This is a genomic window from Coleofasciculus sp. FACHB-1120, assembly GCF_014698845.1.
In the GTDB taxonomy this organism is placed as follows: domain Bacteria; phylum Cyanobacteriota; class Cyanobacteriia; order Cyanobacteriales; family FACHB-T130; genus FACHB-T130.
This window is the reverse complement of record NZ_JACJTV010000003.1, coordinates 173,014-230,684: the sequence shown is the minus strand read 5'-3', so window position 1 is coordinate 230,684 and position 57,671 is coordinate 173,014. Positions and strand designations below refer to the sequence as shown.

Genomic DNA, 57,671 nt, shown 5'->3' with positions numbered 1-57,671 from the left:
GTTACGAAAAGCTGGAGGATAAACTGCGGCACTTGGGAGCTAAACTACAGCGGGTGCAGGATGATGACAGTTTGCCAGTTGAAGGTTTGAAGGTTGAAGATGGCAGCCTGCCGGTTGAAGGTTTGAAAGTTGAAAATTGAAGGAAGGGGAATCGGTAACAAGTAGAGTGATGAGTGATGAGATATTAATTCAAAACTCAACACTCATCACTCAAAACAATTACCTTTTTCCCAATTATCTATTCCTTCACAATTTCCGTCAGCGCTGGTTTTAGGGTCGGATATTGATATTCAAAACTTTGTGACAAGGTGCGTTTTGGAAGAACTTGTTGCCCTTCCAAAACCACTTGGGCACCATCTCCTAAGAGACCTTCTAAAACAAAGCTGGGAACTGGCAACCAGGAGGGTCGATTTAACACTTCCCCCAAAGTTTGAGCCAATTCGTTCATCCGGACTGGATTTGGAGCTGTACCGTTTAGGACACCTTCAATTTCCGGGTGGCTGAGGGCCAATAAAATCAGATTCACCAGATCGTCTCGGTGAATCCACGAGAACCACTGACGCCCTGTACCAATAGGGCCACCAGCAAACATTTTGAACGGGGGAAGCATTTTGGCAAGTGCGCCTCCCATTCCTAGGACAATTCCAGTTCGCACAATTACCAGTCGCGTGCCGCTGTCTTTGACTTTTTGGGCTTCTGTTTCCCACTCTTTGCAGACAGTGCTGAGAAAATCATTACCGGCTGCGCTGGTTTCATCAAAGGCAGCCGTTTCGCTGGTGCCGTAGTAGCCAATTGCAGAAGAATTAACCAAGAGAGTGGGCTTAGGATTGGCTTGATTAATCGCTTCTACAATTTTTTGTGTCCCTAGCTTTCGGCTATTTAGAATCGTCTGCTTTTGTTCGGGAGTCCAGCGTTTTTCCGCAATCGGTTCTCCCGATAGATTCACCACAGCATCACATCCAGTAATGGACTGTTGCCAGGAGCCTGATTCAGTGGGTGTATAAGCAATAATTTCGAGATTGGGATAGGTGTTGGCAGGAAAGACTTGCTTTGCTTTAGCAGGGTTACGGCTAAAAACCAATATTTGATTTCCTTGAGCGTGCAGTCGTTCTACCAGCCGAGAGCCGACAAATCCAGTTGCTCCTGTAATGGCTACTTTCATGCTTCTCTCGTTGCCTCTCTATCGAGGGTTTTTTTCGTGTCGCTGTAAGCCATACCATTTACCTCAGCATAGCGATTCATAAACCGCATGAATCTCTCCCAGTGGTCTTCTCGCTGAATTTCAAATTCGCAGTCCAGCCGCTGAAAGTCATCTCCTTCTGGCCCGCTGAAAACAAATTTTACAGAAGAAGGCTCAACGCTGATTTCACCTTCTTCATCCGTTAACCGCAGCCCATTAGAAAACTTATTTTTAAAGCTGTTGAATTTTTCTATGGCTTTCAGCTCGTTAAATGTCATCAATACAGTGCGGACGCCAGAACTGCGATTCCGCCGTAAGCTGACGTTACTGATTTCTTCAGGAATTCCTTCAAAAAATTGAATTAAGGGTGTATTAGAAGTCATGCACAAAATTAATGAAACTCATAAAGTAGTATACAAAAGTTAAATGCCCTCCGAGCATTGAGTCGGCGAGCTAGAGAGGTTAGAAGCGATCGCCTAAAATGTTTTTAGCAAGTGGTAGGTGTTTGTACCACAAGCGATCGCCTTCTGCCTCTACTATTACCCTACTTGTGCAGTTTCACTCCCCGAATTGACAAATCCAACAACTCAACGGGGTGCATGATGGGAATCGCCTTTTCTTGCAGTTCTAAATGCTTACTAATTTGGATCGTACAACCGGGATTTGCCGAAGCAATTAATTCAGCACCCGTATTGAGAAGGTTCTCAACTTTTTGCTTACCCAATTCTCCAGCAACTTCAGGTTGCAGCATATTGTAAACCCCAGCACTACCACAACACAAAGCTGCATCAATGGGTTCCCGCAGTTGAACGCCTGGAATTTGTCGCAATAATTGGCGCGGTTGTACGCTAATTTTTTGCCCATGCAATAAATGACAGGCATCTTGATAAACTAAAGTCAACGGTTTATCAGAAAGCGGGGAAAGTTTCGCAGTTATTCCGGCTTCGTACAGAAACTCTTGAGCGTCTTTTACTTTAGCGGCAAATTTTACGGCTTTCTCTTGATAATCGGGGTCATCTTGTAGCAGGTGTCCGTATTCTTTTAGAGTATGACCGCACCCGGCAGCATTGATGATGATGGCATCAACGTTTGTACCTTCAAAACTATCAATCATTTGGCGAGCGATCGCTTTTGCTTGTTCTTCCTGTCCTTGGTGATGTGGCAATGCAGCACAACACCCCTGAGACTTCGGAATCACGACTTCACAGCCATTAGCGGTTAACACCCGCACCGTTGCTTCATTGACCTTTGAGAAGAATAGACGTTGCACGCAGCCCAAAATAACGCCTACGCGATAGCGTTTCTCACCCTCAGCCGGAATCATCTCTGGTAGAGTGTCTACAAAGGTACTGGGAGTAATTTCTTGCAGATTTGATTCCATCGCTGCCAAGCGGGAAGAAAGGCGTTGGAGTAATCCAGTCGAACGAACCAATTTTTGCAAACCTAATTTCTGATAAACCATCAGAGGCGCTAGCAAAACTCGCAGCCGATTAGGATAAGGAAATAGGGAAAAAATTAGTTTTCGATACAACTTGTCTGGCAAACTGCGCTCATAATTGCGTTCAATCTGGGGACGCATGGCAGTAATCAACTTGTCATACTGCACGCCAGAAGGACAGGTTGTGACACAGGCAAGACATCCTAAGCAAGAGTCAAAATGCTGTACTGTGGCAGTATTCAGAGAAATCTCACCTTTGTTAATAGCATCCATGAGATAAATTCTGCCTCTGGGAGAATCCATCTCTTTGCCAATCACCCGATAGCTGGGACAAGTAGACAGACAAAAACCACAGTGAACGCAGCTATCAATTAACTTGGGATTGGGTGGATGATCGTCATCGAACCCATGAATTTTAATTGGGTTTGAGTCATCTGAATTTGTTAAAGAATTCTCTGATGTTTGCATGGATGGGTGTAATCTTCCCTACTTTTTAGACGGTATTTTCTGCGATGAAAGCGCTTTATTCACATTCCACCGACAAACCGACTTGGACTTAAAACATTTCCTGGATCAAATTGGGTTTTGATTTTCTGCATTAAATCCAGGGCGTTGCCGGTATAACCCCAAACATCTAGTTGCTGCTTCAAGGAGATCGGCGCTTCTAGAATTGTCAGAAACCCGCCGTGAGATTCACAGAGCGATCGCATCTGTTGTAGAAACGCGATCGCTGTTGTCTCTACAACATCACCATCGCACCGCAATAGCCCCAACCCACTTCCAGCATGGACGAGACACATCACCGATGGGGCATGGATTTGCAAATGAGTCAAAATGGTCGCCGCGGCAGTTGGTAATACTCCTATTTTGCAAGCGATCGCTGCCTCTGTGTGGGATGCCCACATTTGTTCTTGTAACTTCTGCCATAACTGGGTCTCATCGGCATCTGAATAGAGGACACCCTGTAAACCCAGATGCTGCCCTACTTCCAACCATCGAGCGCACTGTTCCTTCACGCTCGGCGATACACTTTGAAAACGAGCAATCGCGCCAATTCCCTCCCCTAAGCCTAAACCAGCCACCATCTGAGTGGATAGCAGGTCAATCGCCGTGGGCGTCAAGGCTGAAGCGAGCAAAGTTTTGGTGGCTGCGGCAATTTTTTCGGCTGTACCAGTCAGCACTACGGTTGCAGATGCCTCAGGCAGGGGATAAACTCGAAACGTCACTTGAGTGATAATCCCTAGGGTTCCAAAAGAGCCAGTAAATAGCTTCATCATGTCGTAACCGGCAACATTTTTTACCACTCGACCCCCAGCCTTGGCAATCTGACCATCGCTGCGGATAAAGGAAAGACCCAGTAGCATATCCCGAACCCCGCCATAGCGTTGTCGCCAGGAACCGCCCCCAGCCGTCGCAACAATACCACCAACTGTGGCGTCTTCTGGATAGGCTGGATCGAGGGCGAAAAACTGACCTTGTTGCGCTAGAATCTTTTGCAGTTCGGCAAATTTCATGCCTGCTTCGACCGTAACGGTTAAATCGCCAACCGCATGAGCGATTAAGCGATTCAGGCGTTCGGTACTGACAACTAAATTGACCCCATCAACCAATCCGCCCCAACCCAGTTTGCTGGCGCTGCCACAGGGTAAGACGCTCCACCGTTGCTGGTAGGCATAAGCCATAACCTGAGCGAGTTCTTCCTCAGTGCGGGGATAAACAATGCAATCAGGGTTCTTTCCCGGTGCAATTGCTGGCGAGATTTGTGCTTTTTGGGTGCCTTCTATCTGTTCCCACTGCACAATGCCGGAGCTGGGGAGGAGACTTTCAAGTTTTTGGGCTACGCTATTCATTGCTTAAAAAAACATCTGTGCGATCGCACTCAGGTGGACATGAACACTAGCAAAACATAAGCGCGGTACGCAAGTAGCACTGAGTTATTTTCATAACATCATTAAAGTATTTAGTTACAAATTTATTTGTCTATCTCTCAGGATAGATGCCACACTTCATACTGGTATTTATAGGGTCTATTTCTCTCTAGACAGGTTTAATTGAATGATTCGACGAAAGAATATACCGGCATTACAGCAAGCAGGAAAGACGGGAACAAACCGATCCTACGATAGAGAAAGCTTGCTAAATCGAATTACAACGCGAATTCGCCAATCTTTAGAGTTGCAAGAGATTTTGGCGACAACGGCGCGGGAAATTCGCTCATTTTTAGACATGGATCGGGTCAAAATTTACCGATTCCATCCGGATGCCAGTGGCGAAGTGATTGCCGAATCCATAAATGGCGATCGCTTACCCTCTATGATGGGGCTACGGTTTCCAGCAGAGGACATTCCTGCCCATGCTCGTGAGTTGTTTGTCAAAGTCCGCCAGCGCGTCATTATCGATGTTACGGCTAGGCAGAAAACCCAAGAGCAGTTAGATTGCCCATCAACCGGCAAAAATCTAGCCATTAGAGATATCCGCTATTCTCCCGTCGATCCTTGCCATGCTGAATATCTAACGACGATGGGGGTGAGTGCTTCTCTCGCCGTGCCAATATTGCATCAAAACAGCTTGTGGGGGTTGTTGGTGTGTCACCAGGTGTCCCAGCGCAAATTTAGCGAACAAGAATTACAAATTGTTCAGCTGCTGGTAGATCAGGTATCGATTGCGATCGCTCAGTCCCATCTTCTCCAAACTGCACGTGAACAAGCTCAGCATGAGTCAACGATCAACCAAATCAGCAGTCTGCTCCACTCCCCATTAAAAATCTCAGAAATTCGTCAGACTGTTTTAGAAAAAACCGTTAACGCCTTACAAGGTGCCTCTGGCAGATTGTATATTACAGCAGATACAACGGGTCAACCGGCTCAACTTTATACCACTGGCGAACAGCCGATCCTACCTTGGATTGAAGAAACTCCCTTCTGGCAACAAATTATTTCTGGGAAACTGAGCAGTGCTAGCATCCCAAGCAATCCTACTACAAACAATTACAAAGACAGCAATCAAGATTTCAATCCTCAAAATCCCATCAATCACTCTTCTGATTCTTGGTTTCTGAAGTCGGAATTTAATCCTCAAAATCATTCTCTTGAATCTTCGCGTCACGGCTACAAAGCAGCTAGCGAACTATCGAATTTTAAAGTTCAAAATTCTCTTTACACTATCCCCGATTTATATCAAGAACCCCAGCTAAAATATATAGCCTCTGCTTTCGGGCGAACAATGATTCGCTCGATTCTGATTGTGCCGCTCAGTTATCATCAGCAATGCGTGGGGTGCCTCACCATTTTCCGCCCTGAGATGAATACAGAAACCCTCTGGGCAGGTCGTCAGAATCCCGACGAACGCAATGTCCGCCCCCGTCAGTCATTTGAAGCATGGCGAGAAATTACCCAAGGACAGGCTAAAGAGTGGACATCCGAAGAACTCAAGCTGGCTCAAGCGGTGGGAACTCACCTCTATATGGCGGTAATGCAAAGACGGGTAGAGGATACCATCCGACATCAGGCGTCTCATGACCTCTTAACGGGTTTGCCAAACCGATTGCTATTTAATGACCGGCTTTCTCTGGCGCTGGCAAGCACTCATCTGAATTGCGGCGATATGCTGGCGGTGGTGTTTCTCGACCTGGATGGCTTCAAAACAATTAACGACACGCTCGGTCATGCCGTGGGCGACCTACTGCTGCAATGTGCGGCTCGACGCCTCACAGATTGCCTGCGAGAAAGCGACATTGTTGCCCGCTGGGGTGGGGATGAATTCACCCTTATGCTGTCACCCATCGCTTGTCTAGAAGATGTTACCAAGATTGCGAAAAGAATTCTGGGTGCCCTGAATGTTCCTTTTCATTGTGAAGATGTAGAGACCTATCATGATACCCCTTTACACATTAAGGCGAGTTTGGGGATTGCTTTGGCTCCTTATGATGGGGAAGATGCAGAAACGTTGTTAAAAAACGCCGATGCTGCGATGTATAGAGCCAAGCAACAAGGTCGCAATAATTACCAGCTATACACACCAGCTCTGGGGGCAAAAGCGCTAGAACGGTTGAGGTTGGAAAACAGACTTTACAAAGCCTTAGAACGCGAGGAATTTCTATTACATTACCAGCCGCAAGTAGACCTAAAAACAGGTCAAGTTGTGGGGATGGAAGCACTGATTCGCTGGCAATCTCCCGAACTAGGATTAATTTCTCCTTATCAATTTATTCCCGTAGCAGAAGAAACGGGTTTAATCTGTCCGATTGGAGAATGGGTTTTACGGAAGGCTTGTCTGCAAAATCGTTTTTGGCAATCAATTGGGCTGCCACCAATCCGGATTGCCGTGAATCTTTCAGGGCGTCAAGTTCAGCAACCCACTTTAGTCAAAGTTGTTGAGCAAGTTCTGGCTGAGACTGGGTTAGAGCCTCGTTATCTGGAACTTGAAATTACTGAGAGCATTGCAATGCAGGATGTGGAATGGACAATTTCTGTGTTGCAGAAGTTGCAGAAGTTGGGAATTCACATTTCAATGGATGATTTTGGGACGGGTTATTCTTCACTGAGCTATCTAAAACACTTTCCGCTCAATACGCTAAAAATCGATCGCTCATTTATTTGCGATCTCATGACGAATACTCATGATGCTGCGATTATCAAGGCAGTCATGGCACTGGGTCATGGACTCAATTTAAAAGTGATTGCTGAGGGTGTTGAAACAATAGAACAATTGGATTTTTTGTACTCAGTTCAGTGTGATGGTTTGCAGGGTTATCTGTTTAGTCCCCCGGTTCCAGTGGAAGCGGCAACAGAGATCCTTAAATCTAAAACGTTAAAAAATCAAAGTTAGAAATTCTCAGCTTGTAGGATGGGGCGACGCTCTCAATGATTCTGGTGTACTCTAACGCGAAGAGCAGCGTCTAGCAGTATCCTCTGACGCGAAGACCGGCTAGACGCCGCATACGCTGACGCGATCGCGTCCCTCTTTTTTCGCTTGATACAACGCCTCATCGGCGGCGGCAATCAGCGCTGCCGGTGAAGACGTTAAACTGGGAACGATGCTGGCAACACCCAAACTCAGCGTGACGTAGGGGCTGACTGGTGAGTGGACGTGGACAATTTCTAAGCTTTTCACCATTGAACGGATCGACTCAGCAATGTAACCGGCACCCGCAGAAGGAGTATTGGGCAAAATGAGAGCAAACTCCTCGCCCCCATAACGGGCAACTAAGTCGCTTGAGCGCTTTAGCATCAAGCGAATCGCACCAGCAACCTGTCGCAAACAGCTATCTCCAGCTTGATGACCGTAGGTATCGTTGTAGATTTTAAAACAGTCAATATCGCAGAAAATCAGCGAAATCGGCACTTGTTCTCGTGCCAGCCGCCGCCACTCTTGGGCGAGATATTCGTCAAACCTGCGTCGATTCGCCACATGAGTTAAGCCATCCAAAGAAGCAATACACTGCAACTCCCGGTTAGCTTCCTCTAGCTGTTTGAACAGAGAAGACTGCTGAATTGCGATCGCTAACCCGACGGACAATTGTTGCAACAACTTAATTTCATACGGCTCCCAGTGACGAGATCCAGAGCATTGATGGACGCAGAGGATTCCCCACAAATGAATTTTGGCGGCTGGATTGGATAAAGACGGACGGATAGGGGCAGGATTTTGGGTTTTAAATTCATTCTTCGCTTCTCGGTTTCCCCCTACCTGTTCCCGAATCAAGATTGGCACCATTAAATTCGCCCGAATTCCTGCCCCTTCCAGTAACTTCACGTAACTCGCAGGCAGATCCGCTTGGTAGATATCATCCACCGCCGACACATACCCGGTGGTTTGAAACTTTTGGATATATTCTGTCTCAAAGCAGGGGTCATACAGCGAGACATCCAGAATGGATTCACAACCGGGTGCGACAGATTCGACCACAAAACAGGCACCGCGAGGATCGAGCCGATAAAGAGCAACTCGCTCCGCTTGCAGAAAGTTTCGCACCTCCGCAACCGCTGTGTTGAGGATTTCGTTTAAATGCAAAGATTGGCGGATACGCCCTTGTATCCTCCCCAGCAAACGCTCCCGCTCAATAGAAGAGCGCAATGCCTCCTCCGTTCGCTTCCGTTCGGTAATGTCAAGAAAGCTCCATACTCTGCCAATGATTTGTTCGCCGAGTCGATGCGGTGCAGAGTAGCGCTCAAAGATTCTTCCATTTTTTAATTCCAGAATGTCGTATGCCTTGGCTTCCGGTTGCCTGGAAAGTTCCTGAATCCGTCTCACAAACGCTTCTGGCTCTTTCATCTGGTTTTTAAGGAAGACGAGTCGTTTGTCAGCGCGAGGCGAGCTTATCAGGTCTTCTGGAACCTGCCACATCTGAAGAAATTTCTGATTGTAGCTGACAATATCTCCTTCTAGGCTCACTGCAACGATGCCGTCTGCGGTTGATTCGAGTGTGGTGCGAAGCAGAGAAAGCGATTTCTCAACTTTCTCCTCTGCGGCTTTACGCTCTGTGATGTTAACGTAAGCGATCGCAACGCCATAATCTTTGAGAGGAATGGGAGCAGCAGTAACGTTAATCCAGGTAATTTCATCCTGGTCGTTCAAAATTCCCATTTCCCGATTTACAATCACTTTATTTTCTTTTAATGCCCGAACGCTAGCAAATTCTTCCGGTGGCATTGGGGTGCCATCCGGTCGGATGATGCGCCATTCTTGGCTGTCACAGCTTCTTGTTTTATGTTTTTCAATGGATAAACCGAGAATTTTTTCTGAAGCTTGATTGGCTTCAATAATATTGCCGTTTTTATCGGTAATGGAAATGCCAATGGGGAAGCGTTGAAAAAGAACTTTGTATTTTTCCTGACTTTCTCTTAACTCGGTTTCTGCCTGCTGGCGCTGGCTAATATCGCAAGAAATGGCAATGATTTCTTGCACTGCACCTGTATCTGGATGGCGGATAGTTCGGAGCGTAGTTTTTAACCAGATGTAATAACCTTGCCGATGACGCATCCGGTAGCTAACTGTTTCGATTTCTGGAAAATTTAGCTGGGTTCCATATTCTCTTAAAGTAACAGTGTCATTTTTAGCAAATTGCTCCATCACTACCCAATCTTGCGGATGGCAAAATTCAAGCACCGAGTGTCCCACTAGTTCATCCGGCTCATATCCCAGTAAAATACTGCATACAGGTGAAACGTAAAGATAAACACCTTCTGGAGTGTGGCTGGAAATCATGTCGGTGCAGTTTTCTGCCAACAATCGGTAACAAGCTTCCCTCTCAGGTAAGTTTAAGTTTGAATAGCCGAATAAGTTTTCCGGTTTTGGGTTAGGGCGATCGCTCACAACTGGCATCAGACTGCTTGGCGTGATGATTCCTACCAGTTGACTGGATTCATCCTCTACAATCAGCAGATGGCGAATCTGATGGTGGTGAAACAGTCGGCTGACAGTTTGGATATCTTCTACTTGGGATTCCTTCAAGGTGATGAGTGGCTGGTTCATCAATGCAGCGATCGCTACATCTTTAATATCTCTACCTAGAGCCGTGACTTGAACCAAGTCCCGTTCTGTAAAAATTCCGATCGGGGTTTGTGTCGCTACTTGGGTTTGTTTTTCCGCCGATACCTGCTGTTGTACCACGATGACACAGCTAGCCTGTGCCCGACTCATCAATGCGATCGCCTCTGTTGCCAGTGTGTCTGGAGTCACCGTTAGAGGGGTGCGATCGATTGCTTGATGAAGTGGTAAAGCGTAGGGGTTGAGCATATAAGAATATGTTATTAAATTTAATAAATAAAATGAATTATTTTTATTAATATTTTAAATCTTAATTGAACAAATCCCGATCCGTTTGTTAGGTAACACGGTAAGCATTAAGCATAGGAGTAGGAATTGAATTACCCCTGACTAGGGGGCTATGGCTTTACAGACAGCTCTTAACTGATGAAACAATTGTATTTTGTAATCAAAAAAACAGTTAGCTAAAAATCCTCATAGGCTAGAGGACTGAAGTCATAACGTTCTTTCTGAACTTTCCAGCCAAAAACCGGACGAGACAGTAATTAACTTGCTAAAAAATCTAGGGTTACTGCCAAGGGTACCTCTAGATGGCACCGTAGTTGCTCAAAGGTTAGCGCGATCCGTTGTAGTTGCCAACGATATAGCAGTCCTAAATGATTCGTGAAAACGAAATACCCGCTTCTCCATGAAGCCGAGAATTGAAACTGCTGGGATCTTTCAACCTAAATGGGATTGTGATATCTCATGAGAGAATACAAACCTCCAATAATAGAACTCATCTTTTGATTTGCTAAAATTGCTAATATGTTGCAGTTGTTGTTTTGCTTAAAAAAACGATCTAGTTTAGAGAGAGGTATTCAGGCTTGGGCTTGAGAAATTAAACTGAAGGCGCATTGCCGAATGCCGATAGCTAAACACATATCCAAATCTAAATAACTCAAAAATCTTAAAATGTTTGACTTTCTTAATCCAATCTTAGGGCGTCATCCAGAGCGCAACAAAGCCAACGTTGAAATTTATACTTGGCAAACTTGTCCCTTTTGTATCAGAGCAAAGATGCTGCTCTGGTGGAAGGGCGTCAACTTTACTGAATATAAAATTGATGGGGATGAAGCAGCCAGAGCTAAGATGGCTGAACGTGCCAACGGGCGTCGAAGTGTGCCGCAGATTTTCATCAATGAGCAGCATATTGGTGGCAGTGATGACCTCTATCAGCTGAATACAGGCGGAGAATTAGACTCCCTACTGGCTCAACCCACTGCTTAAGGCTAGAATCAGCTAGCACAGACGGATTTAGTTTGTGTAGGCATTTAGTTTGTGTAGTTCGTACGGGTACGAGCATGGCTATTGAGATTCCGCCACCGGGAATTGAGGATACTGCGTACCTAGTTCACCGACAATGGATGATTCGAGCGCTAGAACTTGCCGAGAAGGCGGGTGATGCGGGGGAAGTGCCCGTGGGAGCAGTGATTGTTAGCGCAGATGGTCACTTGATTGCAGAGGCCGAAAATCGCAAAGAACGTGACAAAGACCCAACTGCCCACGCTGAGATTTTAGCTCTTCGAGCCACTGGGCAAGCAATGCAGAACTGGTACCTTAACCAATGTACCCTCTACGTCACCTTAGAACCTTGCCCCATGTGCGCCGGTGCGATTGCGCTTGCACGTCTTCAGCTTCTCGTTTACGGTGTGGACGATCCAAAAACTGGCGCGATTCGTACCGTTGCCAATATTCCAGATAGCGCTTGCTCTAACCACCGCTTGCCGGTCATAAGTGGTATCTTAGAGTCTGCCTGCCGCCAACATCTGCAATCCTGGTTTGCCCAGCGGCGTTTAAAAAGTCAAAAGTAAATAGGCAAAAGGTAAAACAAAAAAATTGCTCTTATTTATGATTACTTTCACTCTGCTAATGACAGCATGAGAACTGTCCTTCTTGTAGAAGACAGATGCCGTAATCATATATAAGGTGGCATTATGGATGCTGTGAGAAGTTTTATTCGTGATGACTCAGCCCGACCCCTCTGAACAAACGATAGAGACACCGAAACCAGTCAAGGTAGTTCCTGTTACTTCCCGTGTTTTACCTTGGCTAGCTTCTTTAGGCTATAAGGTGACGAAATATCTTGTCATACCGTTTTATTTTGGTAAAGCCGAAGTCACCGGACAAGAGAATATCCCTGCTACCGGACCAGTGATTCTGGCTCCTACCCATCGCTCTCGCTGGGATGCATTTGTGGTGCCTCACGCGGCTGGACAACCTGTGACGGGTCGTGACCTGCGGTTTATGGTTTCCGCGGATGAAATGAAAGGGTGGCAAGGCTGGTTCATCAGCCGTATGGGAGGGTTTCCAGTGGATACCCGCAATCCCGGAGTTGGCACTTTTCGTCATGGCGTCGAAGTTCTCCGTCGGGGTGAAGTGCTGGTCATCTTCCCAGAGGGCGGCATCTATCAAGACAAAGACGTTCACCCCCTGAAGACGGGTTTAGCTCGTATTGCCTTGCAAGTAGAATCCAGTCAACCCGAGTTGGATGTGAAAATTGTGCCCATCAGCGTCCGTTACGGCAGCTCAGTACCCCATTGGGGCTGCGGTGTCAAAATTCACATTGGTTCGCCGATTTCAGTAGCGGATTATTGCAGCAATACGCCAAAACAAAGTGCGAAAAAGCTAACCGCCGATTTAGAAGCAGCGCTTAAACAGATAGATGGATGCGAAGTAGAAGAGGTGGATACGCTCCAGGCTGCACCCCCCTTAGAGAAAGTATCGGGCGCTCAGTCATCGTTTTAACATCTCTATCGAAATTCTCATTTATTCGCGAACAAAAGCTTTTAGGTAATTGGTAATGGGAGACGACCCATTACTCAATTACCATTACCGCTATTTTTATAGATCAAGCACCATCCTCTGATTGCCGATATTGGGCGTAGTAGGGACAGTGCCATACCCTTACAGCCGTAACCCTATATCAGATGCCCAAGGTTAATTCCCAACTGTTCAAAGTCCCCGTATCCATTTGGGCGTAATCCACCACCCCCAGATGCCAGACGCCTGCTGCGGATTTGTTGAGGAATTCCTTGAGTGCAGGTGTATTTTGCAGAGTGTAGGTGGCTTGCAATTGAGTTGTAGAACCCAGTGTGCGACCTTGCAACAGCACCGTAATCCCGTTAGGACTTCTCAAACTAACCTCAATATCCCCCAAAAACTCGTGTTGAATGTTGAGGCTGACTTGGATCTCTCGTAGGGGGCTGGGGTAGGTTACATTAATTGGGCTGGTAACGCCTTGCAAATTATAGTCGGGAATGAGGATGAGGTTGTCGTTGCGTCCGTGCAAGACTTGGGAGGCTTGTGATGGTTGGGCGCGCTGCTGTTGGGCAGCTTGAACAGCTTTAAAAGCATTGATCTTGCCATAGCCGAACCACTGAGAGAAACCGTTTGCATCGTAACTGCCCAATCGAAAAGCTAATTGGGGGTCGGGGTCGGGGTCAACTACTTTGTCAGCGGTTTGTTGCAGAATTTGCCTAACTTCTTTTGCAGTTAAATCGGGATTAGCTGACAGAATCAAGGCAGCGACGCCTGCGACCACGGGACAAGCACTGGAGGTGCCGCCGAAGTCACTAGTGAAGTTGCTGCTGCCGTAGCCAGCGGCTCCCAGTCGGTCAGTGGTAAAGATTCCTAATCCTAACAGCACTGCTCTGACTTCGGGGGCGGTACTGACATAGCCGGTTTGTTCAAACCACATTCCCGGCGGCGCATTGTTGCTGGGGGCACAGACAGAGATGTTGGTTCCCCAGTTGCTGTAGGCAGATTTTTTGTTGAGGCTGGTACAAGCAGAAACTGCGATCGCATCTGGATGAACGGTGAAACCACCTAGCCACTGAGTCGGACCTTTTAGCAGGTTATTCTGCCATCCCTGTTCGTTAATCGTGCCGCTGATGGGGCGATTCGCATTCCCGGCAGCAAAGACAATGACACAGCCTTTACCGTCTCGTCCTTCGGTTGCGGCACGAGTTAGGGCGGCGCGTTGCCGCAGAGAGAGGGGGAAGTAAACGGCTGCTGGCCCCCAGCTACAGGAAATGACCGCAGCACCGTTGTTAGTAGCCCAATCAAAGAGCTGTTCGATGGTTTCGTCATCTAGATAGCCGGTGGTGCGAAGGGGCATCAGGGCACAGCCTGGGGCAACTCCCACAATGCCGGTGCCGGTTTCTTCTGCAACTGCAACCCCAGCACAAGCGGTTCCGTGGTTTTCATTGTCGTCTTCAGGTAGCGGCAAGAAGTCTTGTTCTTTGAAATCTTTAGGGGCAACAATTTTGCCGGTTCCCTGAAAATCTGGGTGGTTGAGGTCAAAGCCATCATCTGCCACTGCGACAACGATGGAACGGATGCCTTTGGTGATATCCCAGGCTTTCTCAACTGAAATGTGAGAACCCGCTGCTATCTGAGATCCGCCAAGGTTGTTGAGATACCATTGCTTGGGATAGAGGGAATCTTTAGGTCGGTAGTGCTTTTCTTGTCGAACAACGATATTGGGTTCGGCGGTGAGTACCTCTTTTCGACCGATTAAGCGATTGGCAATTTTGATCGGATTTTCTTGTGCTTGCGGACTGACCTCGAAGATGAAGGTGTTAGGAATCCCGCTGACGGGTCGCAGCAATTGTAAGCCAAATAAGGATGCGATCGCTCTTTGGGTTTCTTCATTCACGGATGGGACAAATTGAATTGTCACCTGATCCGTTAGGTAAACTAACGTCTGTGGATTCTCTTTAAGTTTATAGACGTGACTGGCAAAGGCGACATCCTCTGATTGTCGTGCCACTTGCATGGCTTCGTCTCGCTGGGATGGGGCAACAATAAATTCTTGTAGAGGAGGAGCGATTCCGCTTTTACCGGGAATTTCGTGGTGAGCTTGGGCGGGAATTGTTTGCGCCAACTCCTCAGATGCAGTGTCGGAGGTGGCGGGGCGAACCGTGAAGCGATCGCTCACTTTTTCCAGCGCCAGTTCTTCTCCCCCCCGCTGTAAAATTTGACCCACACTTTCTTCTGGAACACCACCGGCAGACTGATAATTAGTCATTGGTAAAAATCTAACTTTTAAGTTTTACTTTTAATTTTTATTCTCTATAGTAATCTAGATTTTTATAGGTTGTTTTTATCTCTTTCTTTGCGTTTTACCGCCAAGAAAACGCATAGCTATGGCATAGTTTTCCTATCGCTTGTATTTTTGTGGGATTGAATGACATATTTAATAGTTTTGCGAGTTTTTTTCAAATAAAATTAATTTTTGACAATTTTATCAATTTCATGCAATCGGCAATTCCACTAAGAAACAGGTATTTTCAGATGTACTTTGAACCTTAATCACTCCTCCTAAATAAGCTACCATTTTTTGGACAAGTGCCAATCCTAAACCAGTTCCGCCATGCTTCCACGGGTCATGACTTGGAATTCGGTAGAACTTATCAAATATTCGAGAAATTTCATTTGTGGGAATTTCAATACCAGAATTAGTCACGCAAATTTGCAGGATTTCCGATTTAGCTCGAACAGCGATTGTAATTTTTTCTTCTGGTGGTGTATATTTACAAGCATTTGTCAACAACTCAGTAAGGATACGTGCCAAACTGAATGGATCGGACACCAAAATGGGGAGTTCTTCGGGAATATCTACTTGTAAAATTTGCTTATATTTTTGAGTTCGCTGTTCAAAAGGTTCTATGATATGGGGAATCCAGTCTTGTAAACGGATTGTAGTTTTTTCTAAAGGATGCGCCCCGGCATTGAGTTGCTGTAAGTGCAGTAGGTCGTTAATTAAGTTCATTTCTCGGTCGCACTCATCATTCAGCAACGTGAAATAGCGATAAGCAGGATGATTTTCTGGATTTTGATTGATGATGTGATTCTCACACCAATCGTCCTTTTTTTCCATCAAAACCTCCAACATTTGAATTGCCATTTTCATGTTAGAAACCGGGGTGCGTAACTCATGAGAAACTGTACTCAGAAAATCATCTTTGAGCTGATTGAGTTTTTCTAATTCCTCTACTTGAGTCAGTGAAGCTTGGTAAAGTCGGGCTTGTCTAATCGCGATCGCGCATTGATTCGCAACCTGCTGTAATAAGCGAATCTCTAAGTCGTTAAAAATATATTCCCGATCGTTTAATAACCACAGATCGCCCAAAACCCCTTGGTTATCAAAAATCGGACAAGCTAAAACTGAAAATTGACCAGAATTCGGCTGAATGGGATTGGGACCGAGCTTGCAAAATTGCAGATACTTTCCTTGCAACAATTGGGAGTAAATCGCCGGATTACTTGCCATTTGAATTTCGCTTCCCTCAGATGAAGGCATAGAGAGCGTATACTCATAGCAAACGGTGGAAGTAGCCCCATTAATGTCATATAACGCCGTATCGCAGTATTTAACTGCCAGCACTTGTGCTAATTCTTGCACGGCTGTTTGCAAAATATGGCTTTCATCAAGGCTGTCACGCACTTTATCAGTAATGCGTTTAAGCATCGCTTCAAACTTGAGAGCTTGCTGCAACTGACTAGTGCGTTCCTGTACCTGGTGTTCGAGGTTTGTATTGAGCCGCTGCACCTGTTGGTAAAGTTCAGATTGTTGGATGGCGATCGCTACTTGGGTTGCCAACGCAGAAAGGAAGTCAATTTCCCACGCTTGCCATTGTCGGGGTTGCGAACAGTGATGAGCAATCAACAGCCCCCATAGTTCAGTGTTATCCGTGCTGAGGGGTAAAGGCTGGGAGCTTCCCGACTCCCCTTCTTCCGTTTTGAGTTCTTGCCCCTCAGCTCTATTTTGCAGGATGGGCACCACCAAATTCGCTTTAACTTGCAACTGAGAGACTAAATCGATGTAACACTGTTTCAAACCAGCGTTGTGGATATCCTCCGTAGCTCGGATACGACCGTGTTTGTAAGGCTCGACATAGCTACTCGCAAAGCACGGATCTAAAATGGTTTGCCCTAAGATAGCAGTCCAGCGTTCATCTACAGATTCCACCTCTACGATGCCACTCCAATCCGGATTGAAGCGATAAATAATCACTCGATCGGTTTGAAGAAATTGCCGGACTTCGTTGGCTGTAGTACTGAGAATTTCCTCTAAGTTCAAAGACTGGCGGATGCGTTCTAGCATCGCTCCCATGAGCCGTTGTTGCTGATTTTGCTGTCGTAATTCTTCTGTTGCTCGACTCGCTTGGAGGAGACGACGCATCCGTTGGCGCAACACTGCCCAGTGAACCGGCTTAGTCACGTAATCGGTAGCACCTGCCTCAAATGCCTGATTGACGGATTCTCGGTCATCAAGGCTGGTAATGATTAAGACAGGTGTGCGATCGCCTTGAGGAAGCGATCTTAACTGGCTACAGCAAGTAAAACCATCCATAATTGGCATCAATGCATCTAGCAACACAATATCTGGATGTAGGCTCATGTAGACAGCTAAGCCTTCTTCTCCATCACTTGCCTCTACTACTGTGTAGCCTTCTTGCTCCATCATGCCACGCAGCTGCATCCGCGTGAATCGGTCGTCGTCAACAATCAGGACGAGGGAGGAATCTGATTCATGGCAAGTAATATTCATCGCTGGCTCGATTGTGCTTCCATCTGCAAAGCCGCCTTCACCTTTTCATACTCTGTTTTGATCTGTACAACAATTTTGGATGCACCTGCAATTTCTCCAGCTCGACTCATCGCTTCGAGCTGTGTACACAAAGTAGCCAATTGTATTGCACCAAGAGACGCACTGCTGGCTCTCAAGGTATGAGATGCGTGCCTGAGCGCGATCGCATCCTTGTCACTTACCCCCGCTCCCATTGCTTGCAGCAGTTTAGGAGCATCTTCTAAATAGCAATTAATCAATTGAGTTAATAAATTTGAGGCGTTCCCTCCCACTGTTTTAGCAAATGCTTCCAAGGTCTTCGCATCAATAGGAGTACTGAATGATCCTGTTACTTCACTACCCAGACCAGACTCAGTATTACGTGGAGTAGCGGCTTCGCTCTCTATCTTTTTGTCTCCCCTACTCGCCCACGTCCCTGCTTTTTTATACCTCAGCAAAGCCTGAACTAACTCTTCTTTTCGCAGTGGCTTGCTGATATAGTCGTCCATGCCAGCTTCTAGACACGCTTCGCGATCGCCTTGCATCACATTTGCCGTCATGGCAATAATCCAAGGTTTTTTAGTGCTACTGGTTGCCAACCCTTCTTGGCAGATGTTACGACTCGCCTCTAACCCATCCATGTCTGGCATCTGCACATCCATTAGTACCAGATCGTAGGGTTGACGCTGCAAGGCTTCTAGCACTTCTAAGCCATTTTCAACAACATCGGCTCGATACCCCAACTGTTGAAGTAAGTGCAAAGCAACCTTCTGGTTTACCCGATTGTCCTCGGCTACAAGAATTCGTAGGGGAAGACTTTCGGCAAATTGGAGCTGAAGCTCAGGTAAAGGAAAGGGCGTGTGTTGCACCTTTATCGGCTCTTGTGTCAACAGATCGCTCAAGGTATTGTAAAGCTGAGATTGTTTAATTGGCTTATTCAGGCAGGTTGCAAATTTTACTTTATCTAACTGTTTTTCTCCTGCTTCTTTACCAAACGTAGTCAACATCACCACGGGTAATACTTGAGCATTCGGTAAGGAGCGAATTTCTGTCGCTAGGCTCAAGGCATCCATGCCTAAAATTTGCCTATCGAGAATTGCCGCATCAAAACGCTCACCTTGACGAAGCCAGTTTAAAGCTTGGGCACCCGATTCAGTTGCCTTCGTCATCATTCCCCAAGATTGCGTTTGTAAAATCAAATTCTGGCGGCTGGTAGCATTGTTATCCACAATCAACAGCCGTTTTCCAGATAACTGCGGCTGGACAGCATTAAGTTCGACAAGCGGACAGCCAGGAAAAGATTGGGCGATGATCGTAAAATAAAAGGTGGAGCCGCTTCCAACTTCACTTTCAACCCACATCCGACCCCCCATCATTTCACTCAAGCGTTTGCTAATCACCAGCCCCAACCCCGTGCCCCCATATTGACGGCTGGTAGAAGATTCAACCTGGCTAAACGACTTAAATAACCGATGCATTCGCTCTGAAGGAATACCAATTCCGGTATCTTGCACAGAAAATTGGATTTCGTAATACGTATTGGGTAATGAATCAGGAGAAATCTGCGATCGGTTTTCTTGCCAGTTACTGATTGTCGATTCCCGATTAACCATAACTTCGGTTGCTGTTACTGAAACCACAACTTCCCCGGCAGACGTGAATTTAACCGCATTACTCAGCAAATTCACCAAAACTTGGCGCACTCTAACTTCATCCCCCAGCAAGATGCTAGGGGTTCCTGTCTCAATTCGGTAAGCAAGTTCCAAGCCTTTTTCACAAGCATGAGGAGCGAGTAAATCTAAGGCAGCTTCAATGCAATCTAACAAGGTTAAAGGTTGTTCTTCTAATTCCAGTTTCCCAGCTTCGATTTTTGAAAAGTCGAGAATGTCGTTAATAATTGTTAGTAAGGAATTACCACTGCTACTGATAATCTCGACAAACTTTCGTTGCTGGAACGTTAGTTCTGTATCCAATAGTAGTCCCGCCATTCCAATTACTCCGTTCATCGGAGTCCGAATTTCATGGCTCATCATTGCCAGAAATTCGCTTTTAGATCGTGTTGCCTCCAATGCTGCCATTCGCAGGGCAACTTCAGTTTGTACGGCTTTTTGAGCGGCAAGTCGCAGTTCCAATTCATCAACGACAATAGCAGCTAAGTCTTTGAGGGTTTGCTTTTCTGCCTCGGTAACTTGACGGGGTTGATGGTCGATTACACAGATAGTTCCTAAGTTGAAACCATCGCGTGTGTGCAAGGGAGCTGCCGCGTAAAAGCGAAGTCCAAATTCCCCAGCTACTAAGGAATTCGCTAACGTGCGGGGATCTATTCGGGCATCCAGCACGGTGTAAACTTCTTGTTGCAAAATCGCACTGGCACACAGTCCAGGTTCCCGTTCAATTTGCTGAACTTCTAGCCCATGATGGGATTTAAACCAGATTCGGTCATGGTCAACGATGCTAATGATGGAAATCGAGACATTAAAAAACCGGGCAGCTAGGGCTGTAATTCGGTCAAATGCTCCATCCGGAGGTGTGTCAAGAATGTCGTAGCGACTTACTGCGGCGAGCCGCTCAGCTTCGTTCGAGGGGATCATTGTTGTATCTATATCAACTATCAATGAATTACCTGGCTGACATACCTGCGGGTAGATGCCATTTCCATCCTTGTCTATATTTTTGCAGTTCGATCAATTTCTAATTTTTGTTTTTAGAATTGCTCGGAAACTGGCAAACCAGCCCATATTAATTCCTTTTTGAGGGCTTTGAGTTGCTGTTGATCCACAAGTAGCGCGTCTGAGCCGAGCGTTTCTTGCCGAGAGGGTTGGAAGGTTGCGCTGGTAGCGATCGCTTTAAAAACGACTGCATTAAGACCCCACAGTATCACTACTTTAACAAGTTCTACGGTCGTTACTTTCCCTTTCTCTATCTAGGGGAGTACAGGATGAATCAGGTGTGTTTCCGGGTATACAACCGTCAGTAACAAATGAGCGATCGCTCTTTACTTGTGTCAACTGAATCTGAAGCCAAGCTCGGCAATGCTTTGTTAAAGTTGGTTACAGATTGCCGAAGTAGCCACTCGTTTTAAAAAAATACCCAATGACTATTAGCAAAAAATTCTACATCTCAAAAGAAGATTATCTAGAGGGAGAGCAAGTCAGCCCTATCAAACATGAGTATAGGCGAGGGCAAGTTTATGCAATGTTAGGGGCAAAGAAGCCTCATATTATTATTGCTAGCAACCTAGTAAGAATATTGGGCAATCACCTCAATAATAGTCCTTGCCTTGTTCTCTCCTCGGATATCAAAGTTAGGCTAGAGTCAGCAGACTGCTATTATTATCCCGATGTTGCAGTAACTTGCGATGAACGGGATACAAACTCTACAGATGACTTCATCCTCTATCCCATTTTGGTCATTGAAGTGCTATCTCCCTCAACAGCAGCTTTTGACAGAGGAGAGAAATTTGCTGACTATCAAACGTCGCCATCTTTACGAGAATATGTGTTAATTCATCAATCTCAGATGAGTGTCGAGTGTTTTCGCCTTTCCGACTCAGGCGATTGGGTTTCTCAAATTTACCGCCAAGGAGATGAAGTTTGCTCTGAAAGTATCGATTTTCGCTGCGATATTGCCTCCATCTATCGAAAAGTCGCTGGACTTCAGAATGTTGATGCGTGAATATGAAAGCGATCGCTATCTTTTCTCAACCGATTTTGAAACTAATTCAGTGAAAACAATTAAACTAAAAACTTGTGTGCTATTCCACGAAACCCAACATTTACAAAGATTTGCTGGGTAACGCTTACCCTTTACTGAAGGCGAATCAGGTTGATGATTAAGGGAAGAAATTTCCCCACCGATAATAACCTCGAACCGGCACCCTCACCGACGACCTATTTAAACTTCATCTCCTATATCGTCTAGGTCATCTACAGTTAATGGTGCTTGAACACTATGGCGGACGTACAATACATAGACTGTAGTATCTCGAATAGTAAACAACACTCGATATATATTTTTGGCTTTCCCGTAAAGTAACTGCCGGACTTCCTCGGTAAAAATTTCGTGTTCAACTGCTAAGGCACAGCGCTGGGGTTTCTCTTGGAGTGTTGCGATCGCGTTCATCAACCCTCGAAACCAGCGATCGGCAAATTCGGGATTACGCTCTCGATACCATTGGTAGGCTTGCTCGATCTGAGCTTCAGCAATCGGGGTAATTTCAACCTGAAATGTCATACTTTTGCTGCATTTCTTGGATGAAATCTCCAATAGGGCGAGTTTGACTGCGCTCTAGTTCCTCAAAGCCTTGCTGAATACCTGCAATCGTTTCTAACTGATCGATTAGTTGGCGTACTTTGGTGGGATCGATTTTGCCCGGATCGAGAAAGGTGATCAGAACTTGGGTGCGATCGCTCACATCCTGTGGCAGTTCGGCAAGTTCAATTTGTCCGTTCTGATAAATTCCTTCGACAGTTTTTAGCATAAGTAGCAATAGGGTTGATAGTTCTCTCAATTGTAATAATTCTCGCCTGTGCTATCTATTGCGATCGCCTCAGCAATATCCTCTTCCCCTGCGCCCAAGATTAGTGTTTTGCAAGAGGGTAAATTTTAATTTCATTACCGTCTTTTCCTCAAAATAGCTGATACCTCCTCTAGAAGCTCTGCGGAAAACACGGATGCCTAAACGACTTGGCGATGGCTACAGTGACAAAAGTATACAAACTAGAGAGCTGTAGCTTCTATATGACGGTGTTGAACTTTGGCAAGAAATTTCCACAAGCTTTAAGTCAATTTAAGCGTTGTAACGTTCTAGTTATTGGAAATACTGGTGTTGGAAAAAGTACACTGATTAGTAGCCTATTCCAAATTCCAATCAGCAACTCTGTCACTCCAGCTATTTCCGATAAGCCATATACTAAGCCAGGATTGCCAATTGCTGTGTACGACGCACCTGGGCTTGAGACGGGCAAAAAGCAACGCGAGAAGGTAAAGCAAGATATTGCCAATTTCATCAAACAAAAGAATCAAAAAGAACCGGAAGACCAGATTCATGCTGTATGGTACTGTGTGGACTCTCATGTTGTGAGAGAATCTCAAATTGAACAGCAGTGGATTGCTTCAATTGCCAAAGAATTGCCAGTTATCGCTGTTATTACTCGTGCCTCAGGTGTTGAGAAAGACTGGTTACACTCTTACTTGGAAAGTATTCCGAGTATTCGGAATGTTGTACCAATTATGGCAAGGAGAGAAACAACACATCACTATGACATTAATTCTTATGGTTTAGATGCTTTGCTAGATGCAACTGAAGATATGCTTGAGGAAATCGCTCAAAAAGCAATTTTGAATACAGTGAACGCTAAAGCAAATTTAGCCTTTGGCTGGTGTAGAGATGGATGTACTAAAGTTCTAGCGTCTCAATTTTTGCCTATTTCAATTTTAAAAAAAACTACCGCATCAGGGTTGCAAGTTTGGATGTTCGCCGATATTTCTAAAAGTTTTGGTTATCAGTTTGAGCGGACTCTTTTGACTGAATTGTGTGCAGTAAGCGTTGGTGCAGTCGGTTTCGACAATTTTATTGAAGAAGCTCTCAAGAACTTACCAGGAATTGACTACAACAATATTCAAACAGTTAAAGACGTACTATTTCATCTTACGACAAGACTGGAACATGCAGCAGGAACATTACCTTTTAAGGAACAGTTAGTGGAGATGCTGTCAGGTCTTGGTGATTGTAAGCTCGTAAGTGGTTTGCCAATCCTATCATGCCTTACGGCAATTACTACAACTCTTGCCACGGGATTTTTGGCAGTTACCTATATCGAGACAATGAAAACCTACAAAAAGGCTGAGTATGAAGGACAACCTACGCCAGAGCTGAAAGAGGTTTTTGTTGAACAAATGCAACAGTTAATGGGGTTTATTCGCCAATTGCAGGGAGGTGGATGGTCTCCTAGTTTTGTAAACTAACCCAACGACTTAACTTATGGAAGTTTTCAGCCACTGAAGTACATATTCTTTGTAGGGGCGAACGGCTGTTCGCCCTTTCTTTGTGTTTGATAAATTAAATATACTCGCCCAAAGCCGAAGCAGCAGGAGAAGCGAGCGCTCCGCTCCTATGTTAGTCAGGGTAATTAGTCCTACAGCAATACTTAATCAACATATTCCTGCCCGTCTTATTGAGCAGTTGTTTCAATTAAGTTGAGATTATAGTCATAGCAGGTATAGAAATAGTTTTGAGCATGACTACACAAACCTGTCCCATTTGCCATACTGAGGTGACGCCTTCTCTTAGATACCCGGAATACATTTGTGGTGACTGTCGCAGCAAAGCGACAGATATTAGTGGCAGAAAACTGCATTTTTACAATAGTTCCATGTCAGGTGGATACATCGCATATTATGCAGACAGCAACGACGAAGAAGAATACAAAAGCCACTTCTGCTATATAGATGGAATCAAATGCAGAGCTGACGAAGGAAGAGTTGGGGGTATAGTGATTGAAGTATATTCAGGCTAAGAACCTAATTGTAAAAATCACCGACTCATACCTTTTCCTTCTGTGGCGATGTGATGCCGCGCTTAGTCAAATTTACTTCCAGTTCCCGGATAAATTCAAAGTCCTCCTCAGGCAAAGGCTGACTTCCAGCCCCCAAGAAACCCTCACCGATAGAAGACTTCTTCTTCAGGAAGGTGAACGCCCGCCGGAACTCATGGGGAGTTGCCTGAATCGGCGCATCAAAGTGGCAGGGAATAATTCGCTGGAAATTCCAGCTTGCTACCTCGTCTGCCCAATCAAGAACTGCCTGAGGCGCTTGGGTGAAAATGAACGATTGCAGAATCGGTGCCACGAACGGGCGACCGCCCCCTCGCAGAGCCTCAAAGGACTGCTGCCACTGAGCCTTCCATTTAAAGGGAAACCAACCGAAATACGCCTTCTTTGACCGATCCGGTGCTTTCAGGGCATCGCGCAAAGCTTGCCCCTGCCCGCTCATCTCCAAGGCGCTAGGACGTAGGTACAGAGCAAACAGCGCAATGCGCTGCCATCCCTTGCGACGATTCGCCTCAGTATCTTCTACCCGTTCCAAGGCGCTATCTCTGGCGTGGAACAGCAAGGGATATGGGTCAACTTGGACAATCTCTGGCGGAGACTCTGGCACCGAAAGTACCGAATCAGTCAGCAGCAGCGTGCGCGATCGCTTGTGCAATAAAGCCACTTCTTCAAAGGACCCTCGCCCCAAGTCGATGCTCAGCACCGCATAATTAAAATCCTCAGCAAAGGGCGCATCCTTGCTATTCTCCGGAAGTACGTGAGTCCGTTTGCTAGGGAAACCAAGCCAACTCAGCGGCAGATTCACTGGAAAGCTCCATTGGTTCTCAGTCACAAACACCTGTGCCACAGGAAAGCGTCTGGCGAACGGACCCACGAAGACCTTGTGTTCTAAGCCAGAAGCAGTTGGCAGGATGATGTACTTAACATCGCCGTATTTCGCCTCTAACTCCTGAACCAGCCGGATACACTCTTTGGTCGCTGCAACTGGGGCATAGACGAGAAGACCTCCTTCTGAGAGCTTAACGACGGTCATGCGAATCGGTACGACAGTGTAGAGGATGCCCTGCATCTGGTCAAAAGTCCAGATCGTGTCCTTCACGACTTCTTTGCGGATTGTCCGCCGCCGACTGTATGGGTAGAGTGGTACAGCCAGCCAGAAAGGCCATGACCAATCCCCAGGTTTGACACTCAAACTATCTTGCCCCTGCCCAAACATCTGTGTCCTCAATAGGTGCGTCTGGTGCGCTTTCTTTAGTGGTTCTATCCACTCCACGACCCCTTCCCCTTCTTCACGAATGCTGATGCTTGTGTTTGTCGAATTTCTAGCGGCTAGAAGAAAGCAAATTTTTGACTCTATTACTTACTTTTTATCTAAAATCTAGATCCTCATGACAATTAGACTGTAAACGAACGCTCGTTTTCTACCCTATTAGGATCAATACTTTCCGGATAAAGCAGACCAAACCCCCTCACAAGGATAGGTTTTTTAGATTTGACTAAAGGAGCGGGAGAGTGCAGGAGTGGGAGAAAGCTGATTTTTCCGTAGATGATTCATTCCCTTGCCCCCTTTGCCCTTGAAAAAAATTTATAACCAATTATTCTGACTTTGCTCCAGTCAGGACAACAACGCGGCTGTCTACATTGAGAACTTGGACTCCTGGGAATAAAGTAGTCATCGGCACCTTCCAATGAGAGTGACCACAAATGACTAACAACTCGTTCGCTGCGGCAAGTTCAGCACGAATTGACTGATTTCCCATAAGTTTCGCCTCTGGATCGTTGGGGCCTTCATGCAAAATTAGGATATTGGGTAATTCCTTGAGCAGTTGGCGAAGGGCTTGATGAAAATCTTTTTCTGAACGACGCCAAAGTTTAGTAGGCTTGCCGATAATCCCTGAGATGCCAGCGATACGAAATCCATCAACCACAGCGATTTCACCATCTAAATAGCGGATACCTCGCCCCTTTTTAAAGGTTTGAATTTCCTCTGGCGTGTTTCCCAAGATGTCATGGTTTCCTGCAACTCCAGCAACCCAACGAAAACGACGACTGAAAGATTGCCAGACTTCGCGGACATCTCCCTCACCGCCACGCTTATCACTTCGTGCGTAAAGATCGCCTGCCAAGATAATTCCTGTTTTCTGTGGTGATGGAATCCGTCCCAGGTTCGCTAAAGTTTCTAATTCTTCCGCGACACGATGACCGAGAAGGCGTCCATCTGTGGGATTGATACCCTGTAAATCGCTAGCGATGATGATGGCGTCTAAGCCAGGTGGAAGTGAGTCAGCTTCTGCCGATAAAATCGGTAAAACTTGCTCAACCACCTGGAGATGACCTGCCGCAGCAGCGGTAATAAAGGGGATTTCATGAATGGGTTGGTCGGAAATAGAAGCAATCCGCATAGGGCTTAAGGGTAGCGTTTGCCTTGAAAAGACGTTGTCATCTTGACGCCAGTTCAACTGCGAAATTGCTGCTATTCCTGGCATTGAGCGATTGGAAGCAAGATGTAGGTTTATATCAAACCTACATTATTTAAACGTTTTATAAAAGCAGGCGTCTACTGTATTGCTCGTAAATTTGGTTTAGACGTGTCCAAAAGACCAGCTTTTGGTTTCAATAGAGTGCTAAACCTTGAAGCTTTAAAAGTAAGTTCACTGCTTCATCATGAGCTTGCGCCTGGGATTTTTCTAGTAGCCGAGCGACATCCTTCCAAGCATCGGTTTCCCGTTTAGCTAACGCCTCTAACTCTTTGATATTCTTTACCTCGGCTTCTTAGTTTTGCCTAATCGTTTCCTATTTCTCCTGTTATTCTGCCCCTTAAAATAACTACTTGATAGTCCTTTTTGGCTGGCTTCTGAGTTGAGCCGCAGAGATTAATTGAAAGTTTTTTGAAGGCTGGAAACAAATCCTTCTCGAAAATTGAAGTGCGATTGCTACTTGATTTGCTAGCAGCTCGTACTAAATATTCATCTACTTCAAATAAATCCACAAAAGTGCTACTTAATGAGTGGTTGAAAGAGAGCAAGTAAGCAACCCCGCGATAGATAGATGCGGCTTCGATACTGCACGAGCAGAGGGAACCATCATATCGGGCAAGATCATAGAAGATGCGATCACTATCGCTGCATCAACCCGTTCAATATCCTGTTCGTGTACAAGATATTGAGGTGCTGGGAAATCGCTACGGACTGAAGCCGATCGCGCGATCGCCCGATTATCTGCATTTAAGCCAAAAATAGCGCATCAACCCTTAGGGGAACTTCTAGCGCGAGATGAACGGGTGACGGCGATTTCAACCATCAGGGACAAGGTGCAAGTTGACGGAACAAGACTACATACCCAGTTGAAATCCTTGACTCTGCCCAAATTTGCAGTCTTTTATCAGATTAGATGGAATTGCTCTGGGGATATTCGAGCTTTGGTGCGGAAAATCTCTACCCTTATTTTTTATATTATTAAAGAATATTCGGAAACTTTTTTATCGTTTTGTCAATCTAAACAGGGCATGACTTTGGGAATTTAGCAGTGGCTGGTCTTAAACTTGGTGAGTCCGACAATGTTAAGATACCCAAAGTTTGTCATCATTCTGTTTTCAGCCCCCTAATAGGGTTATTTTATGGTATCTTCTGGAACTGCTCGTCGCCTCGGTTTTACCTGCCTTGCTGGTCTACCTTTAACAGTGTCTTTGGCTCTGCTACAACCCCCCGTGCAGGCTCAGAACCAAATCCCTGCTCTACCAGAAGACACCAGCCAAACACAACCAGACTTAACCGACCCCAACAATCTACGCCCGATCGATCCGGACAGTGGCTTATTGAGTATGGCAGGAGGGAACCGTTTGCTGAGTGAGGCAGATAGTGCTGTATCTTCGCAGAACTATACTCTAGCTGCCAAGAAGCTCCAAGAGGCTCGTCAGGTGTTCAACCAGTTGTCCAATTTCTATCAACAACTGGGTTCTAGTTTTTCGGGAATTGATAATCGAGTTTACGAGAGCCAGCGCCGCAAGGCTGTAGAAGCGGCTCAACTTCGAGATCGGGCAACTTATCAGCTGGCGCTGGTCCATCGAGCGCAAAATCAGCCAGATTTGGCAGTACCTTTGTTAATTCAGATTGTTCGCAGTCAGCAGCCGACACGGGATCTGGGCAAAAAAGCTTATCAGCAGTTGCTAGAAATTGGGTTTATCGATGCTCCTGATTCTGCACCGGCTAGTTCTTCGAGCGATCGCTCAAACTCCTCTTCCTCTGCACCTAAACGATAGATTAGAATTAGCAACTTGAAGTGAAACGGGAGTTTAGATGGTTAGCCCAGATCAGGTAGAGGCGATGATCAAAGCCAAAATGCCAGATGCCCAGATTCAAGTTCAGGATCTGACTGGCGGTGGCGACCATTACCAGGTGACAGTGGTTTCGTCGCAGTTTGAAGGCAAAAGGCTTGTACAACAGCATCAACTGGTTTACGGTGCGGTGCAGCCAGCCATGGCTACAGAAGCAATTCATGCTTTAGCACTAAAAACCTATACTCCCCAAGATTGGGAGGCTGCTACCAAGCAAGGTTGAACCTGAATAAAAATTGCGTTCTCACGCACTGGCATTACACTAGAAAACAGAGGCATTCCAAGCAGAACTATGACGCCAGAATTAAAAGAGCGGATTGACAGCTTGCTCAAAGAGCATAAAATTGTGGTCTTTATGAAGGGCAATAAGCTGATGCCCCAGTGTGGTTTTTCTAACAATGTGGTACAAATTCTGAATACTTTGGGCGTACCCTACCACACGATTGATATTTTGGACGACTGGGAAATCCGGCAGGGAATTAAGGAATATTCTAATTGGCCTACCATTCCCCAGGTTTACGTTGATGGTCAGTTTGTCGGCGGCTCAGACATCCTGATTGAACTGTACCAAAAGGGCGAGTTGCAGGAAATGGTTGAAGTTGCCTTAGCTTCCTAAAGCTTTGGGATACGAACTGAAAATTCCCTCCTGGTTCTTCATTTGAAGAATCAAGGAGGGAATTTTTACTGTTTTTAGGATAACTTGCGCCTAAATTTTAAAGCTGATTCAAAAGCTGTGCAGCCTGAATTATCCTAAATAAAATCATTGACTGGACTAGAGAGTAAGAGATACTAAGGGCGATCGCTCTTTTTTCAAATTTTTCCCGATCGGCTGTATAAAAATTACGAAGCTGCTGAACGTCAAAGATAATTAGCACCCGGAAGATCGCTGTTTTCTACCCAAACTTTATCCCTGCGGGCAATCTAACAACATTATCCACAGGTAACGATGGCAAGCCTGACGCTGATAGCCTCAGCTTGACCAAGGCAGCTAATCCGAACTAATAATAGTCCGATTTAGGTTGAGTCTGGGTCATGTCAAAGTTGGATGGATCGTAAATGTAACGGGTAACTTCTTCTTCTAAGCGGTGGATGAGAAAGGGTTCCAGAACGTTAGAATGACGCATAGCTGCGAGATAGCCATCTAAAAACAGCCGCAAATCATCAAAACGATAACCCCGATTCCACATTTCGACGAGGGCGTCGGTGAGTCTTTGGTAGTAGCGGATGGTTTGAGAGTCCTGTAGCATGGTCGGAAGTATCAGGTGTGAATTAGAAGTATACGGTGTGAAGCCGGAAGAAGAAAACTTTCGCCCTGAGCGATTAGCTTTGATTCTCGCAACTCATTGAGGACGCTTAGCGCCTAGCGCTAGAAAACGCAAGCGGACGCTGGTTGTCTTGTCTTCAGTTAAGGCGAGTGCCCTAACTAGAACTACAGCGTTTTGCAGATGCCGTGCGGAAATCGAAAACGGGTGCATCCCACTTTGGTGATGAGAGAAAGGTTGGTTGTGTTCCTTGAAAATTAAGGGAATCACACCAAAACTCATCCTTCCGAGACCAGCGAGTTGCGCGATCGCTCTCACTTTAGTTTCATCGTAGAAAACTCGATCCCCAACGTCATGCCCCTGCCGAGCGATTTGTGCCATCTTTTCCAGTAAGCACTGCAATTTAGTTGTTAGCTGGTTTAAACCGCCGGTAGGCAAGGGAAGGCTCCCAAATGAGCAAATTTTTGAGTTTTTGTCAATAAAGTTTCGGTTAGTTAACCGCATTTCCTATTTCCAGGATAGATTTGCCTATTGCCCCTTGCCTGGTATATCCAAAACGCTATTGGTCTCTTGCCTTGTGCCTCACTCAGGGGGATTCTGGTAGGAAAGACATCCTGCTTAGTCAAGCTGGGTATACTAATTTGATCATCTTTGGACATCGGCAGCTTTTGGCATGGCATTGTTCAGCAAACTTGACTAAACGTTAACCTTCGTTAACCTTTATTTTACTCATTGCCTGATGAAATGACTGCTTTGGCTTCAGGCTCTGCTCTAAATCTGTAATATTCCTTTAGAAAAATTAAATATATAAAACAAAAGTTTGATTTTATATATAAATTTCTTAATTTTTCACTTTTAATTTTTAATTGTATAGCCCAGACCCCTCGTAGCCCTGGTTACAGAATCCTGACATAAGCTTTGTTAAGCTAAATCTCACCAGCTTGAAGGGAAGCATGCCACCGTGGGATCGATTTGCATTCAGATCATCGAGGGGAACCCGCACCTGCGATCGCTACTGGGCTGGCACTTACAGCAAGCAAGCTACTGGGTGTGTCAATCCGCTGGCGTTCATCAAGGTAGAGAAACGTTTTATACTCGCCAACCCGCACTCGTAATCCTAGATTCCGACCTGCCAGATGGCGATGGAATTGAATTTTGCCGATGGCTTCATCAACAGGGACAGGTACTCATCTTGATGCTGTCTGCCCGCAGTATGGAAGCCGATATCGTCGCTGGATTAAAAGCAGGAGCTGACGATTATTTGACCAAGCCATTTGGGATGCAAGAATTTATGGCGCGGGTTGAGGCGCTAGTTCGCCGCGTTCGCGTCACAGCCGCACCCATGTCCCTAGATTATGGCGACCTAAAAATAGACTTAGTGCAGCGCCGCGTCCGCTTCAAAGAAGAATTCATTGAGCTGACGCCCCAAGAGTTCAGCCTGCTTTACGTTCTGGCACAGGCTGGAGGAGTGGCGCTGAGCCGTTCCGAACTGCTGCGCCGTGCTTGGCCTGACGCTATCGATAATCCACGCACCATTGATACTCATGTCCTCTCACTACGCAAGAAGATTGAGACCGATCCTCGACAACCCAGCATGATTCAAACTGTCCGCAACGTGGGCTATCGCTTCAATCCAGAGATTCTTAAGGGGGCGGAACCAGTTGCCTCAATCATTGATAACGATTCCAAACCGCTCCCTGCTCATGCTACCCCTAGCATGGTAGGAGGACAGAATCGCCACCGCTAAGCTCGGATGCGGATAGATTATTACCACCCGCTTCAAATCCAAGGCACTTCAGTTGTTGGGTAAATTTTCGGGCGAGGTTCCGGGATTCCCTGACTCTGGCGGATCGCTTCTTGACGACGAGCGATCGCCCACTGGCGCTGTCGCCACATCACAAAGCCAGTGATAAATAGAACGGTGGGACTCAAGCCAGCGAACACATACAAAATCCGCATTCCCAGCCCACCATAAATCCCAATGTGCAAAGTAAACAGCTCATTCATAATCCGGGTTCCTAGAGGTACCGTCAGCGCGTTTTCCACCCGCAAGACCTCTCCGCTGTACTGGTCGAGATAGACACGGCTACGACCATCTGGGCGGATTTCCTGGGGCAATTTCTTCGTGACCCTGACGATTCCATCCGGTTTACTGGCAAGAGAAATGAAGGTAGTTTTGCCTTCTGGCAACGCCGCATCAGCTTTGGGCAAAATTTCATCGAGTGTCAAAGGTGACTTGCCCACTTGGGGTGTGGACATTAAGGGCGTAGGTTTTGGCGTCTGTGTTAACCAGTAGACCGCTGGCTCGGTTTCCGCATGAAAAATCATTGCGGTTCCTGTGGAAGCAATTAGGAGCAGAAACGCAACAGACACGATACCCCCGACCTTATGAAGGTCATAGTTAACCAAGTGCCAGGGAGCTTGCCACCTGATCTGGAAGCCGGAAAGGAGCTTTCTCCAACCAGACCATAAAATCATCCCAGTGACGCTCAGCAGCAACAGCAACAAGCCACAAATCCCAACGACTTTCTCGCCAACCTTGCCAGCGAGGAGAGAGAAGTGGATGTCATACACGAAAGTTATCAACGTGCGTCCCCACTGTTGGGTGCCGAGGATCGCTCCAGTGTAGGGGTTAACGTAAGCGTAGATAAACTCATCCTTCTTTGATTCCATCCCCACCGTGTATACCGCATCTGGCTTTCGCGGCAGATCGATATAGGACAGCGTCAAGTCTGGATAAGCTGAGCGGACGATCTGTAACGCTGAATCTGGGGATATGCGATCGCGCAGGTTCTTGGAAGCAGATTCGCCTTGCGGGGCAACCTGATGTAAATGGGAATTGAGAGCGCGATCGATCTCTTTGTGAAAGACTAAAGCGCTTCCCGTCAATCCGATTACAAGTATCAGAAGACCGAACATTACACCCACATAGCGGTGCAGTATCAATGCAAGTTTGCGTAATTTCATCAGCAAGACTTCCTTTGAATTTTGTCTTCTGGCTTCCTCTGGGCGGGTTTAATCTAATACTTTTCAGTAAGGCTAGTTCCTCTCAAATAGAGCTGAACAAATAGAGAAACATCGTCCCCCTCAAAAAAGGGGGTTGGGAGGATCTGCCACAGATGAAACTTACTCATCGAAAAGTATTGAGCTTTAACCCGAATGGCGTTCGGGAGACCAGATTAATCGCTTAGCCAGCCCCTAAAACATCAAAATTCCACCCCAAATGTCCCCAGCAAAGTTAAAGGCGCTCCGGGGTAGACTAAGAAGCCCTGAGAATCGTAATACTTTGTATCAAAGAGATTCTTGATATTCAGAGCAGCTCGGTAATTGTCTCGCCGATAGAAGATAGCGGCATCAGTTCTCAAATACGAAGGGATTTCGATGGTATTTGGAAGCTCCGCTTCCCGTGCGCCCACAAAATATAATCCAGCTCCAAAACCTAATCCTTGCAAAGCACCTCTTTGGAATTCATAAGTCATCCACAAGCTAGCAGTATTATTTGGCGCGTTAACTAATTCGTCCCCTTCAGGAATACTCTCATCTTTGCTAACAAAAGCATCCATATGTGCATAAGATGCAATAACATTCCAACCGGGTCTAATTTCTCCCCTTACGTCCAATTCGATGCCTCGGCTCTTAACTTCTCCCGCTGCAATTGAGAAATCAGTATCATTAGGATCTGTCGTAGCGACGTTTGTCTTCGTTATCTGGTAAGCTGCCAGCGTCGTGGACAATCTACCATCTAAGAATTCACCTTTAATTCCGGCTTCGTATTGGGTACCTCTTTCAGGCTCTATTAGCTGTCCGTCCGACGTAAAAGCAAAAATATTTGGTCTAAAAGAGCGGCTGTAGCTGGCATAGAGTGAAATTGGTTCTATCGGCTGATAAACAATTCCAACGCGGGGTGAAAAGGCTTCAAAGTAACGGCTGGATTTTTCAGCTTCGCTTCCATTCAAAGCGTCTGAAACATCTTCGATGTCAAGATCGACCGAATCAAATCGACCGCCAACCAGTAATTTCAGGTTTGGCAACAATGTCAGCTGATCTTGTACATAAATACCTAACGTATCGGTGTTTTCGTCCCTACCAAAACCATCACCAAAACTGGTTGGGCGCGGAAACCCGTAAACTGGGTTGTAAATATCAAGGGAAGGGAAATTCGCTCTGAGTAATGTGTAGCCAGCCTTAGCTCTGCTTAACTCAAGCCCCAGGAGAAGTTGATGACTGATTGAGCCAGTATTGAATTTTCCTACTAAGTCTGTTTGGAGAGAATAATTTTCTCTGTATTCATCAGCGTCGTTAAATCGTCGTCTTAAGGTGCGTCCGTCTCCCTCTAATTGAAAAGTCCGTGCTTGAACATTTGTACGCTCTAGATCAACAATTTGAGCGGAGAAGGCATTCCGAATCCGCCAGTTTTCACTAAAACGATGATCTAGAACATAACCAGCTTTATGGCTTCTATGGCTGTAACTGTCGTTGGGTTCTCCTAAATAACGACTGATGGGCAGATCAAACATCGCGGTTAGCGGTGGAAAGCCGCGATCGAAAGTCCGATCGAGATCCAGGTATTCATACTCCAAGGTTAAGGTAGTTTTATCAGTAATCTTGAAGCTCAAGATAGGTGCAACTACGAAAAGCTCGCTGTCTACGAAATCTCTAAAACTACCCGAATTTTCATAGGCAACATTCAATCGATACAATACATTTTTGTCAGGGTCGAGGGGACCAGAAATATCTATCGATGGGCGATAGAAGTCGTAACTTCCAGCCGTAAATGAAGCGGCATAAAAGGGTTCGCTCAGTGGTTGCTTGGTGATGTAATTCACGACACCGCCCGGTTCAATCTGACCATAAAGCACCGAAGCTGGTCCTTTGAGAACTTCGACTCGTTCTATGTTGGCGACATCAGTTAATGAGTAAGAACCAGCATCGCTGAAACCATTTCTCAAGTTATTGGAGATGGCAAATCCTCGGATGGTGTAGTTATCAGTAGCGCCTCCATAGCCTTCTGTTCGCACAACACCGCTAACGTTGCGTGCAGCTTCTGTGATTCTTACAACTTGTTGATCCTCAATCACCTGTCGAGGAACAACCTGAATGGACTGAGGAACGTCGCGCAAAGGTGTATCGGTTCGCGTGGCGGTTGTGGCGTCAATGACTCTATATCCCCCTTCTTGCTGACCCGTTACCACCAGTTCAATTTCCTCTGGCTCTTCAACTAGATCGTCTGGTTGGGTTTCGTCAGCAGATTCAGCCTCTGTGGGGGTCTGGGGCGACTCAGAAGGCTCAGAGTCAGTCGTCTCTGGTGTTTGGCTAGGGGGAGCCTCAGCTGTTTCTGAAGTGGTCGTTAAGCTGAGTACCACTCCCTGCGGACTCGGTACCACCTCTGCCATTGGCAGTTCTGCGACGCCTTTGATCGTTACCCGAATACTGTTGTCATACAAGCGGTTTACGGTTACAGAAGTTATACCGAAAGCTGGGTTTTCCTGAGTAAACGTATCCCCTTCTGGAAGACTTAACTGGGCGTTAAGCAGGTCAATAAGCAGGGTTTGGTCATAGCTGGACGTGACCACTTGGGGCGCTGCTCCATTTGTCGTCTGCAAAATCACCTGCAAGCCATTGGGCGTTGAGTTGAGTTGCACGCCAGTGACTTGTACGACCTCAGCCTTTACTGGCTGAGCCACTGTCATGGCAACTGAGCCTGCGAGCAACAAGCCAGGAAGTAATTGCTGTAGTTTCATTCCGTTTCCACACACCTAATTTATGCACCCAGGTCTTGATTAACAAGCCTGATTTTTTATTGCAAGTAATTATCATTAGTGTGGTTAAGATAAAACGACGCCCATGTAAAAGTCAAGTAGAAAAATTAGAAGGCATCGCCTAAGAGAAAGATTGACAAATGGCTTGTTTTGGGCATTTATTATTCAGGGTTGGCTCAAGCCTAACTTCTTTAACCAATGTTTAAAGAAGTTGAGCAATCGAATAATTGAGAAAACGCTATAAAAGTGTTTTCTCTAACTAAGAAAGTTATTCAAGAAAGGTAAATTTAATCACACTAGCAGGCTGGTTTAGAGTGGAGAACGCTCGCCTTTCGCCTTGTTTCTAAATCCGATGGCTGCAAAATCCTGAATGGAGACACCACGAGGGCGATCGCAACTAACTCTACACGCGCCTAGAGTGCCGAAAAATTAGCTAGAGTGCCGAAAAATTAGCAAAAAAACTCAACCCACCTAGCGGCTTTTGAAGCGGCGGTACGGGTTCAATAATCCATCAAATTTAAAAAAATTTAAAAAACAGATGAGAGGCTGAGTAACGCTCAGCCTCTCGATTCAGGCTATGGCTGAAGTTTTTTGATCAGAGCCAGTGCTTGTTTGGACTCATCTGGCTTGCCTTGCGTAGCGAAGAGTTCAGAGGCTTTCTGAAGGTCTTCAATCGCTTTATTGTCTTCCTCTATCTGAGCATAAGCGATTCCTCTTTGATAGTAAGCTTCTGCTTGATCGGGCTTCAATTTGATAACTTCACTGTAATCAGCGATCGCTCCGGCGTCGTCTTCTAACTCGGTACGAGCTAATCCTCGATTCAAGTAAGCTTCATCATCCTTGGGATCGAGTTGCAGCACTTTGCTGTAATCCGCGATCGCTTTCTCGTAATCCTCTAGTTCAACCAGAGCCACAGCTCGGTTGTAGTAAGCTTCCGTATCATTGGGATTTACTTCCAGTACCCTCGACAACAGATCAACGGCTGCCTTGTAGTCTCCGGCGTCAAGTTTGTCCAAACCCTGTTGGAGCAGCGCCTCAGGATTCCCTTGGAGGCGGGGACTGGTAGAAGCAGGTGGTTTAATTTGGGGACTGGTAGAAGCAGGCGGTTTGATTTGAGGACTGGTAGGTGCAGGCGGTTTGATTTGAGGACTGGTAGGAGCGGGAGACGGTTCTGACTGGGCACGAACTCCCGGCGTCACTCCACCCACTCCGATAACAACTCCTAAAATTGCGATCGCTGTCTTGATGTTCATAAATTTACTTGGTGACGAGTGATTGGGTATTCAACAATCAGTTCAAGAGTGTATACCCACTCTGGTTGAGAGGCAATTATTCATTGTTCGTAGTAGCTGAACCTGATGATTCTGCTGAGGAAGGTGCAGCTTTCCGTCACCGCTGGGGGAGTGATGGCTCCGAGCTACGGTCGGAAGATGCCGATTCTGAGCGACGATGTTCGCAAGAACAACGCGAACGCTCCGATCCCTCTAGCTGAAAATCAACTGAAGCCGGAACCCCCTGTTGTCTACCAGAGGAAGAATCAAACTTCCAATTTCTGGCGGCTCTCACAGCAGCTTCATCGAGTTCCCTACTACCGCTGGAACGAGACAGGCGAACATTGGTGACATTTCCTTTGTCATCAACATCAAAGCTGAGCATGGCTGAACCCGATGATTCTGCTGAGGAAGGTGCGACTCTCAGACGCCGGGGAGTCAATGCCTCGGAGCTACGGTCGGAAGATGCCGATTCTAAGCGACGACGATGCTCGCGTCGTTCTCGCGATCGCTGCGATCCCTCTAGCTGAAAATCAACTGAAGCCCGAACCCCCTCTCGTTTACCAGATGAAGAACTGAACTTCCAATTTCTGGCGGCTCTCACAGCAGCTTCATCAAGTTCCCTACTACCACTGGAACGCGACACCCGAACATTAGTCACATTTCCTTTGTCGTCAACATCAATGCTGAGCAGTGCTTCTTTGGACTGATTTGGGTTGCCTTGCGTAGCAAAGAGTTCAGAGGCTTTCTGAAGGTCTTCAATCGCTTTATTATCTTCCTCTAGCTGAGCATAAGCGATTCCTCTTTGATAGTAAGCTTCTGCTTGATCGGGCTTCAATTTGATAACTTCGCTGTAATCAGCGATCGCTCCGGCGTCGTCTTCTAACTCGGTACGAGCTAGTCCTCGATTCAAGTAAGCTTCATCATCCTGGGGATCGAGTTGTAGCACTTTGCTATAATCAGCGATCGCTTTCTTGTAGTCCTCTAGCTCAACCAGAGCCACGGCTCGATTGTAGTAAGCTTCCGTATCATTAGGATTTACTTCCAGCACCTTCGACAACAGATCGACCGCTGCCTTGTAGTCTCCGGCGTCAAGTTTGTCCAAACCCTGTTGGAGCAGCGCCTCAGGATTCCCTTGGAGGCGGGGACTGGTAGAAGCAGGCGGTTTAATTTGAGGGCTGGTAGGAGCGGGGGATGCTTCTGACTGGGCACGAACTCCAGGGGTTACTCCACCCACTCCGATAACAACTCCTAAAATTGCGATCGCTGTCTTAATGCTGTGCATAAGTTTACTTAGCGACGAGTGATTGGGTATTCGACAATCAGTTCAAGAGTCTATACCCACTCTGATTGAGAGGCAATTACTCATTGCTCGTAGTAGGTGAACCTGATGATTGTGCTGAGGAAGGTGCAGCTCTCCGCCGCCGTGCCCGTGGAGCTTGTTGTGACTGACTGCCTGAACCGGCTTCTAGACGACGCTGCCGCCGTGCCCGTGGGGCTTGCCGCACCGGACTAGAGGCAGATTCCACGCGCCGCCGTGCCCGACGTGGAGCTTGCCGCGTCGGACTAGCCGCCGCAGATTCTACACGCCGTCGCCGTGCCCCTGGGGCTTGCCGCGTCGGACTAGCCGCCGCAGATTCCACGCGCCGCCGCCGTGCCCGACGTGGAGTCTGCGAGGCACTTGTGGAAGAAGATGCTGCTTCCAAACGCCGCCGTACCCGACGTGGAGTCTGCGAGGCACTTGTGGAAGAAGATGCCGCTTCCAAGCGCCGCCGCCGAGAACGACGCGGCGTTTCTGAGGCGCTCGTGGAAGAAGATGCCGCTTCCAAGCGCCGCCGCCGCCGGGGAGTCGATGCCTCGGAGCTACGGCTGGAAGATGCCGATTCTGTGCGACGACGCTCACGCGAACGACGCGATCGCTCCGATCCCTCTAGCTGAAAATCAACTGAAGCCCGAACCCCCTCTCGTTTACCAGATGAAGAACTGAACTTCCAATTTCTGGCGGCTCTCACAGCAGCTTCATCGAGTTCCCTACTACCACTGGAACGCGACACCCGAACATTAGTCACATTGCCTTTTTCATCAACATCAACACTGACCTGGGATGCGCCTTCGACACCTTGCCGTCTTGCATTACTTGGATAGTTGGGCTTGTCACATTTAACGCAACCGATTCGGCTCGATCCCGATCTCCTCGAAGGACGTTCTTCATCCCGGTCTCTTGGCTCAGTTCTTGGCTCAGTTCTCGGTTTGAAATTTTCCGGAACTATCGCTACATCTCTTCCAGTTCCTGATTCTTTGCTGGTGCCAGTGCCACTACCTGTGCCAGTGCCCCTACCGCTTCCTTGTCCTGAGCCTGTACCAGTGCCGTTACCCGTAACAGTGCCGTTACTCGTAACAGTGCCACTACCTGTGCCAGTGCCCCTACCGCTTCCTTGTCCTGAGCCTGTACCAGTGCCGTTACCCGTAACAGAACCACTGCCTAGCAGACTTCCCGTTCCGGCAGCAACAGTAGAGCCGCCGATGGTACTGCTGTTATCAGTTTGGCTAGCGCTATTTCCTGCACTTTCTTGAGTTTGTCTGGAGCCGGTAATTCCTCTAACTAAATCTCTAAATCTTTCAGACGTTTGTTGCTGCAAAGAAGGACTCGCCTGTGTTGAAGCTGCTGGCTTATCACTCTGTGGAGACGGCGCAACAGCAACTGAGCTAGGCTGGGCAATCGGCTGCGAGTTACTGACTGGATTGGGTTTCTCAGCGCGTTCTAAAGACGGCTTCTCTATTGGTCTGGGCGTGTCAGCAACGGGTTCTTCACGCTTGACAGGTGTTGCTGAATCGGGGGCGACTCGTTTGGGCGTTTGAGTGGGTCGGAACGGGGGTAAATTTACCGCCAGCGGCTGTCGCACTGGCTGCGGTACTACTTCAGGGCGCGTAGGTTGCGACGCTACCAGTGGAGAGGGAGCCGCTTTTGGTTCCGTGCGAGGTTGAGATGCTGGCGCAGCAGCACTGGTATCGGGTGTACTGCTTTGACTCGAACTCTCTGCTGCAACTGAACCTTCTGCCGATTCCTGCCTAGAACCCGTAAGTATACGAGAACCTTCGGTTGCAACTGAACTTGCTGCCGATGGCGTCTGCTCTTGTTGATCTTCTTTTGGAGTATCTTCCTCTGGTTCCAAAGCTTGAAGGCTCTCAGGATCGAGAACCACAACTTCCATTGGCTCTTCGGCAATGATGTCAGATGTTTTCACCCAACGATTGCTCATCGCCAGCACTCCCAGATGGAGTGCGAAGGAACCGATGAGGCTGTAGGTTATAAAAGACCTCAGAGCCTCTTCTTCTTTTTCTCGCTGCTGAACAGCAACACTTGACAAGCCCATAGATTATTGCAAGTTATTTGCACTTGTTTGGTCAAGGTAAGATGCACTGAAGTAAATGTCAAGAGGGAGAACCAGTAAAATAGGCTGCGATCGCCTTAGCCTAATCCTCTCCAAACCTTTCCTTGATAGGCTTCTCAACCTTTTCAACAGTTTTGTTAAAATTACTTAACAAAACTCCTTATTCCTCAAGTTGTGGAGAACTGCTTGACATAGATTCTCATTAGGTTTAATTTCTCTTGAGAACTTCTATCAGCTTTAATACTCCAGTAAGCTGGTAGGCTAAGCCTTGTTGATTGCCCTAGAGAAATTAGATGGGAATTAGTAATCTTTTTGCGGCGGGTGGCGTGGTCATGTGGCCACTCCTAGGATTTTCTATATTAGCGATCGCCCTAGTAATAGAGCGTGCAAGGTTTTGGTATCGCATTAACCGACGGCAAGATCGGGTTGTGCGAGACGTGATGAAGCTTTATCAGCACGATCCTGAAGCTGCTGTGCATCGGCTAAAGCAGAATGCTGAGTTGCCGATTGCGCGGATCTTTTTGGCAGCTTTAGAACTGGAACAACCCAATCCAGAAGAATTTCGATTAGCGCTGGAAAGTGAAGCGCAAGCCGAGTTACCTGGATTGAAGCGATTCAATGTGGTGTTTGAAACGATCATCGCTCTTTCCCCTCTACTGGGGTTGCTAGGAACGGTTTTGGGGCTGATTAACTCCTTTGCCTCGCTGACGCTAGGAAGCGTCGGAGGCAGCCAGACGGTGGGTGTTACGGCAGGGATTAGCGAGGCGTTAGTTTCCACCGCCACCGGATTAATTGTGGCAATTTTTGCCCTCGTGTTTTCAAATGCCTTTCGCGGTTTCTATCAGAGGCAGTCGGCACACATTCAAGAGTACGGCGGTCAGCTAGAACTGTTATACCGTCGCCGTTATGAAAAAGGAGAGCCTTCCTATGCGACTACCCGATGAGCCGGATATCCCAGTGCAGATTAACATCGTGCCGATGATCGATGTAATCTTCGCCATTTTGACCTTTTTCATCATGTCCACACTGTTTTTGACCCGTTCAGAAGGGTTATCGGTGAATTTGCCAAATGCAGCAACCGGACAAGCTCAAAAATCGACACCCGTAACGGTGTCAATTGATGAAGAAGGAGAAATCGCACTGAACCGGCAGCCAATTGATTTAGAGGAATTGGAAACCGGAGTGCGATCGCTAATTCCATCTGAGCAAGAAACCCTTGTCGTGCTAAATGCTGATGAAGGCGTCAACCACGGTCAAGTCGTGGCGGTGATGGATCAATTGCGTAAGGTTAAAGGGGCAAAATTAGCGATCGCTACGAAGAAGTAATCCGTCCATTGGGTCAAAGATTATTCGTTATCAGTCGATAGTCATTAGTTAGTAGTAACGAACTAATGACTTATCACTCATGACAATTACTAATTACCCTTAACCCCAATCTTGAGCAGCTTGTGCTTCCGCTTGGATAAAGCGATCGCGTAAATTAGTCCAGTCTATCTGTGCTGCTGAGACATCCTCCAGCAACTGCCCATCCTGCAAATATAAAACCCGATTGCAAAACATTTGGGCTAAATCTAACTGGTGATTGACCATCAATACTGTAGTTTTTCCCTCGTTGCAAAGTTGCGTTAATACTTGCAGCACGTAAGCAGCACGACCCGCATCTAGGGCAGACGTTGGCTCATCAAGTAATAAAATTTTAGGTTGGATAACGAGGGCACGGGCAATTCCCACCAATTGCCGTTGTCCTTGCGACAGTTGCACTTCTGTCCGCCCTAACCAATCTTCTGGGATGTGTAGTTGCTCGATCCATGTGAGCAATTGCTGCTGAATTACCTGTTTTGTCGCACCTTGCAAAACCAGAGGATAAGCTAAGGCATCTCTAACAGTCATTCCCAAAAGTTTTGGTTCTTGAGAAACTAGCATTACCTGCCGCCGCAACGGAATAACCGGAAGCTTTCGATAATCTTGATTTTCTAGATAAATTGTGCCAGCAGTCGGTTCTAATAGTCGGTTCAATAGCCGCAACAGCGAGGTTTTTCCGGCACCAGAAGGGCCAATTAAACACAAGCGATCGCCCGGAAATACCTCAAACGAAATTTCCTTCAATAAATACTGCGAACCAACTGGCGCTGCAAGGCTTACCCGTTCCAGCCGCAGCAAATCTTTTTGTGCTTTCGTGTCTTCGTAGTTCAAAAAATTATGTCAATCGTCCTTGTGTAGTCGCCATCCAAATTGTCCACGCATCTGTAACAAAAAGCAGCAGCGAGAACACTAACAAAATTAGATACATCCAAGGCTGAGACAAAGGACGAACATCAGTTGTATCAATTCCCGTCTTGTCTTCCACCAGTTTAACTAACCGAGCAAAGCCAACGACCCGCATCGGTAGCAAATAAGCTTTTTGCTCTGACTTACTTATAAAGTAATAAACGATTCCACCTTGCCCTGTCGAGCGAAATTTTAAATCTTTGACTTCTGCCCAAGCTAACGACCAACCCTTGCGGAAGAAACCGGGAACCCAGCGAGGATAAGTGACCTGGATTTTTTCATCATCCACAATTACCCGTTCGCTGAGGACGCCAGATAACGGGACTAACCCTAAGGCAATTCCCAGCCACAGCAACCAAGGCGGTACGGGTGACGCAGATGCCTGTGACAAAAACGGTAGCGGAATCGTTAGTGCCAGGTAAAGCGTCATCAAGGTGATGCGAATCAGGGGGGAAATGCGAAAAACGAAATGACTGGGTTGCGCTGATTCCGACTGGGTTGATTCCGACTGTAAATCAAGATTTTGTGACACGCTTTTAACTCAAAATCTAAAATTTAAAACTGAAATTGTTTATTGTTGCGGCGTCCAAACCGTTTGAGTGCCTTGTCCCCAAAATCCATCAAATTTGGTTACTTTGACATCTCCTAAAACCTGGGTTTGACAAGCTAAGCGACGGTTTGCCGTGGGAGAATGAGGAGGAAGCGATCGCCGGGTTTTATCTTTCCAGTTGGCTTCGGAAACGTTTCCTTCTACTGCCACTGCACAGGTGCCACAGGTACCAATTCCCTGGCAGTTAATGATTTTTGCCTTGCCATTGTAGAGGTCGATGCCATTTTCCAATAGCACTTTACGCAGATTAGCCCCCGTGTTGCACTCAAACGTTTTTCCTTGAGCTGTTACCTTTGGCATAATGATGGATTCAACGAGCCTCTTGAGTGACGATTTATCTTCACTTTATTTTTACAGTTCTTTACAAAATTAGCTGTTAAATTTTCTCCCTCGGCGACAACTTCCCATGCACTCAGATCAAACAAACCGAATTTGGATTTACGACACGACATTGCGCGACGGTGCCCAACGCGAAGGGCTATCGCTGTCACTCGAAGACAAGTTGCGAATTGCCCGAAAGCTAGATAAGTTGGGCGTTCCATTTATTGAAGGGGGTTGGCCTGGAGCAAATCCTAAAGATGTACAATTTTTTTGGCAATTGAAGGAAGAACCACTCTCCTTCTCAGAAATTGTCGCCTTTTGTTCGACTCGCCGTCCCCATACAACTGCGGCAGAAGATCCGATGTTGCAGCCCATTCTCGCGGCGGGAACGCGCTGGGTGACGATATTTGGCAAATCCTGGGATTTACAGGTTACAGAAGGTCTGAAGACCAGCTTAGAAGAAAATCTGGCGATGATTGGAGATACGATTGAATATCTCCGCAGTCAGGGGCGGCGGGTGATTTACGATGCGGAACACTGGTTTGATGGCTATAAGCACAATCGGGATTATGCGCTCAAGACCTTAGAGAGTGCGATCGCCGCCGGTGCAGAATGGCTCGTCTTCTGCGACACCAATGGCGGCACGCTTCCCCACGAAATTAGTCAAATTGTCCGGGATGTCGCCAGTGTAATCGGAATCAGCCCTCAGCAGTCAGAAGCCAGCAGTGAGTTCAAAACTCGAAACCTCCCGCTTCTTGGCATTCACACGCACAATGATTCTGATACAGCAGTGGCGAATGCTTTAGCAGCCGTTATGGAAGGAGCTAGGATGGTGCAAGGCACCATCAACGGCTACGGCGAACGCTGCGGTAATGCTAACCTTTGCTCTGTGATTCCCAATTTGCAACTCAAACTGGGATACGACTGTATTCAAGATGAACAACTGCTACACCTGACAGCCGCCAGTCGTTCCATCAGCGAAGTCGTCAATCTGGCTCCCGATGAACACGCACCGTTTGTGGGTCGTTCTGCGTTTGCTCACAAAGGTGGCATCCACGTTTCGGCGGTTGAACGCAACCCGTTGACTTACGAACATATTCAGCCAGAACAAGTCGGCAACGAGCGTCGAATTGTGATTTCCGACCAAGCTGGATTAAGTAATATTTTGGCAAAGGCTCGCAGTTTTGGCATTGACCTAGAGAAACAAGATCCCGCCTGTCGCCAACTTCTACGCCGCCTTAAGGAACTGGAGAATGAAGGCTATCAGTTTGAGGCAGCAGAAGCAAGTTTCGATTTGCTGATGCGCGAGGCATTGGGACAACGACAGCAAATGTTTGAACTCAAGGGTTTTCAAGTTCACTGCGATATCGTCAGGAATGCAAACGCCCTCGCCACCGTGAAAGTTGCTGTCAATGGCAAAGATATCTTGGAAGCTGCGGAAGCAAATGGCCCAGTTTCGGCGCTGGATGCTGCATTACGCAAAGCTTTAGTCAATTTCTACCCAGAAATTGCCGTATTTCACTTGACTGACTACAAAGTGCGGATTCTGGACAGTGGTGCGGGGACTTCAGCCAAAACTCGCGTTCTCGTGGAATCTAGCAACGGTCATCAGCGCTGGGCAACTGTGGGAGTTTCTAGCAATATCTTAGAAGCTTCTTATCAGGCAGTGGTCGAAGGAATTGAGTACGGTTTGCTGTTGCAATCTTCAGCAAGTCGGACGACAGAAGTTGCAGCAACACAATTGTAGAAACCAGATATAGAAACCAGAGTTAATTACGTCTTTCTCAATAAAATTTGATAGCGATCGCATTTTGAGAAAATCCTCAAACGCGATCACATTCTCATCCGCCACAATGAAGCTAAACCAGTGCGAGGGAGAGAAGATGACTTTAACTGCCCAGCAACTAGATGCGATGATGCCCGACGCTAGTCAACTGTATAGTGATGAGCCAGAAATGGAAAGTTCTTTGCACTATATGCAACTGCTGTTGCTTGTTACTTGTCTGGAATGGTTGTGGCGTGAAACAGAGGATTTTTTTATCGGTGCCAATCTCACGATTTATTTTAGTCGGCAACAACTGAGAAATCGAGATTTTCGGGGCCCCGATTTCTTCTTAGTCAAGCCAACTCAAAAACGTCCTCGCAATGCTTGGGTGGTGTGGGAAGAAGATGGCAAGTATCCCAATTTGATTATCGAGTTGCTATCGACTTCTACTGCTGCGACAGACCGCACGTTGAAAAAAGACTTGTATCAAGATCGCTTCCGCACGCCGGAATATTTCTGGTTTTCGCCAGATACGCTAGAATTTCAAGGTTTTCGATTGATGGGAAATAGATATCAAGAAATTGCCCCGAACGAGAGCGGCTGGCGTTGGAGTGAGGAGCTAGGCTTGTATCTGGGCGTAGAACAGGGACAGCTACGCTACTTTACTCCAGAAGGCGATCGCGTACCGACCCCGGAGGAAGCCGCTCAACAGGCAGTAGAACGCGCTCAGCAAGCACAAACGCAAGCTCAACAAGCTCAATCCCAACTAGAACAAGCACAAACGCAAGCTCAACAGGCTCAATCGCAACTAGAACAAGAACGACAACGCGCCAAGCGGTTGGCTGAACAACTGCGATCGCTCGGTATCGATCCAGAGTAAGCGATCGTTCTAACCCTATTTACCTACCTTTTAGGAGATGACGGTACAAAAACCGATAGAGCTTGTGGAATTACCCGAAATCGGGCTGGCGTCTCCGTTGTCCTTTCCCCGTCGGTGTTAATTGGATAAGGTTTTCGAGTATATAACTCAATGTCTTTACCCTGGATGGTACGCACCCCCCTACCTATCGCAGATTTTCCCCGCAAAGCAGCAAATACCAAGGGTAGGGTTTCCCTCCAATGCTTAATTTCCAAACTATGCAGATCCAGCCTTTGATCGTCAATGGTGGCATCATCCGCAATCACTAAGCCACTGCCGTAATAACGACCATTCCCCACCGTAATCTGCAAAGTTTTTACTTCGATAGACTGACCTTCCCAGTGGATATCAACCCAAAAAGGTCGCACAGTCGAAATAACTTGCACTGCCGTAACAATATAAGCAAAAACGCCCCAATGCCGCTTTAATCTTTTAGAAACTCTGCGGTTTACTTCTGCACTCAGTCCCAGACTGGCAATGTTGAAAAAATATTGCCCGTTCACCCAGCCCAAGTCAATCTGCTGAATTTGACCATTAGCAATGATTTGGCAAGCTTTTGGCAGCGACTGGGGAATGTTTAGGGTTCTCGCCAGATTATTGGCGGTGCCTAAAGGCAAAATTGCCAAAGGTAAGTCAGTATCTAACAATCCTTCGACTGCCGCATTAACGCTGCCATCTCCACCCCCAATGATGACCAAATCAACCTGTTCGCGATGTTTCCGAATCAGGTCAGAAAACTGCTTGGGATTTTCACTCTTCTCATCCACCAGTTCAAAACCCAATTGTTGCAATCGTTCAGATGCTTGCTGTCTGGCGTCTTGACCTCGTCGAGCATTCGGATTCACTAATAGCAGTGCCCGCTGACTCATTTGCATTGTTTTGAGGGAAATCGGTCATGGGTAGAAGGAAATTATCCCAATCCTCCCAGCCTCAAGTATATGCTTCCGATTGCAGCCAGTGGTACTCCTGTTTGTGTTCTCAAAAGAGTTGCCAATCGCTTTTAGGGAAAGAGACGGTAGTAATTTCCGTACAAAACTTGTCAAAACACTTGCCAGAATGCCCTGATATGCGCTACAAGGATAAAGGATTGCTTCCCTAGCGCATAGAATTCTACGCATTAAATCTCAGAAGCAGGAAGCTTTTTTACTTTCTAGTATTTACAAAACTGATTTCTAGACCCTATGACTCAGCAAGTAATTCACCCAATGGTGAAAATGCAGCGTCAAATGCATTCACTTGTAACATCGAATATTATCAAGCCCACAGATAAACTCTGGAAAATCGCTCTCCTCTATGGAGATGAGTGGTCTTACTGGAAAAAAGAACTGTTGGAATTTGGATTCACCATGCAAGATCCAGTCAGCGAACTGCTGGCGGTTGAAGCTTGGGAAGACGAGGATTAAAGACAGGCGGTCAAAGCTTGGGAGAGTTCCCATGCTGATTGATAGCGATCGCTCGGTCGGGGTTCTGTCACTTTCTCAATCACGATCCGCAGTTGGGGTGTAATTGTCGGCATCCCTTCAACATTGAATCTGTAACCCATCCCCTTTCGTTTATAAAACTTTTGGGGGCTTTCGCCACTTAACAGAAAAATCAGGGTTGGTCCAATCGCATATAAATCTGATTGCGTCACTGGCTGACCCCGATCTTGTTCTGGGGCGCTATAATCTGGGGCACCAATGCGTGTCCCCGGTGGCGTACCAATTTCTTTGACTGCTCCAAAATCCAATACCACCACCTGATTGTCCCGAAAACGCACCATCAAATTTGCCGGTTTAATGTCCCGGTGGATGAGGGGCGGGTCTTGGCTATGAATATAGCCCAAGATTTCGCAGGCTTGAATCATCCACTCAATCGCCTGCTTTAGGTGTACTGGCCCTTTTAAATAGATGCGCTTTTCTAAATCCTCGCCTTGGATCAACTCCATTGCCAGGTATTTCTTGCCACCCTCCACAAAAAAGTCATAATACTGGGGAATTCCTGAATGATGTAGCGTCTTCAGGGTACGAGCCTCTCGTTCAAAGAGTTCTCTGGCTTTAGAATTTTGTGCCATATCAGCATTCATTTCCTTTAGCACCACGAGAGCCGCCCCGCGCGGGCGTTCGGGGTCCCAGGCAAGATACGTGGTGCCCATACCTCCTTGTCCCAGCGTCCTCAACACCTGATACTGACGGATGTGGCGATGTATCTTTACCAAAGGTTGCCCGCAGTGGATGCAGAACAAGTTACCCGGTGGATTTCCGGAGTGAGAACAAGCTGCTTGAGAACTGACTGCTGGCTGTGGAATCGGAAGACTGTGTGCCTTTTCTTCAGGCTTCTGAGAGAGAGTGGCTGGCTCCTCTTTGCTGCTGAGTTGGAATTTCAGGATCGGGCCTCCTCGCGCCAGCTGGATGAGGCAATCATCCGATACCTCTCCCTGGGCAACCAGAATGCCATTGACAAAGGTGCCATTCGTGCCTTGATTGACCAACAACCATTGGACGGATGGCGTGCCTCCGTTGCTACTGGATGAGTTGCCTACTCTCCGGAGTTCTAGATGGTGCCTGGAAACCATACCATCATTAAGAACTACGTCATTATCAGGGGCGCGACCAATCCGAATCGTGGATGCTTTTTGGAAGTTCCACTGCTGCGGAGAGGGAGACGAGGGAGCGAGAAGGGTCAGCGTAACCATAATAGTTTTGAGTTATTAGCTTTGAGCTTTGAGTTTTAAGTTTGAATTCAAAACTCAAAACTCAAAATTCAAAACTTTTAAAACATCTGATGTTGATCCAGGTTGGGTCGCACTTTCGCTCGGATAGCCACCGCTGTGATGTTATCGTGACCGTTGTGCTGATTGGCGAGGTCAATGAGTTGCAAAAGACCCTGATCCAGGTTAGCTCTAGAACTCAGGAGGGGCAAAAGGTGAGTTTGCCAGTGAGTTTCTATGAGGTCGTTATCTGATAAACCATCGGAACACAGAAGCAATAAAGTATCTTCATTGAGTTCCAAAAATTGGACATCAGGACGGACAAAATTCTCGTCTCGCGGTCCCAAAGCTTGGGTCAGCTGGTAGGCATCAGGTCGAGCGTAGGCAATGGCAGGATCTACCCCTCGCTGGATTTCCCGTTGGCCGACTTCGTGGTCGATTGTAATTTGTTCTAAACCGCGTTTACGGCTGAGACGATACAGGCGGCTATCCCCAACATGAGCGATCGCTACTTTGGTATCCTCAATCAAAACCATCACAAGAGTCGTCCCCATTCGTCCAGAGCCAGAACGTTCTTGTTGTTGATTAATATCAAAAATCGCTTTATTGGCTAAAAGCACTGCCTCTCGAATACGGTCTTCTGTAGGTAAACGGCTTTGCCAATTGTCTTGGAAATAGCGTCTGATAGTATCCACCGCCATCACACTTGCCACTTCACCCCCAGCGTGTCCTCCCATGCCGTCACAGAGAATATACAGCCCTCGCGCTTGGACGGTTCGACCTAGTGGAGTTTCTTGCTTTTTAACTTCCGTGTTGATGCCAAAGTTGTCTTCATTGTGTTCCCGTTGCCGCCCGATATCCGTGCAACCTGCATCGTCGAGACTAAGCAACTGCATCGGCAGGATGATGGTGGGCATATCATCGCCCTCGCTCGCGTCAGGGACACGATTCTCTGAGGGGAGGGGTGGCTGAATCCGAGTTTTTGAGACCTGAGAATCTTCTTGCTCTTCAGCGATCGCCTGTAGCTGCGATCGCAAGTCTGAGGGGTTTTGAATCTTACCGCTTTGCAGGTTGTCCAAGAGTTTCTCCAGAGAATCTAACTGCGATCGCCCTGATAGTTCAAATAATTCTTTCCAGACTTGCCCCAAATTTTGGAGTGACAAGGTTGCGTTGGCTGGCTCTTTATACAAGCGTTGTAGGCACAGTGTTTGATCTTCATCCACACGCAGGTTTGATAGCTCCAGCAGACTCTGACGCATCTGCCAGGGTTCTAGCGCTACCCACAGTTTTGCCATTTCATCCAGCCAGTACAAAATCTGCAACAGCGGAATTTGAGCATAACTGCCCAGATCGTTGAGCAAAGGCCATTGGGAACGGTCTTCTAACAGCACAACAGAAGTGCTGTCCTGCTGCCATGCATCATGAATCGCTGGTAGGGTCGGGGACAAGTTATTCTGTAAATCCAAATATGCTTGGGCAATATTGGGAATACTTTTGGCGGCTAACGAATTTACATTCAGAGTCTGGTCAATAAAATTCCGGTTTTTGACCGATTGAGCCGAAGAAGCCACTGTTTCTGAGTTACTCCCAGCATTCACGGCCTCAGAACCTTGTAGTTGCTCCATGATGGCTGTAAGCGGAGCTTTTTGGAACGGCTGACAGTCCAAAACTCTCACCATCACCTCAGCCTTGTCCGAATAAGACGGTAGGGCGTCCAGCAATTGATAACGCTGCTGGGGGTCTAAATATACAATCTGTGGTGTGATTGGGTTCGTTTCCCCGCTACTGCTATTTTCACGGGTCGTCTCTGTCGAAGTCTCCGCAGCCGAACTTGAGGCGGTTAATGGGTTCTCCGCGTTTAGAGTCTGAACATCTGTTGATGAAACAGAATCGGAAGGCGATATTGTAGACGCTATAGAATCTGCTGGCAAAGTGTTTTCCGCTGGTACAGAGGTTGCCTGCAACTCCTGTACTCCTGAAGCGTTCGGCAAGGGTACAGTTGTCTCGTCTGGCTCGGCTGTAACCTCTGTTGGCATTGCATTGGCGTCTAAAGACGCAGCCGGTAACGGCTGTGTTGTTTCAGCAGACGAGGTGATATCTGCAACTTCCCGATTCCCACTAGAAGGAGCTGTTGCCGCTTCCGGCTCTCCTACGGTTGAGCCGGAAGCGGCAAGTTGCGAGTTTGAATCTTTTGAGAGAATCGCCCACCACACCGTTCCCGTCGTGGCACCACAATTGGGACACTCTACAAGATTCAATGGCACTTGAGTTTTGCATTCAGAGCAAACTTTGTGGGTTAGGGAAGTTCCACATTTTTGACAAAACTTGTTGGTATTTGGATTTTCAAACTGACAGTCGGGACAGACAAGCATGGCGGAACTTCCTCAATTCCCGTGTGGTGTGTTTACTGAAGGGAGACAAAGTAACTGCGATCTAGTTTGCCACGTCACAATCGAAGCTTCCAACCTCAACAGGTAGAAGTCTTAAGGTTAGCGTTAGCAGACGACAACGCCATCCGCACGTCTTGCACCCTCAATGATTTGTGCTACGTCTACAGTACTGCGATCGCTACCCACCGAGCGATCGCGACTCGTAACTACTGAATGCGACTAGCATCAGTTTGACACAGCTTCTTTAATAGTTCTAACTCAATTGAAGTTAGATCGCGCCACTGTCCGGGTTCCAGACCTACAAGATGCAAGTGAGCGATCGCAACTCGCACCAGCCGCAGCGTCGGAAATCCTACCGCCGCCGTCATCCGTCTTACCTGCCGATTTCGTCCCTCCGTCAAAGTCATCTCCACCCACGCTGTCGGCACATTCTTGCGAAAGCGAATCGGTGGATCGCGAGGCGGTAGTTCTGGTTCATTAGGTAACAACTGCACCAATGTCTTTCGCGTCCGGTAATCTTGAATAACCACACCTTCTCGCAAACTTCCCAGAGCATTTTCATCCGGAATGCGTTCCACCTGCACCCAGTAAGTTCGGGGATGCCCAAAACGAGGATTGCTCAAGCGATGCTGCATTTGCCCATCATTCGTCAACAGCAGCAGTCCTTCACTATCCCAATCCAAACGACCCACCGGATAAACTAAGGGAACGGGAATGTAATCTTTCAGTGTGCTACGTTTCTGCTCAGTTGGAGTATTGTCCGTAAACTGAGTCAAGACGCCATAAGGCTTGTAAAAAATTAGATATCGGTACACAAATCAGGGTGTTGGGAATGAGGAATAGGGAATGGATAATTGTTCATTTTGATGACCGATTACCCATTTCCTATTAATTGATTTTGACGCGGAAACGGATAAAACCAAAGTTACTACCAGCAACATTAGAAACATCACCCAAATTTACAATAACCGACCCATCCGGATTGGTTTGAGTAGAGCAAGCATTTCCTGTAGGCAATGGAGCTAAAGGTGATAAGAATCCTCCAGCGTCTGTATCTGAAGCATTCGTTGAGTTAGTAACCGTTCCCGCGCGATTCAGCGAAATCCCGCTACCTGAACCAAAACTATTGGCGATAAACGTTGTCCCCGATGGAATCGCGTCACAGAATCTGACATTATTGACTGGGCTACCACCATCAGATAAGAAGTAGATGGTGTATTCAACTTCATCGCCGCTAGTCAAGGCATTCTCTGATGGTATTTTAGTAACTCCAATGGGAGATAGTTGAGAAAAGCCCGAAGCATCATCATTGGTGTCATTGGGTTCATTTAGAAAGCTGCCAAAATTAATCCCACTAACCGGAATACTATTTCTCGTTGCATTGGTAATTCGCTTCACCAAACGCAGACGCGGGACTCCAGAAGCAGCAATCGTCAAGCCAGTCTTGTCAGCAGAACCAGTATCTCCATAGGGCGCTTGATTAATGCTGCCAGATGGAGTGTTAGCATCGGTAGGCACTCCTCCAGATGGAAAACCGGGGGTTGTAGAGGTGGCAGTAGCTTGATTGAATAAGTTGCCAGTGACTCCACTGCCAACGGTGGCATCCACAGTGACGGTGATCGTGCCATTCGGTGCTAAAACGGCTCCAGCAGCGAGTAGGGTATTGATGCTAACACCGTTATAAGCTGTATTAATCGCAGCACTGCTGCCCGTTCCAGCAACCGTAACGGTGGGTGTTACAGCCAGAGTCAGTCCAGTCGGTAAAGCATCTGTAATCTGGAACTCGTTAGCGGCACCAGACCCCGTGTTCGTATAAATAATGGTATAGCGGACGCGATCACCCGGTGTCACCGAACCCGTCCCATCCGCATCTGTTGCCAGGGCGACGGATTTTGTTCCGGAAACGATGGGCGTTGCCACCACACTCAGTAATGTTGGGTCATCATCCCCTGTAGGTCCCAAGTTCCCCTGATTAGTCCCATCATCCAATCCCTGCGGCAAATCGCTTGGACCTGCCACCGCATCTGTAATCGAAGGACTCAATCCTCCCACTGATGTTGCACTAGCTTGGTTGGTAATCGTCGTATTCGCTCCCGCCGTCACCCGAGCACGAAACTTGATGACCACCTGACCGCCGCCTGAACCCAGCGCCCCTGAAGGGTTAGCATTAGTGAGATTCGTGTCAGTTGTGCCGTTGTAATTGGAGTTCCCTGTTACTGTTGTCCCATTTCCAGAAAAAGTAAAACTATAACTGCCAGGAACAAAGGCTAAGCTACTGGGGAGAGGGTCAGTTGCTAGAAAGTTAGTAATAACGGTGCTGGGATTGGAGTTCGTATAGGTAACGGTGTATTCCACCACATCGTTAGTAGTTAAAACACCATTGTTATCGGCATCCGTGAATAGACGTACAGATTTAGTTCCGCTAGGTTCAAACGGGCTAATAAATTTGATGATAGTCGGGTCATTAGGGCCGCCAGTGGGCTGGCTGACATTGTTGCCCGTACCTACACCAGGATCGCCCGGATTGTTGTTAGAACCAGGTGCAGTCGGATTAGTGCTGTCACTGGCATCAGTAAGTACAGGATTGCCATTATCGCCTGCATAATTTACCCTTCCTTGGTTAGTAATCGGGCTAGCAGATCCGGGTAGGATTCGGGCGTTGAAGGTAAGAGTCACGGTGGAATTTGCTGCCAGGGTTCCGGGATTGGTCAATACAATAGGGTTCCCCGTGCCATTGAAATCATTGTTAGGCAAGCTAGAAGCGGCTGTAAAACCTCCAGAAATGGTAATGCTATTTTTTACTACTAGCAATTGGACAGGAATCACATCGCTAACAACTAAGTTATTGATGGGGGTGTTAGTAGGATTTCTGACAATAATGGTGTACTGAAGGTCATCACCGATGGTGAGTGTTTGAGTCCCGTCGTTGTCTTTGACAAAGCGGACGGATTTGTTGGCAAGTGGTACGGGAGCTGAGCCGACCGTGATACCCGTTGGCGTGCTTGGAGAACCTTGATTTGGGTATGGGGACTGATCGATGTTTCCTTGCGGAGTGGTGGCATCAGTAGGCACTCCACCAGGCGGGAAACCAGGGGTATTTGAAGAGGCAGTAGCTTGGTTGAATAAGTTGCCCGTAACACCGCTGCCAACAGTAGCCTCTACGGTAACAGTAATTGTGCCACTGGGTGCTAGCACTGCCTCGGGATTGAGTAGAGTATTTACACTAGCACCATTGTAAGCGGTATTTACACTGGCATTGGTACCTGGTCCCGCGGGGGTGACAGTGGGTGTGCCAAATAGGGTTAACCCAACAGGGAGAGTATCGACTATTTGAAAATTAGTAGCAGCAGATGGGCCTGTGTTGGTGTAGGTAATTGTATAGCGAATGCGATCGCCTCCTGTCACCGAACCTGACCCATCCGCATCTATTGCCAGGGCGACGGATTTTGTACCAGTGACGACAGGTGGAGTGGGGATTGTAGTCGTTTTGGTGACGAACTGTTCCCTGGTTTGGTAACCATTCGGATCGACCTTTCTATCCATAAAAGAGGTTGCCCGAATTTGGCTGACATCGGGCGCAGTCGCTCCTGCACCTGGTGTCACGCACAGATTATAAGATTTAGTTTGTCCTGGGTTTAAAATTCCCGTATCAAGTAACTCATCGCCATCTGTATCGGTCAAGGGCAGACCTGTAGCGGCATCCCGAAATTGCGCTACATAATTAGGGTTTGTTCCTGTAAGGTTTAGATTAATTATGTCAGTTGTAAAAAAGTTATTGGTAACAGTAAATGGGTGACAAACTTCGTTGCCAATTGTAGTTTCCAGTGTAGTGCTAGGCGTAATTACAAAATTACCCGCTCTAGTTGGAGGTTTATCGAAAAGAGGTAAGGTACCTAAATTTCCTGCCGCTTGAAAGAGTGTTTGGTTATTATTTGTAAACCCTGCAACTGTCAAACCCCATATCCCAGCATCACCGCCAGTAGCAGTTAGAGCTGACACCGCAAAGTTGTCGCCAGTACTGCCAGGGATAGGGTCTAAGGTGTTACTACCATTCCATTCAGCATCATCCGATTCTGTGCCTGAGATTGTCCCGCCAGTGGGACGAGTATAGGTAATGCTTCCACCTTCATCTAGATCGAAATTCCGCAAGGACAGACTAATTGTTCCTGGATCGACAAGAAAATAGAGCGGGACATTTAAGGCACTCCCAGTATTTTGCTGAACCGTACCTTGGAACTGACCAATTAATGCTTGTTGGCCTTGGGGAAGACCAAAGGTTGGAACGCTAATTGAGAATCCGTTATCGTCATTGTTGAGGCTAGCAGTGTTAATCCCAAATATTGGGCCTGCACCAGTTACGCTGGTAACTTGGTACGTGCCAGGTTGAGTAACAGTAAAAGTGACAGGCGTGTTGTTAGGCGCGTTATTTCCAGTAGTCCCTCCTACTGTTTGAGTTTGGAGAACTGTTACCCCATCTAGAGTGCGTAGCTCAAAACGAGTTGGGTCGCAAGTGCTAGGTAGAGTTGTGCAAGTAACGGCTCCTATAGCACCACTATTAATTTCATCTAATACTCCGTTACTCTCTGCATCGTTGATCGTAATAGTGACGCTGCCACCCCCAGCAGTAATCATGGCTTGCGTGATGTCAACAGCGAAGCGATGAAGCCGGTCGGGACTATTACTTGTCGCCGTAGTGTACCAGTCACCAATACCAGCCGGGCGAGACGGGCCACTGGTTTGAAAGTTGAGTCCTGATGAAGACGGGAGTGTAGTAGTCTGCGCTTGGGCAGCAGTAGAGTAACAAACTAAAGCAGCAACTAAAGTGACGCTTGGGAAGAGAAATAAAAGAGAGTTATATAAGGAAGAGAAGTTTCTTCTATCCTCTATTTTCTGTCCTTGCCCTTCCTGAGAGTGCTTGAAGAACATCTGCATAATTATAGTTTTTAAGAATAAATTACTTGGAAATATAAAATTATTGCATTAAGGGTGTAGATATCTCTATAGGTAGATGTATATTTGAGTAGCTAAGAAGAGCGAGCGCCTTAGCTACTTCCCATTGTTTAAATAGTTGACAAGCGTTGCAAAAAGTGAATTACTCAATATTCCGCCGAACGAGCAGGTTGCGCCTCAAGCGTAGAACGCCACAGAATGGTTTAAATAGGGCGAGATGGCGATCGCTATTTGCAAAAGCTGCTGTCACACACCTATTTTTCTAACTATCGTTCAAGCCATCAGAACGTCAATTGCCTCCAAAAGCACTACCATCTACCGCTACATAGAAATACATAAATATAGGCGGGTAAGAAGGCTATTCGTCAAACCTTGTTCTCATTTTTACTTTTGTTAAATCAACTTGGTTAAAACACCATCAAGCTTGTTATAAACGTAGTCAATAAAGATTAGTTTATTTTGACGCGGAAGCGGGTAAAACCATAATTACTACCCGTTGCATTAGAAATATTGCCTAAATTCACAATTACTGCTCCGTCAGCATTATTTTGATTGGGGCAAGCATTGCCCGCAGGCAAAGGAGCAAGCGGCGCGAGAAATGTCCCTTCATCGGCATCTAAAGCATTAGTCCGGGGGGCAATTGTTCCAGCACGATTCACCGAAATTCCTGCACCCGAACCAAAACTATCGGCAATAAAGGTTGTCCCTGCTGGAATCGGATCGCAGAATCTGACATTGTTCGCTGGGGCAGTTCCATCAGAGAGAAGATAAATAGTGTACTCGACTTCATCACCGCTTCTCAAAGCTGTTTCAGCCGCTATGGTGGAAACTCCTATTGGTGATAGTTGTGACCAACCAGCTGCATTGTCATCGTCACTGTTTGGGTCATCTACAAAACTATTGAAGTTAATCCCATTCAGCAGCGCACCGTTTCTAGTCACAGATGTAATTCGCTTCACCAAACGCAGATTCGCGTTCCCAGGAGATCCGCCTACGTTAACTACAGTCGGTTCATCATCCGCAGGATTAGGAAGGTTCCCCTGGTTATTACCGTCATCTATGACTTGAGGCAAGTCACCATCGTTTTGTAAAGCATCAGTGACAGATAAATCAACGGTTCCTCCTGCGGATGTAGCAGTAGCTTGGTTGAGAATCTGCGTACCAGCTGGCGCTGTGATAACTGCTTGAAACTTAATAACCACCTGAGAACCATTTCCACCCAACGTTCCCAAAGATGTTGGATTAGTAAGGTTCTGGTCAGTTGTGCCATTGAAATTCGGGTTTCCTGTCACTGTCGTTCCAGCGCCGGAGGCGGTAAAGCTGTAACTGCCAGGGACGAAACTCAACTTACTGCTGTCGATGCTGTCAGTCACTAGCAAGTTGGTGACTGGAGTAGGGGCACCATTAAAGTAGGTGATGGTGTATTCAACAGTATCCCCAGTCGTCACGGAACCGCTAGCATCTGCGTCG

At 47.0% G+C, this 57,671-nt stretch carries 48 protein-coding genes (2 of these 48 only partly in view); 18 read left to right on the top strand and 30 right to left on the bottom strand.

Annotated features, from left to right (window positions below):
- Positions 1-140 carry the end of a UDP-N-acetylglucosamine 1-carboxyvinyltransferase gene (gene murA / locus H6H02_RS04810; protein WP_190815180.1) on the top strand. Its footprint begins 1,270 nt before the window's first position, so 140 of the gene's 1,410 nt are visible here — the last part of the coding sequence; its start codon lies off the left edge, out of view; it ends in the stop codon at positions 138-140.
- A 98-nt stretch (positions 141-238) separates the two neighbouring features.
- Here the strand turns inward: murA and H6H02_RS04805 are convergent, their stop codons facing one another.
- The 4 genes from H6H02_RS04805 to H6H02_RS04790 all read right to left on the bottom strand — a co-directional run bounded on the left by H6H02_RS04805 (position 239) and on the right by H6H02_RS04790 (position 4,468).
- Positions 239-1,162 carry a TIGR01777 family oxidoreductase gene (locus H6H02_RS04805; protein WP_190815178.1) on the bottom strand — a complete coding sequence of 308 codons (924 nt, stop codon included), beginning with the start codon at positions 1,160-1,162 and terminating at the stop codon, positions 239-241.
- Entirely contained in the window at positions 1,159-1,563 is a 405-nt protein-coding gene (gene psb28 / locus H6H02_RS04800; protein ID WP_190815176.1) for a photosystem II reaction center protein Psb28, read from the bottom strand. Before psb28 ends, H6H02_RS04805 begins: the two co-directional genes overlap by 4 nt.
- 161 nt (positions 1,564-1,724) lie before the next feature.
- Entirely contained in the window at positions 1,725-3,086 is a 1,362-nt protein-coding gene (locus H6H02_RS04795; RefSeq protein WP_190815173.1) for a heterodisulfide reductase-related iron-sulfur binding cluster, read from the bottom strand.
- A 59-nt stretch (positions 3,087-3,145) separates the two neighbouring features.
- A complete protein-coding gene (locus H6H02_RS04790) occupies positions 3,146-4,468 on the bottom strand; it encodes an FAD-binding oxidoreductase (protein WP_190815171.1) in 1,323 nt (440 codons plus the stop codon).
- 205 nt (positions 4,469-4,673) lie between these two features.
- Between H6H02_RS04790 and H6H02_RS04785 the strand changes: the two genes are divergently transcribed.
- Positions 4,674-7,445 (top strand): EAL domain-containing protein, encoded by a 2,772-nt coding sequence (locus tag H6H02_RS04785; RefSeq protein WP_190815169.1) that lies wholly within the window; start codon positions 4,674-4,676, stop codon positions 7,443-7,445.
- Positions 7,446-7,544: 99 nt separating this feature from the next.
- Here H6H02_RS04785 and H6H02_RS04780 read toward each other — a convergent pair whose 3' ends face one another.
- Positions 7,545-10,355, bottom strand: coding sequence for a diguanylate cyclase (locus H6H02_RS04780; protein WP_190815167.1), 2,811 nt, complete (start codon positions 10,353-10,355; stop codon positions 7,545-7,547).
- Positions 10,356-11,060: 705 nt separating this feature from the next.
- Between H6H02_RS04780 and grxC the strand changes: the two genes are divergently transcribed.
- From grxC to H6H02_RS04765, 3 genes are all read left to right on the top strand, one after another.
- Positions 11,061-11,375: a glutaredoxin 3 gene (gene grxC, locus H6H02_RS04775; RefSeq protein ID WP_190815165.1), complete on the top strand. Its 315-nt coding sequence runs from the start codon at positions 11,061-11,063 to the stop codon at positions 11,373-11,375.
- Between the two features lie 74 nt (positions 11,376-11,449).
- Positions 11,450-11,959 (top strand): tRNA adenosine(34) deaminase TadA, encoded by a 510-nt coding sequence (gene tadA / locus H6H02_RS04770; RefSeq protein WP_190815163.1) that lies wholly within the window; start codon positions 11,450-11,452, stop codon positions 11,957-11,959.
- A 151-nt stretch (positions 11,960-12,110) separates the two neighbouring features.
- Entirely contained in the window at positions 12,111-12,893 is a 783-nt protein-coding gene (locus H6H02_RS04765; RefSeq protein WP_190815161.1) for a 1-acyl-sn-glycerol-3-phosphate acyltransferase, read from the top strand.
- 178 nt (positions 12,894-13,071) lie between these two features.
- Here the strand turns inward: H6H02_RS04765 and H6H02_RS04760 are convergent, their stop codons facing one another.
- The 4 genes from H6H02_RS04760 to H6H02_RS04745 form a co-directional block, all read right to left on the bottom strand.
- Positions 13,072-15,177 carry a S8 family serine peptidase gene (locus tag H6H02_RS04760; protein WP_190815159.1) on the bottom strand — a complete coding sequence of 702 codons (2,106 nt, stop codon included), beginning with the start codon at positions 15,175-15,177 and terminating at the stop codon, positions 13,072-13,074.
- A gap of 225 nt (positions 15,178-15,402) precedes the next feature.
- Positions 15,403-17,703 carry a GAF domain-containing protein gene (locus H6H02_RS04755; protein ID WP_190815158.1) on the bottom strand — a complete coding sequence of 767 codons (2,301 nt, stop codon included), beginning with the start codon at positions 17,701-17,703 and terminating at the stop codon, positions 15,403-15,405.
- Complete coding sequence (locus H6H02_RS04750) at positions 17,700-20,312, bottom strand: response regulator (RefSeq protein ID WP_190815156.1); 2,613 nt, start codon at positions 20,310-20,312, stop codon at positions 17,700-17,702. Before H6H02_RS04750 ends, H6H02_RS04755 begins: the two co-directional genes overlap by 4 nt.
- Before the next feature lie 113 nt (positions 20,313-20,425).
- A complete protein-coding gene (locus H6H02_RS04745) occupies positions 20,426-20,602 on the bottom strand; it encodes a hypothetical protein (protein WP_190815154.1) in 177 nt (58 codons plus the stop codon).
- 212 nt (positions 20,603-20,814) lie between these two features.
- Between H6H02_RS04745 and H6H02_RS04740 the strand changes: the two genes are divergently transcribed.
- Positions 20,815-21,396 (top strand): Uma2 family endonuclease, encoded by a 582-nt coding sequence (locus tag H6H02_RS04740; RefSeq protein WP_190815152.1) that lies wholly within the window; start codon positions 20,815-20,817, stop codon positions 21,394-21,396.
- 219 nt (positions 21,397-21,615) lie between these two features.
- Here the strand turns inward: H6H02_RS04740 and H6H02_RS04735 are convergent, their stop codons facing one another.
- Both H6H02_RS04735 and H6H02_RS04730 read right to left on the bottom strand, forming a co-directional pair.
- The gene (locus H6H02_RS04735; protein ID WP_190815150.1) at positions 21,616-21,954 is read right to left on the bottom strand and encodes a type II toxin-antitoxin system RelE/ParE family toxin; all 339 of its coding nucleotides are present in this window, start codon (positions 21,952-21,954) and stop codon (positions 21,616-21,618) included.
- On the bottom strand, positions 21,938-22,201 hold the full coding sequence (locus tag H6H02_RS04730; RefSeq protein ID WP_190815148.1) for a hypothetical protein: 264 nt from the start codon (positions 22,199-22,201) through the stop codon (positions 21,938-21,940). The genes H6H02_RS04735 and H6H02_RS04730 overlap by 17 nt, the downstream gene beginning before the upstream one ends.
- A gap of 212 nt (positions 22,202-22,413) precedes the next feature.
- Here H6H02_RS04730 and H6H02_RS04725 point away from each other — a divergent pair, with 212 nt between their 5' ends.
- Complete coding sequence (locus H6H02_RS04725; RefSeq protein ID WP_190815146.1) at positions 22,414-23,688, top strand: GTPase; 1,275 nt, start codon at positions 22,414-22,416, stop codon at positions 23,686-23,688.
- 206 nt (positions 23,689-23,894) lie between these two features.
- On the opposite strand, the gene H6H02_RS04720 is transcribed toward H6H02_RS04725, so the two are convergent.
- From H6H02_RS04720 to H6H02_RS04710, 3 genes are all read right to left on the bottom strand, one after another.
- Positions 23,895-24,080, bottom strand: coding sequence for a hypothetical protein (locus H6H02_RS04720; protein WP_190815143.1), 186 nt, complete (start codon positions 24,078-24,080; stop codon positions 23,895-23,897).
- Between the two features lie 184 nt (positions 24,081-24,264).
- A complete protein-coding gene (locus tag H6H02_RS04715) occupies positions 24,265-25,488 on the bottom strand; it encodes a DUF4336 domain-containing protein (RefSeq protein WP_190815455.1) in 1,224 nt (407 codons plus the stop codon).
- 379 nt (positions 25,489-25,867) lie between these two features.
- Positions 25,868-26,758 carry a metallophosphoesterase gene (locus tag H6H02_RS04710; protein ID WP_242040561.1) on the bottom strand — a complete coding sequence of 297 codons (891 nt, stop codon included), beginning with the start codon at positions 26,756-26,758 and terminating at the stop codon, positions 25,868-25,870.
- Positions 26,759-27,379: 621 nt separating this feature from the next.
- Between H6H02_RS04710 and H6H02_RS27530 the strand changes: the two genes are divergently transcribed.
- From H6H02_RS27530 to grxD, 4 genes are all read left to right on the top strand, one after another.
- Positions 27,380-27,511, top strand: coding sequence for a hypothetical protein (locus tag H6H02_RS27530; protein WP_277922519.1), 132 nt, complete (start codon positions 27,380-27,382; stop codon positions 27,509-27,511).
- 377 nt (positions 27,512-27,888) lie between these two features.
- Positions 27,889-28,530, top strand: coding sequence for a hypothetical protein (locus H6H02_RS04705; RefSeq protein ID WP_190815139.1), 642 nt, complete (start codon positions 27,889-27,891; stop codon positions 28,528-28,530).
- Between the two features lie 37 nt (positions 28,531-28,567).
- Positions 28,568-28,828, top strand: coding sequence for a BolA family transcriptional regulator (locus tag H6H02_RS04700; RefSeq protein ID WP_190815137.1), 261 nt, complete (start codon positions 28,568-28,570; stop codon positions 28,826-28,828).
- Positions 28,829-28,897: 69 nt separating this feature from the next.
- Positions 28,898-29,221, top strand: coding sequence for a Grx4 family monothiol glutaredoxin (gene grxD / locus H6H02_RS04695; protein ID WP_190415580.1), 324 nt, complete (start codon positions 28,898-28,900; stop codon positions 29,219-29,221).
- Between the two features lie 382 nt (positions 29,222-29,603).
- Here the strand turns inward: grxD and H6H02_RS04690 are convergent, their stop codons facing one another.
- Both H6H02_RS04690 and H6H02_RS04685 read right to left on the bottom strand, forming a co-directional pair.
- Positions 29,604-29,852, bottom strand: coding sequence for a DUF6761 family protein (locus H6H02_RS04690; RefSeq protein WP_190415582.1), 249 nt, complete (start codon positions 29,850-29,852; stop codon positions 29,604-29,606).
- Positions 29,853-29,945: 93 nt separating this feature from the next.
- The gene (locus H6H02_RS04685) at positions 29,946-30,371 is read right to left on the bottom strand and encodes a hypothetical protein (protein ID WP_190815135.1); all 426 of its coding nucleotides are present in this window, start codon (positions 30,369-30,371) and stop codon (positions 29,946-29,948) included.
- 457 nt (positions 30,372-30,828) lie between these two features.
- Here H6H02_RS04685 and H6H02_RS04680 point away from each other — a divergent pair, with 457 nt between their 5' ends.
- On the top strand, positions 30,829-31,614 hold the full coding sequence (locus H6H02_RS04680; protein WP_190815133.1) for a winged helix-turn-helix domain-containing protein: 786 nt from the start codon (positions 30,829-30,831) through the stop codon (positions 31,612-31,614).
- A gap of 32 nt (positions 31,615-31,646) precedes the next feature.
- Here the strand turns inward: H6H02_RS04680 and H6H02_RS04675 are convergent, their stop codons facing one another.
- The 5 genes from H6H02_RS04675 to H6H02_RS04655 all read right to left on the bottom strand — a co-directional run bounded on the left by H6H02_RS04675 (position 31,647) and on the right by H6H02_RS04655 (position 40,271).
- Positions 31,647-32,834, bottom strand: coding sequence for a PepSY-associated TM helix domain-containing protein (locus H6H02_RS04675; RefSeq protein WP_190815131.1), 1,188 nt, complete (start codon positions 32,832-32,834; stop codon positions 31,647-31,649).
- Positions 32,835-33,073: 239 nt separating this feature from the next.
- Entirely contained in the window at positions 33,074-35,608 is a 2,535-nt protein-coding gene (locus tag H6H02_RS04670; protein ID WP_190815129.1) for a TonB-dependent siderophore receptor, read from the bottom strand.
- A 593-nt stretch (positions 35,609-36,201) separates the two neighbouring features.
- Positions 36,202-36,879, bottom strand: coding sequence for a tetratricopeptide repeat protein (locus H6H02_RS04665; RefSeq protein ID WP_190815127.1), 678 nt, complete (start codon positions 36,877-36,879; stop codon positions 36,202-36,204).
- Between the two features lie 136 nt (positions 36,880-37,015).
- Complete coding sequence (locus H6H02_RS04660; RefSeq protein WP_190815125.1) at positions 37,016-38,182, bottom strand: TonB family protein; 1,167 nt, start codon at positions 38,180-38,182, stop codon at positions 37,016-37,018.
- Positions 38,183-38,258: 76 nt separating this feature from the next.
- On the bottom strand, positions 38,259-40,271 hold the full coding sequence (locus H6H02_RS04655; RefSeq protein WP_190815123.1) for an energy transducer TonB: 2,013 nt from the start codon (positions 40,269-40,271) through the stop codon (positions 38,259-38,261).
- Between the two features lie 311 nt (positions 40,272-40,582).
- On the opposite strand from H6H02_RS04655, the gene H6H02_RS04650 reads away from it, so the two are divergent.
- Both H6H02_RS04650 and H6H02_RS04645 read left to right on the top strand, forming a co-directional pair.
- On the top strand, positions 40,583-41,233 hold the full coding sequence (locus H6H02_RS04650) for a MotA/TolQ/ExbB proton channel family protein (RefSeq protein WP_190815121.1): 651 nt from the start codon (positions 40,583-40,585) through the stop codon (positions 41,231-41,233).
- Entirely contained in the window at positions 41,217-41,615 is a 399-nt protein-coding gene (locus H6H02_RS04645; protein WP_190815120.1) for a biopolymer transporter ExbD, read from the top strand. Before H6H02_RS04650 ends, H6H02_RS04645 begins: the two co-directional genes overlap by 17 nt.
- A gap of 99 nt (positions 41,616-41,714) precedes the next feature.
- Here the strand turns inward: H6H02_RS04645 and H6H02_RS04640 are convergent, their stop codons facing one another.
- The 3 genes from H6H02_RS04640 to H6H02_RS04630 form a co-directional block, all read right to left on the bottom strand.
- Positions 41,715-42,482 (bottom strand): ATP-binding cassette domain-containing protein, encoded by a 768-nt coding sequence (locus H6H02_RS04640; RefSeq protein WP_190815118.1) that lies wholly within the window; start codon positions 42,480-42,482, stop codon positions 41,715-41,717.
- 4 nt (positions 42,483-42,486) lie between these two features.
- Positions 42,487-42,987, bottom strand: a complete 501-nt coding sequence (locus tag H6H02_RS04635) for a hypothetical protein (protein WP_347342565.1) — start codon at positions 42,985-42,987, stop codon at positions 42,487-42,489.
- Positions 42,988-43,128: 141 nt separating this feature from the next.
- The gene (locus H6H02_RS04630) at positions 43,129-43,467 is read right to left on the bottom strand and encodes a 2Fe-2S iron-sulfur cluster-binding protein (protein ID WP_190815116.1); all 339 of its coding nucleotides are present in this window, start codon (positions 43,465-43,467) and stop codon (positions 43,129-43,131) included.
- Positions 43,468-43,573: 106 nt separating this feature from the next.
- Here H6H02_RS04630 and cimA point away from each other — a divergent pair, with 106 nt between their 5' ends.
- Together cimA and H6H02_RS04620 are read left to right on the top strand one after the other, a co-directional pair.
- Positions 43,574-45,235, top strand: a complete 1,662-nt coding sequence (gene cimA, locus H6H02_RS04625; protein ID WP_190815114.1) for a citramalate synthase — start codon at positions 43,574-43,576, stop codon at positions 45,233-45,235.
- 136 nt (positions 45,236-45,371) lie between these two features.
- On the top strand, positions 45,372-46,133 hold the full coding sequence (locus tag H6H02_RS04620) for a Uma2 family endonuclease (RefSeq protein WP_190815112.1): 762 nt from the start codon (positions 45,372-45,374) through the stop codon (positions 46,131-46,133).
- Between the two features lie 23 nt (positions 46,134-46,156).
- Here H6H02_RS04620 and H6H02_RS04615 read toward each other — a convergent pair whose 3' ends face one another.
- Positions 46,157-47,041: a lipid kinase gene (locus H6H02_RS04615; RefSeq protein WP_190815452.1), complete on the bottom strand. Its 885-nt coding sequence runs from the start codon at positions 47,039-47,041 to the stop codon at positions 46,157-46,159.
- Positions 47,042-47,353: 312 nt separating this feature from the next.
- Between H6H02_RS04615 and H6H02_RS04610 the strand changes: the two genes are divergently transcribed.
- On the top strand, positions 47,354-47,575 hold the full coding sequence (locus H6H02_RS04610; RefSeq protein WP_190415607.1) for a DUF4327 family protein: 222 nt from the start codon (positions 47,354-47,356) through the stop codon (positions 47,573-47,575).
- On the opposite strand, the gene H6H02_RS04605 is transcribed toward H6H02_RS04610, so the two are convergent.
- Positions 47,572-48,846, bottom strand: coding sequence for an FHA domain-containing serine/threonine-protein kinase (locus H6H02_RS04605; protein WP_190815110.1), 1,275 nt, complete (start codon positions 48,844-48,846; stop codon positions 47,572-47,574). The genes H6H02_RS04610 and H6H02_RS04605 overlap by 4 nt on opposite strands.
- A 77-nt stretch (positions 48,847-48,923) precedes the next feature.
- Entirely contained in the window at positions 48,924-51,233 is a 2,310-nt protein-coding gene (locus H6H02_RS04600; protein WP_190815108.1) for a serine/threonine phosphatase, read from the bottom strand.
- Positions 51,234-51,299: 66 nt separating this feature from the next.
- On the opposite strand from H6H02_RS04600, the gene H6H02_RS04595 reads away from it, so the two are divergent.
- A complete protein-coding gene (locus tag H6H02_RS04595) occupies positions 51,300-51,464 on the top strand; it encodes a hypothetical protein (RefSeq protein WP_190815106.1) in 165 nt (54 codons plus the stop codon).
- On the opposite strand, the gene H6H02_RS04590 is transcribed toward H6H02_RS04595, so the two are convergent.
- The 3 genes from H6H02_RS04590 to H6H02_RS04580 form a co-directional block, all read right to left on the bottom strand.
- Positions 51,458-52,066, bottom strand: coding sequence for a pseudouridine synthase (locus tag H6H02_RS04590; RefSeq protein ID WP_190815104.1), 609 nt, complete (start codon positions 52,064-52,066; stop codon positions 51,458-51,460). The two genes, H6H02_RS04595 and H6H02_RS04590, sit on opposite strands and share 7 nt — an antisense overlap.
- A 73-nt stretch (positions 52,067-52,139) precedes the next feature.
- A complete protein-coding gene (locus H6H02_RS04585; protein ID WP_190815102.1) occupies positions 52,140-56,183 on the bottom strand; it encodes an isopeptide-forming domain-containing fimbrial protein in 4,044 nt (1,347 codons plus the stop codon).
- A 467-nt stretch (positions 56,184-56,650) separates the two neighbouring features.
- A protein-coding gene (locus H6H02_RS04580; protein ID WP_190815100.1) for a DUF11 domain-containing protein crosses the window boundary here: on the bottom strand, positions 56,651-57,671 show its final stretch. Its footprint extends 2,033 nt past the window's final position; 1,021 of the gene's 3,054 nt are visible here — the last part of the coding sequence; its start codon lies beyond the right edge, outside the window — the gene reads right to left on this strand; the stop codon is at positions 56,651-56,653.

Coding starts and splice junctions, on each gene's coding strand:
- H6H02_RS04670 (WP_190815129.1), bottom strand. CDS start 35,608: ATGAAACTACAGCAATTACTTCCTGGCTTGTTGCTCGCAGGCTCAGTT.
- H6H02_RS04785 (WP_190815169.1), top strand. CDS start 4,674: ATGATTCGACGAAAGAATATACCGGCATTACAGCAAGCAGGAAAGACG.
- H6H02_RS04665 (WP_190815127.1), bottom strand. CDS start 36,879: ATGAACATCAAGACAGCGATCGCAATTTTAGGAGTTGTTATCGGAGTG.
- H6H02_RS04780 (WP_190815167.1), bottom strand. CDS start 10,355: ATGCTCAACCCCTACGCTTTACCACTTCATCAAGCAATCGATCGCACC.
- H6H02_RS04700 (WP_190815137.1), top strand. CDS start 28,568: ATGGTTAGCCCAGATCAGGTAGAGGCGATGATCAAAGCCAAAATGCCA.
- H6H02_RS04610 (WP_190415607.1), top strand. CDS start 47,354: ATGACTCAGCAAGTAATTCACCCAATGGTGAAAATGCAGCGTCAAATG.
- H6H02_RS04635 (WP_347342565.1), bottom strand. CDS start 42,987: ATGACGCTTTACCTGGCACTAACGATTCCGCTACCGTTTTTGTCACAG.
- H6H02_RS04720 (WP_190815143.1), bottom strand. CDS start 24,080: ATGCAGTTTTCTGCCACTAATATCTGTCGCTTTGCTGCGACAGTCACC.
- H6H02_RS04730 (WP_190815148.1), bottom strand. CDS start 22,201: ATGCTAAAAACTGTCGAAGGAATTTATCAGAACGGACAAATTGAACTT.
- H6H02_RS04805 (WP_190815178.1), bottom strand. CDS start 1,162: ATGAAAGTAGCCATTACAGGAGCAACTGGATTTGTCGGCTCTCGGCTG.
- grxC (WP_190815165.1), top strand. CDS start 11,061: ATGTTTGACTTTCTTAATCCAATCTTAGGGCGTCATCCAGAGCGCAAC.
- H6H02_RS04705 (WP_190815139.1), top strand. CDS start 27,889: ATGGTATCTTCTGGAACTGCTCGTCGCCTCGGTTTTACCTGCCTTGCT.
- grxD (WP_190415580.1), top strand. CDS start 28,898: ATGACGCCAGAATTAAAAGAGCGGATTGACAGCTTGCTCAAAGAGCAT.
- H6H02_RS04790 (WP_190815171.1), bottom strand. CDS start 4,468: ATGAATAGCGTAGCCCAAAAACTTGAAAGTCTCCTCCCCAGCTCCGGC.
- H6H02_RS04605 (WP_190815110.1), bottom strand. CDS start 48,846: ATGGTTACGCTGACCCTTCTCGCTCCCTCGTCTCCCTCTCCGCAGCAG.
- H6H02_RS04755 (WP_190815158.1), bottom strand. CDS start 17,703: ATGAATATTACTTGCCATGAATCAGATTCCTCCCTCGTCCTGATTGTT.
- H6H02_RS04765 (WP_190815161.1), top strand. CDS start 12,111: ATGACTCAGCCCGACCCCTCTGAACAAACGATAGAGACACCGAAACCA.
- H6H02_RS04685 (WP_190815135.1), bottom strand. CDS start 30,371: ATGCGGTTAACTAACCGAAACTTTATTGACAAAAACTCAAAAATTTGC.
- H6H02_RS04585 (WP_190815102.1), bottom strand. CDS start 56,183: ATGCAGATGTTCTTCAAGCACTCTCAGGAAGGGCAAGGACAGAAAATA.
- H6H02_RS04655 (WP_190815123.1), bottom strand. CDS start 40,271: ATGGGCTTGTCAAGTGTTGCTGTTCAGCAGCGAGAAAAAGAAGAAGAG.
- H6H02_RS04675 (WP_190815131.1), bottom strand. CDS start 32,834: ATGAAATTACGCAAACTTGCATTGATACTGCACCGCTATGTGGGTGTA.
- H6H02_RS04740 (WP_190815152.1), top strand. CDS start 20,815: ATGACTATTAGCAAAAAATTCTACATCTCAAAAGAAGATTATCTAGAG.
- H6H02_RS04630 (WP_190815116.1), bottom strand. CDS start 43,467: ATGCCAAAGGTAACAGCTCAAGGAAAAACGTTTGAGTGCAACACGGGG.
- H6H02_RS04690 (WP_190415582.1), bottom strand. CDS start 29,852: ATGCTACAGGACTCTCAAACCATCCGCTACTACCAAAGACTCACCGAC.
- H6H02_RS27530 (WP_277922519.1), top strand. CDS start 27,380: ATGCGATCACTATCGCTGCATCAACCCGTTCAATATCCTGTTCGTGTA.
- cimA (WP_190815114.1), top strand. CDS start 43,574: ATGCACTCAGATCAAACAAACCGAATTTGGATTTACGACACGACATTG.
- psb28 (WP_190815176.1), bottom strand. CDS start 1,563: ATGACTTCTAATACACCCTTAATTCAATTTTTTGAAGGAATTCCTGAA.
- H6H02_RS04710 (WP_242040561.1), bottom strand. CDS start 26,758: ATGCCAGGAATAGCAGCAATTTCGCAGTTGAACTGGCGTCAAGATGAC.
- H6H02_RS04725 (WP_190815146.1), top strand. CDS start 22,414: ATGGCTACAGTGACAAAAGTATACAAACTAGAGAGCTGTAGCTTCTAT.
- H6H02_RS04615 (WP_190815452.1), bottom strand. CDS start 47,041: ATGAGTCAGCGGGCACTGCTATTAGTGAATCCGAATGCTCGACGAGGT.
- H6H02_RS04660 (WP_190815125.1), bottom strand. CDS start 38,182: ATGCACAGCATTAAGACAGCGATCGCAATTTTAGGAGTTGTTATCGGA.
- H6H02_RS04645 (WP_190815120.1), top strand. CDS start 41,217: ATGCGACTACCCGATGAGCCGGATATCCCAGTGCAGATTAACATCGTG.
- H6H02_RS04600 (WP_190815108.1), bottom strand. CDS start 51,233: ATGCTTGTCTGTCCCGACTGTCAGTTTGAAAATCCAAATACCAACAAG.
- H6H02_RS04620 (WP_190815112.1), top strand. CDS start 45,372: ATGACTTTAACTGCCCAGCAACTAGATGCGATGATGCCCGACGCTAGT.
- H6H02_RS04715 (WP_190815455.1), bottom strand. CDS start 25,488: ATGTTTGGGCAGGGGCAAGATAGTTTGAGTGTCAAACCTGGGGATTGG.
- H6H02_RS04760 (WP_190815159.1), bottom strand. CDS start 15,177: ATGACTAATTATCAGTCTGCCGGTGGTGTTCCAGAAGAAAGTGTGGGT.
- H6H02_RS04650 (WP_190815121.1), top strand. CDS start 40,583: ATGGGAATTAGTAATCTTTTTGCGGCGGGTGGCGTGGTCATGTGGCCA.
- H6H02_RS04735 (WP_190815150.1), bottom strand. CDS start 21,954: ATGACATTTCAGGTTGAAATTACCCCGATTGCTGAAGCTCAGATCGAG.
- H6H02_RS04750 (WP_190815156.1), bottom strand. CDS start 20,312: ATGATCCCCTCGAACGAAGCTGAGCGGCTCGCCGCAGTAAGTCGCTAC.
- tadA (WP_190815163.1), top strand. CDS start 11,450: ATGGCTATTGAGATTCCGCCACCGGGAATTGAGGATACTGCGTACCTA.
- H6H02_RS04795 (WP_190815173.1), bottom strand. CDS start 3,086: ATGCAAACATCAGAGAATTCTTTAACAAATTCAGATGACTCAAACCCA.